This is a genomic window from Bacillus sp. ISL-41 (assembly GCF_018613235.1).
Taxonomy (GTDB): domain Bacteria; phylum Bacillota; class Bacilli; order Bacillales; family Cytobacillaceae; genus Mesobacillus.
The window spans coordinates 230,687-288,357 of sequence record NZ_JAGGQP010000029.1; the positions used below are offsets into that span (position 1 = coordinate 230,687).

The following is a 57,671-nucleotide window of genomic DNA, read 5'->3' on the forward strand; positions in this document are numbered from 1 at the left end:
GCCGAGCTGAATCAGTTTTTACCAGCGTCTTCACTTGAATTCCCGGATGAAAATTTTGACCGCCGTGCAATTGAAAAAATGGTAGCCAAGATCGTGGAAGAATATAAAACGATGGTAGAACCTTCAAATGATAACCCTAAGCTCCAGGGTGCGCTGAAAGGTGCTATTATCTTCATTATCGACAGGAACTGGATCCGTCACCTTGAAAATATGAATAGGCTGAAGGAAGGTATTGGGATGCGCCACTACCAGCAGGAGGATCCTATGCGCATTTACCAGCGTGAAGGTCTGGAACTATTTGAAATGGCCTATTATAAGATCTCAAAGGAAATCAGCATCCAGTTTGCTGAGCTGAGAAAATTATCCGAATTACAGGAATAGGAAGGATAAGAGGCATATGTTTTCATTTTTTAAAAGAAATAAAAAAGACGAAATTGAAAAACAGGGTGATGATTCTGTTATTTCATCGAAAGAGCTGATTGACGAGGAAGGCACTGTTGAGGAACAGGAGGTTTATACTGAACTCTCCCTTCCTCCATCTCTTAATATTCCACAGGAGTCACAGTATGTGCTGCGTTTCTTAAACAATGAGCTTCCCCCGTTGAAGCCAAACCAGATCTCACTCGCAGGCATCGAACTTCGGCCTGAGGAAAACAAACTGATTGTGTCCGCTTTTGTGCGCAACAGTCTCGCAAAAGGAATCCGTCTTTCGGAAACCTCGCTTTTATTGATCGGGCCAAACGGAGAGCAATTGGCACGTAAGGTATTCAACCTTGCTGATCTCGGTGAAATTCCGGCAAAATCAAGCCGTCCTTGGCACTTTGTTTTTGATAAGAGCGATTTATTGTCTGAGAAAATTCCATCACAAGGATGGAAGCTTGCCTTTGAACTCAAAAAACATGCAACTCATCGTCTTGATTTGCATGAAACATGGGAAAAAGCGATTCCTCAAGAAGAAAAGGACAAGCTTGAAAAAATGGTTGAAGGCCTGCCTGCCTTAAAGCAAGGCGAAGTGAATTTCCTTGGACTGCAGGCAAAAGAAAATGAAAACGGCGGATTAAGTGTCACAGTATTGATCCGGAATGGAAATACGAAGAACATTCAGATTCATCAGTTGCCGTTGCTGGTTGAGGATGCATCAGGGGCCGTGGTTGCAAAGGGCGGATTCACCCTCGATAACTTTGAAATAAAAGCAAATACAAGCAAACCATGGACATTTATTTTCCCAAAAGAATTGGTGTTAATTGAACAACCTGATCTTTCTAAATGGAAGGTAACCATTCCAGAGAAAAACTAGCACAAAAAACCGGGTTCTCATTTGAGACCCGGTTTTTAACTGGAGTGATTTGCCTGCTCTTAAATAAAATATGAAGAGTACCTGTTACTAGAACAGGTACTCTTCATCGGCCAGAACCCAACCATCGCACATATTTGAAATTACAAAACAGGAATTGTGCTACACTCCTATTTTACCACGTTGGCATCTTTATACAAGGATAAAATAAGAAATATTGTCATATTTAAGCAGAGTTTTATGGGATTATATCTATAACATTTTTCTGAAATTTTAAGCAATATAGACATTTCGACTCATATGAAAAGAGAGCAATGAATTAGTAACCCATTGCTCTCTTCTAGTATTATTTCACATAGACTTTCAGCTTGTACGGCTGAAGGGTCGAACCACCATGGAAATCAGTGATCTTCACCTGGTAAGTGCCCCTCTTCAACGTAACCGGCATAACTTCAGCGTCTCCTTCAGCATAGTAATCTGCTGAATGGATCAGCTTTCCGTTTTGGTACAGCTCGATTTTACCATCGGATTCGAATGAAGTCTCAAGCTTGATGACTCCTGATACCGTACGGCCTACTGTGAATGTGTACCAATCTTCATCTCCAAAAGCATGCCCAGAGTTGAAGTGGCCTGTTGATTCCCACATATCAGCTGTCATGCGCTTCATTTCGATTGGCTTTGACGCGATATTGTTTGTTACTTTATTGCCTGCATCTTCATCCTTAGCATTTACTGCAGCAACAGTAAGCTTGTAAGGCATGAGCGTTAAAGGCGTGCTGCTATCCGGCCATCCGGCAGCGACAATGATATAGTTGCTATCCTTCTTGGCTTTGAACGAACCGAATGTATAGCCGTTCACTACACCTTTTTCAATATATTGAACCAGGCTATATTCTTCTTCATCCAGCTTGCGGTTCTTGTTCTTATCCTCAACAACCTGTATGAAACCGTAGAATGGGCTTACGATTTCTTTTGGAAGGTTCTTCAGATCTTTAGTGAGCTTTCCATTCTCAAGGGTTACCCCGTAAACCTGGTCTGCTTTTGATTCAAGGTAGAATACATCCTGGTCATTCGGCATGCCGAAGTTGCCGACTACTACTGAACCAGGAATATTTTTGACATCCTCAAGCTTGTCGTTATCCTCATACTTGTCTTCTGCAGCAGTTGTTAATAGCTTGGAAGTGAAGGAATACTCATCAAAACTGATTTGGTTTCTCATATAATCGTTACCGATGCGAATTAGATACTGTTCACCTTTTTCAAGGCCAGTGTATACCTTCGGATTTAGGGTTTCTCCCATCATATCCCATGCCATATTTGTGCCGACATAGTTCAGCCATGTAACTTCTTGTCCGTCTTCCATTTCTTCAACTTCAATTTTGTAGATTTCGAACCACGGAATATTGCCCTGCTCATCAAAATTGAATTCATATACACCAGTTTCTTTTGGTGTCATTTTGAAGAAGTCTTCATCTTCGAACGAAGATAAATATCCTTTGCCCTTACCATCTGTTTTATATTCACGTGCATTTTCAAGAATCATGTTAATGAATTCCTGTTCCCCATCGTCATGCGCAACTTTTACAGAGCCTTCTTTCTGTACAGCTGCTGCTTGTTTAAACAGGTTTCTCTGGCTTTCAATTGTACCCTCTGCTTCACCTTCTTCAATTGGCTCTTCAGGATAATACATTTCTTCTGGGTACGGAAGATTGTCTTCATCTGCTGGCATTACTTTACCAGAAATGTTGAATGTGTATGGAACCATTGAGCTTTCTGGATCACTTGATTCCATGAACATATCAAAGCCATAGTAATACTCGTACATGCCATAGTAGTTGCTTGGCTTATTTGACACTTTCACAGCATATGCCATACCAGGTTCTGCCTGGAATGTCAGGGTTTCACCCTCGCTGATGCCGCCAAAGTTAGAGTAGTGCCATGGATCGATTTCTTCCTCATGGCCTTCATGTGCTGCACTATATTTACCTTGGTCCGGATCCTCTTCGCCAGGCATCTCCTCACCAGGCATTGGCATCAGCATTTCCAGCGGATAAACGCTGATTGCGGAATTAACGCCAGGTACTGCACTAACATCCAGCTTGACTACCTGTCTTTCTGCAACTGAGAAAGTAAAGTAATCATCATCCCCTTCATTCCCTGTAAAAGTAAGCGGGGATTCACTGCCATCATAAGGGATCGATTCAATCGCAATTGGGTTTTCAAGGCTCGACTCATCCTCAGGAGCTGCTGCCTTACGGTCAATCACCAACGAATATTGCGAAAGCTTGACAGATGAATCGTCGTAATTGCCGTTCACATCTTTTACGCCGATGAGAAGCATACCATTAGCTGGCGCCTCGACAAGCTTAGCCTCTGCTTTGCCTTCTCCAACCTTATTCACATCTTCTGACAGCAGGGTTTCACCGCCGGCAATAAAGCGGATCATCATCTTGTAATCATTAACAGGAGTCCCTTCCAGGATTGCCTGGATGTTATCTCCCTTTTTCACACTGAATTTAACCCATTTTTCTTCAAAAGGTTTTGTAAGAGCTTCATTGATTTCAACCGGTTTAGTTACCGCAATCATTTTGCTGTTTCTCAAGATTTGTTGATCGGTTTGTTCTCTCTTAACAAAGGAAGGTACTTTTTTGATATCAAACTCTAAAGCTTTAACAGGATTGAGTAAACCATTACCAAACTTCACATCAAATCCCTTTTCACCCAAGTCATCTGCACTGTGTTCAAGAATGTATTCTACCTGCGCAGGTGTTAGATAAGGATACTTTGATAAAAGAAGTGAAGCTGCTCCGGCAACCACTGGGGAAGCCATGGATGTACCGCTCATTTTCCTGAAGCTTGATAGCTTTTCAGGTTCATAGATTGTGCTGTACACTTCTTCACCTGGCGCGACAATGTCAACAGAAGGACCAAATGAAGAGTAGTATGATAGCTTCTTATCTTTATTTACAGAACCAACGCTGATAACCCCTTCATAACCAGCAGGGTAGTTTTTCCAATCATCAGCTGAGTTTCCTGCCGCTGCAACTACAACAACGTTTTTCTCAAGTGCGTATTTAACTGCTTCCTCGATGACAGGAGATGGCATCGGACCGCCAAGGCTCATATTAATAACCTTCGCGCCGCCTTTGACTGCTTCAAGGATTCCTTCGGCGATGGCGTAGTCACTTGCGCCCCATCCCCGGTCGAAAACATCGATGGAAAGAATGTCAGCATCAGGGTTTACACCATGTCCGCCAATTCCGTTATCCTTCTTGGCAGCGATGATTCCGGATACGTGTGTACCATGGGAATCAGCCACACCAGGGCTGATCGGATTAACCGTGTTCACACTTGATAGGATTTTTCCTTTTAAATCAGGGTGATTTCGATCAATACCAGTATCAATAACGGCTACTTTCACTTTATTTTTGCCAGCAAGCTTTTGCGCTTTTTCTAATTGCAGCATTGCCTGATGGTACTGCTCGCCCACCTTAGGGTCTTTGATTCCTAACTGTCTATAAAGAACAGAAGGACTGACAGAAGTGACCTTTCCTGCCTTTTGGTAATTACCAATGACCTTATGTAGATTCTTCTTGTCTTTTACCTTGACTATTGCATAATTCAATCCTGAAACTTGACGGACTAATGTGCCGCCTAAGCGCTGGTGTTCAGTTGCAGATAAAGGTTTTTGGTATTTAACCACCAAAGTGTCTTCACTAAAAGGCGATTTTTGCTCATCCAATTTCTTCTGAAGCAAAGGATGGTTCACGGAAACAGCTGAGATCCCCACATGACTGCTTGCATCGGTTTGCGAAAAGGCTGCACCTGTTGGAACAAGCGTTGAACTAGCGATTAAGCTAGCACTTACCCCAAAAGTAGCAAGACCTTTTTTCAAATTCTTCATTTTACTCCTCCTGCCCTTTCATTTCATTGGAATAGTTATCCAGTTTAATAGTAACCTGTCCAATAGATTTAAACAACCTGTAAATTCAAAAAATTACCAACACAATGTGACAAGCTTTGGGTGAAATTTGAAAAGAATTGTTTACAGATTGTCCTTTTATATAGACGTATTGGGACAGGAAAAAGTTCCCTTATTTTTTGAAATTTTTTCAATTTTTTTCATTTTATTGGAGAAGCAGAGACCCATAAGGGCCCGGGTGGGGTTGTGCAAGCAGCAAATGAAAAAAAGGCTGCTATGGCGGCAGCCTTTTATGAACCGTTTATGTTCTAAGTTTGAAAGCATTGAGTTCTATTTATTGCTCACATGAAGCGGTTTTTCTTTTAATTGGTCATAAGAGAAATTTTCAAGCTGTGATGACAGATTTTCTACCTTCTTTTCATATTCTTCCATTGATTGAATTGGCTTGGTAGCGGCCATCTTTTCCAGCAGAAGATCATTTATATAAGGAAAGTAATGGGACCGGTCGATATAATTCCCAACGTTAAAAGTAATATCAGCATCATCCTGAAAATCATAGACGACTGCATTATTAAATTTCTGAAGCTCCTCATAGATTTTTAGCTTCGCCTCTAACCGGGCTTCGTTTATGCCAGGCTTATCCTCCTGAATGATCATATGCCTTGTAATTGGATATGGCGTGTACATGAAGGTGAATTTGGTATCAGGATATTTTTTAATCATCGGAAGCATGTTTACCTTAAAGCTTTCCATGTAAGATTCCAGTGTATGAGCTTCAGCTGGCGGTGCGCTCTGGCCTTCCAGTTCCTTTTTCATCATTTCCACCGTTAATGGCTTTTTATTCTCGCCAAATTTATAAAAACTGTAAGGATCCACATTGGATTTTACCAGGTGTTGATTTTCCCATTGATGATCAATTTTTTTAAATGCTTCATAGCTTAAAAGATATGGAATATCATTGATGATGTTCCGGTCGTATAGAAATTTTGGGAAAGTCGCGTCGACACGGTCCGCCTCCCCTGCCAGGGAATCATAATTGATTTCCCAAAAAACATGCTTCACATCTTGGGATTTCATCGCCAGCTCCATGGCTTTCCTCTGCTCTCTTGCAGATGAACCCGAGATGGTTGCATTAAATGAGCTTGTCTGAAACAGTTCGTTTATCTTCTCTTCTTTAAAATTGTGGCCCATCGACGTGCCAACGAATAGAGTTTCGTATTCCAAATTCCTGATCATCCCTGGAATCTGGTAGCGCATATTGAAGTTTTTTGTGAAAGTACGTTTATAAACTCCATCCTTATGATAGTAAACATAAGGATCTGTCACATAAACGATTCCAGCAATGAGCAAGAGCACTGCTCCGAAAACGGCTATGAGTTTAAGAACGAACTTCTTATAATTACGCTCCACTTGCTGCTCACCTTCTATCATTTTAGAAATTGAAGTACAGGAACTCGGAAACTTTTCCAAGCTGTAAAATCGATACGATTGAAATGAGCACGATGAATACCATGTTGATGTTGTTAGGCTTGAATCGTTCTAGCATTTCAAAAGAATTCTTTCTTAAGGTCACGACAAGCATACCGATGATGATTAACAGTACGCTCGGGGTGGTATAAAGCATCTCACCTTCTGGTAAAAGGTTGATATTAAAGATTGGTCCCAGGACATTTGCCACCCTTGTTGGCAGTTCGATTTTACCCATGCCGAACATCGCTTTCAGAATCGCGATCGCCTGTGCGAAGCTCTCTGCACGGAAGAACACCCATGCGGCATTCACAAATTGGAATGTGATAAACCACGCGAGCAGCTTAGGCATTGAGTAACCGCGACGGTTCCACCACCTATAGATGACGGAAGCTACTCCGTGCAGGAATCCCCAGAAAACGAACGTCCAGCCAGCGCCATGCCAGAAGCCGCTGACCATGAAGATGATCATGATATTGATGTATGTCCGCGACGGGCTTATTCTGCTGCCGCCAAGCGGGATGTATATATAAGCCGTCAGGAAACGGCTCAGCGTAATATGCCAGCGGCGCCAGAAGTCCTGAATGTTCAGCGCCTTGTATGGAGAGTTAAAGTTGATCGGCAGCATGATGTTGAATAAGAGTGCTGCCCCCACCGCCATGTCCGCATACCCGCTGAAGTCGAAGTAAAGCTGGAATGTGTAGGACAGTGAAGCGATCCAGGCTTCGACAATGTTCAGGTCGAAGGCGTTTTTATATCCATCGTTTGCCCATATCGCAAAGGTATCGGCGATCATCACTTTTTTGAACAGGCCGATGCCGAAGATATATAGGCCGAGCGAAATGTTCTTAGCATTGATCCGCGAGTTCTCGTTATGGAATTGGGACATCACTTCTTTGTGATGGACGATCGGACCGGCAATAAGCTGCGGGAAGAACACGACAAAAAGCATATACTCATCGAACCGATACCCCTTCGTTTCATAGCGATAGCTGTCGACGAGGTAAGCGATTTGCTGGAAGGTGAAAAAGCTGATCGCCAGCGGCAGCGCTAGATGAAGCAAAGGAAAGCTTTCTTTTAGTACAGTATTTACTGTAGCAATGAAGAAATCAGTGTATTTATAATAGCCCAATAATAGGACATTAAAGACGATGCCTATTGTAAGGACGGTTTTACGTGTTCCCGGTTTGTTAGTTCTTCCGAGATAAGTACCGACCGCGTAGTTGACCACAACAGATGTCAAAATCAATGGAAGGTAACTCACATTCCACCAGCTGTAGAAAAATAAGGATGCCACAACAAGCGAAATCTTCGCCAGCCGCGAAAGACCCGCATACTGAAGAACAAAATAAATAACAAAAACAGAAGGCAGAAAATAAAATATAAATTCATACGAATTAAATAACACAGTAAACGCACCCTCATTAAAAAGATTTACTGCACAATTATACATAAATTAGCGAACAATGTCATATAAACAAAGAACACCCCGAACACATCACCCCTTTAAAGCACTGGGGGTCAGACCCCCAGCACTTTAAAGGGGTGATGTAAATAGGCCAGTCCCCGGGGTATAAATACATGCCGGGGACTGGCCTATTTCTACTATATTATTATTGTTGCTTTGTAACTGCTCTGTACAGGAACAGTGCATATTGGACTCGGTCGACACTTCCGTTTGGTCTGTACTCGGTTCCATATCCTTTTGTAATGTCGTTTGCGTACAAGCTTAAGATAGCGTTGTATGCAAAGCTTGCTTCTGGGACATCCGTGAAAGGCATTTCTCCTGATGCTTGCAACTTAAATGCCCTTTGGAGGATGGCAGCCATCTCCGCTCTTGTCAAAGGCGAGTTAGGGTCGAATAGGGTCCCGCCTTCTTTACCATTGATAATGCCTGCATTTGTGATCGCAGCGATTTCCTTATAAAAGCGATATTCTTTAGGGACATCCAAGAAGTCTACATCTCTAACGTTTGTAGTATCCAGCTTTAATGCTCGTACTAGCAGCAATGCTGCGTCCAGGCGTTTTAATGTAGTCGCTGGCCTGTATGTTCCATCTGGGTAACCCGCAATGATATCTCGATCAAACAAGTACTTAATCTGCGGGTAGTATTTGCTTGTACTAGGGACATCAGAGAAAGGAGATTCTTCGATCGTTACTTTTATTGGAATTTCCTTTGTGAGGTTTCCATAACTAGCAACAATCACTCCCTCACCTGGTGTTTTTGTTTTTAAAGTTGTGCCCTCAAAAGTTCCTAAAGTGCTGGATAGCTTTAATTTTGAAGAATCTTTTGTAAGAGGGTTATAAAATTGATCCAGTACGTACTTCAGAGAGACAGTAATCGAATCCCCTACTGTTACTGATGAGCTGGAAAGGCCTACATCAAACATACTAGCAGTGCCTGTTGGGGCTGTGCTGATGGCTTGTAAGGAAGTATGGACAGCCCTTTCCCATCCATCAGATGGCTTATTAATTAGCGAAGCCATGTCATTTCCATACTTACGGGCCAGCATGGTTGTCGATCCGCCGCCATCAAGATTCAAAGCTTTATAGGCTCCTAGTTTTACAAGGTATTGAGCAAACTCGGTCAAATTCATGCCCTTACTGTAGCCTTCTGCCCTGCCATCTACTGTAACCATGAAAACCTTAGTCAAGGTACGGTCCACAGCGATTGCTGTTCTTGGTGCACGTTCAAGTGCGCGCTGACTTTTTGGGTCAATACTTAAAGAAACATTCCCGTTATCCACAAGTCTAGGGCCACTGGCAAGGATGTACTGGGCACCCTTCCATTTATCATCAATATTAATAGAAACCTCTACTTGGTCTCCAATTTTCATTTGTTTTACGAACTGAAGGTTCTCAGTTCCATGAGCAGATAATACGAAACCATCTGCGGGAATCTGAGTATTGGTATTGGTGTTGTATGGACGTATTGCACTAACCGTTCCAGTGATTTTATCACCAAATTTTAAATCTTTATTTTTTGAAGCACCTGTAAAAATAACTTCCATGCCATATTGATTTGAGTTCGTATATCCACCCATATAGTCAGGAGTATATAAAATTAAATTATTTTCTGTCCTGACCTTATTCATGCTAGTAATCTCCATGGTTGTTCCATTGTGAGCAGCCGCAAGATCCAAGTCAAAGTAATCAATCTGGGCTTTTTTTGAAGCATCTATTCCAAAGGCGATTGGTTCATTCACATATTGATCACGGCCTGATGCAACAATTCCAGAGTTTACGAGAATATCATTTTGTGCGATTAGATACATAGGAAGCCTGGTTTTTGTATCAAAAAATGAGCCATTCACAGCCCCTACCACTCTGTTTCCATCTCTGTGGACGTATTTTGCTTGAGCAGTGGTACCTGAAATGGTTCCGATTTTTGGTACTGACAGATCCAACTTCGTATACTGATCCTGAAGATTTACCTCCAGCACTTTAATAGATTGGTCATATCCATTGATAACTTCTCTATTTTCCTTGTATTTTACGCCAGAAGACACTGGATACTGTTCAACCGTAGCCGCTGAGCCAGATTGCATACCAATTGACTGAAAAACAAGGAAGCTCGCGATGACACCGACAACAACCTTCTTAGCTAATTTCAACTCTGTTCCCCCTATTTTTCATTCTTCCATTATCTGTTTCTACCAAAATATTTTTACCATATACAACAAATTTTGTCGAATGGTGAATAAAGGATATTACTAGGTATTTTTACATATTAAGCCTGGTTTTTACCAGTTTATTAGGATGTAAATAACCTTAAATTACCAACTAACCTAGCTGTTTATTTTTTGTGAAAACTTAATTAGAATAGAGAAGCAAAGAGACCAATATGTTAAAACTCATAATGGAAAAGGACATCGTGTGGGGGGGATAGGAATTGAAGAATTTGAAGAATCCGCGGTCTTGCATGCGCAATAATACGTTAAAGCACCGGGGGTCTGACCCCCGGTGCTTTAACGCGTTACTGTTTATTGTTGATTTGATGATGCGGTCGTGATTTTTACTGGATTGATTTGTTCACTGCCTACTGTTGAAGCGGCATCAAAGTTCAATGCTGATGCGTTTGTTGTTCCTGCAGTGAAGTTAAATTCGATTTCGAGTTCATCGATATACAGCAGGCCTTCTTTGCCAGCAAGGTCTGGAGTAATATCAAAAGTCAGTACTGTAAGGTCATCAGAAATAACTGCGTTATTTATTGCTGGGATGGTTGCAGATCCATCTGCAAATTCTGCTATAATCCATAGACCTGCGGCAACTTCCTCGGCACTGTATTCCGCTGGGGCAGCTTCTTCAAGGGTTACAGTAATTGTATCTGAATCTACTAATTCAGCAGTCTGAGCATATGGAATGTAAATTGTATCTTCTAAGAATGTAAATGTTCTATATAGAAGGTTGGCAAAATCTCCGCGAGTAATATTCATGTTTGTACCAAAAGTAGTTTCTGTTTTACCATAAGTGATTTCGGTACCATATAACGCTTCAATATAAGGGCCAAAAACTCCAACTGCATCTATAAATGGTGTGTCGACAGCAAACTCATCAAGTTCAAAGCTAAGTACCAGTATTTTAGCCATAGCGCCACGAGTTAGTGGATCATTTGGCGCAAATTTTTCTTTAGTAACACCTGAAATAATGCCATATTCAGCAAGGGCATTAACTGACCCAGCAATACGAGAATTCAAATCTTTAAAACCAGCAGATGGTGCATTTTCTGTATCTAGTCCCAATGCATTGGCCATGATAACTGCTGCATCACCACGTGTTAAGTTAAGGTTTGTACCGAAAGTCGTCTCTGTTTTTCCGTTGACAATTTCCCAGTCATGAAGGAATGTAACAGCCTCTTCATAGTTTTTTGTTACATCTGAGAATTTGTGACTTTCGTGTGCAAATGCAGCCGGTGTTACTGCAGCTACAACGACAGCAGCCGAAGTTCCAGCTGCCAGGAATTTCTTAAAAGAGTGATTTGACAATGTAATTCCTCCTGGAAATATAAATGGATAAAAACGTGAATTTTACTGGTTATTAACTTGCTGAACATATTTTAGCAAATTAAAAGTTTTAGAAATACAAGTAATTTATGGATTTAATACAAGCTTTTACTAAGTTGAACATAAGGCTTAGCTACTTAATTACTATCATCACATTAACCTTGCCATCTACTCTTATCCAGGATAGGTATTGACCAATGTTTGTAGATAAACAGGAAGTTTGTTAAATGATTCACCGATATAAATCAAAAGGAAGTTGCATCTAAAAAGTGATTACTATTTTTAAATAAGTCAATGTTCAACCTAAATAAATAAAGAAGGCAATTAATTAGTATCCAGTTAAATAAAAAAGTTATTGTAATATCATTTATTTCAATTAATAAAACTGGTAAAAGATTTACAATACATAGTCATATAGGTATCCGCTTGCCATAATGTTTTATTTTACCATAATAAATACTATTGCTATTACCCTTATAAAACTAAATAGGTAAACGTAAGTTATAGTAGACTTTGGTTGAATAGCCATTTTGGGCTTCCCCCTTCTTCTGGTAAAAGACGGGGGTTTTTTTATGCCCTTTACCATACAAACACACTAACGCGCCGGGGGTCAGACCCCCGGCGCGTTAGTGTGGTAAAGCTATTTTTTCTTTGTTTTATTGGCGATCTCAATGGCCCTGTCTGTTCCTTCTGCTGCCTGGTCTAGTGCTTCTTGTGGCGGTGTTCCCTGGTACATGTTTTCAAGTGCGGTTACGACTTGCTGGCGTGATTCTGGGAAGACGGAGATCAATGCACCCTGGGTCGCGAAGGATGGTTTTGTATCCTGCAGTTGGTCTACCGTTACCTTGAATTGCGGGTACTTTTCCCACTCTTTCTTCACGATGTCTTCCTCATATGCTGCCGGATTGATGGCGAAGTAGCCTGTGCCGATATGCCATTTTGCCTGGCTTTCCGGAGAGGCGAGGAATTTCATGAATTCCCATGCTGCCTGCTGCTTATCGTCGCCAATGCCTTTGCTCATCCATAATGATGCTCCGCCAATGGCGACGCCCTGTCTTTCGACTTCATCCGGATAAGGGATATAGGCAACTCCTACATCAAATGAAGAGTTATTGATTGCGCCCGCAACACCTGCGGATGAATCCATGTACATTGCGACTTTGCCTGTCTGGAAGGCTGCGCGGATATCATCCCAGTTTGTTCCGTAATTGCCGAAGGTTCCAGCTTTGTTCATGTCATCGAGGAACTTGAAAACGCGCAATCCTTCTTCTCCATTAAACACAGCTTTTGTCGCGTCATCAGAACGGCCATTATCATTGTCGACATACAACCCACCCTGTGTGGCAACAAGCTGTTCAAAGAACCAGCCATATGTCAGCATCGAGAAGCCAAAGCGCTCATTCTTCTTTGTCAGCTTTTCCGCAGCCGCTTTCACTTCGCTGAATGTTTGCGGCGGGCTTTCCGGATCAAGTCCCGCTTCCTTAAATGCATCCTTGTTATAAATCATCACTGGAGTTGAGGAGTTGAAAGGCATTGAATACAGCTTGCCATCAACCTTATAGTAGTTAAGAATATTTTCCTCAAGCTGAGACAAATCATAATTGTCCTTGTCAATGAATGTCTGCATCGGCTCGATGAAGCCACTTTCAATCATGTACTTTGTCCCTACTTCGAATACCTGCATGATGGCCGGCGCATTATCAGTGCCGCCAACACTGCGAAGCTTTGTCAGCGCTTCTTCGTAAGTACCCTGGAACTCCGCGTGCACAACCACTTGATCCTGTGAATTGTTAAAATCAGCGACAATGCCATCAAGCGCTTCCTGGCCCGGTCCCGACATCGCATGCCAGAACGATATTTCTGTTTTCTCGCCAGGCTTCGTGCCGCCATCCTTCTCCTTGTCTTTGTCATCTCCCTTGCTTGCATCATTCGAGCATGCCGACATGACCAACAGGCTGAAAATCGCACTAATCACGAGGAACCATCTGAACTTTTTCACCATCTTGCTGAACACCCCTTTTATTTAAATGCTTCTGGATACCAGAAGTTGAAACCGATTAATGAACTACTTGAGCGCTCCCTGGGTCAGGCCTTTTTGAAGCTGCTTCTGACCTGCAAAAAGCAGTAGCAGCGTCGGGATGATGACCACGATCACTCCCGCCATGACGACGCCCCATTCGGTCGCGACCTCCTGGGATTGCAGCTGCTTCAAGCCAATCTGCACTGTCCTTACCTGGTCCGTGCTTGTCACGAGCAATGGCCATAAATACATATTCCATGTCGTCAGGAACCCGTAGGCTCCGAGCGTGACAAGGCTTGTTTTTGAGACCGGAAGAATTACCCTCCAAAAGAAAGCAAACTTCCCGAGTCCTGCGACTTCCGCTGCTTCATGCAGTTCCTTTGGAATCGTCTTGAAGTGCTGCCGCAGCAGGAAGGTTCCGAATGCCAATGCGAAAAATGGCACGGTCAATCCTTGATATGTGTTCATCCAGTCAAGCTTTTGGATGGTAAAAAAGTTAGGGATCATCGTTGCTTCCCAAGGAATCATCATCGTCGAGATAAACAGGAAGAAGATGAAATCCCTACCCTTAAAAGGAATGAAAACAAAGGCATATGCCGCCAGACTGCAGACAATCAGCTGGCCGAGCATGACGCCGAACGACACTATGAAGCTATTGATCAGGTAATTCATCAACGGCAGCCGTTCGAACACTTTTACATAGTTATCAAAATGGATCGATTCAGGAAAAAACTTGCCCTGGAGGATTTCCCCGCCAGACATGAAGCTGATCATGAAGGCATACAGCACCGGGAAAAAGACCAGAAAGGCCGAGATTATCAGCAAAATATAAAACAGGATTTTTTTCGGTGTCGACATCATCATTGATAGTGCACCTTCTTTTCTCCGAGCTTAAATTGCAGGATCGTCACGATCAGAATGCAGATGAACAAAAAGACTGCCTGGGCGCTTGCCGTGCCGAACTGGTAGTTGACGAATGCCTCCCGGTAAATGGAGTAAACAATCAGATTGGTTGCCTGGGAAGGACCGCCCTTCGTTAAAATGTCCACCTGCCCGAATGTCTGGAAAGCATTGATCAAGGAAATCGTGATGATGAAAAATAATGTCGGCGACAGCATCGGAATCGTGATCCTGCGAAGCTGATACCAGTAGCCGGCACCATCAATCTTCGCGCTTTCATATAAATATTCATCGATGTTCTGCAGCCCGCCGAGCAGGATGAGGAACGAGAAACCGATATTCATCCAGATTGTCGAAATCGAAATCGACACGAGCGCCCAATCCGGATCAAGCAGCCATTGCACGCCTGGCAGGTTCATGACATTCAGCAGCCGGTTGAACATGCCAATGCTAGGGTGAAACAGGAACAGCCAGACAACAGAGGAAGCAGCGACCGAAATGCCCATTGTCGAGGAATAGACCGTCCGGAAGAAGCCGATTCCTTTCAGTTTTTCATTGGCGATCAGCGCCAGAAACAGCGCGATGATCACCCCTGTTGGAACGGTATACAGGACAAACAGCACCGTCGCCTTGATACTGTTACGGAATTCCTTTGACTCGAAAAGGTAGGCGTAATTTTCAAAGCCGACAAACAATGCAGCCGCACCCTGCTGGTCGGTCAGGAAGAAGCTGAGGTAAATCGTCCGGAACATTGGGTAAAAAATGAACACCGCAAACAGAAGGATCGACGGAAACAGGTACAAAAGCGCGCTGCGGGCATTGAGCGATTTTCTCCAAAAATTTAGTTTCGGAGGAGCGTCTGCTTTCATAGGAACACCTCTTTATCAAACACTTGGTTCTCGATGTCCGTAGGAGTTTTGATGATTTTTTCCGTCTCGCTGTCAAACAGACAGACGGAGTCATAATTGATGACAACTGGAACCACATCACCGACGTCGATCCGCCACTGGCCAGTCCATTTCGCCATCCATTCCCTGCCGCCCATATCGAAGGAGAAGATCGTTTCATTGCCGAGCACCTCGACATTGGTCGTTTTTACATAGACCTTATCTCCTCCGCCTTCGTCTCCTTCGTCGCTGCCTTCAGATGCTCAGGACGGATGCCGACAATGATACGGTCTGTTTTTAAAAGCTGACGGTCCTCTACTGGGATGGCTAGCTTCGCCTCATCACTGAACACAACCTCGTTCTTTTCTTGATTGACCTTCCCTTCGCCAATATTCATTGGCGGGGAGCCAATGAATGTCGCAACAAAAGGATTGGCCGGATTATTGTAGATATCAATCGGTTTGCCTATCTGCTGGATTTTTCCGTCATGGAGAATCATGATCCTGTCCCCCATTGTCATCGCCTCGATCTGGTCATGGGTGACATAAATCATCGTAATGCCTAGCCGTCTCTGGATCTGCCGGATTTCCGACCGCATATGCGCGCGCAGCTTCGCGTCGAGATTGGATAACGGCTCATCCATCAGGCAAATCGGAGCCTGGTTGACAATCGCACGCGCCAGGGCAACCCGCTGTCTCTGGCCGCCGGACAGCTCACGGGGCTTTCTTTTCAAGTATGGTGTCAATCCGAGCATTTCCGCGACATCCTCACAACGTTTTTTCCGCTCGGTCTTCGGGACTTTTTTTACATGGAGACCGAAAATGATGTTCTCTTCAACCGTTAAATGGGGATATAGAGCATAGTTCTGGAAAACCATCGAGATATCCCTTTTGCTTGGCGGCAGCCAGTTCGCCTCCACATCGCCGATTTTCAAAGTCCCGCCCGTGATTTCCTCCAGGCCGGCGATCATCCGCAGCATCGTACTTTTCCCGCAGCCTGAAGGACCGACGAGGACGAAGAACTCTCCGGGCTCGATCGTGACTGTAATATCTGAAATGACTTCTGTTTTTTTATCATATGATTTCGAAACACCAACCAATTCTACTTTTTTCATGCTCGCCACCCTTTCTCTATAAATCCTTTTCCTGAAAAAAGAGACCACAAATAATGCCTATCCATTCAGGCAGTAGATGTGGTCTCCTGGTCTCCGTCACAAAGTATTAACTTGTAAAGTTTGCAATATATATATATTGAGAGTATATGTTTTTGATTTTGCTAGTATGTTAGGAAATTACATTTCACATAAAGGTGAGGGAATCATGAAAAATATATGGCTATTTATCTTCTGCTTTATGTTGCTGGCAAGTGCCGGTTGCGAGGATCGCAAGGCTGGGCCTGCTTTTGTTTTGACGGAGGATTTTATAATCATCGCTCATAGAGGAGCATCGGCCTATGCGCCGGAACATACATTGCCTGCGTATGATCTGGCGATACAGTCTGGTGCCGATTATCTTGAAATTGACCTGCAGATGACAAAAGACGGTGAGTTGATTGCCCTGCATGATGCGGAGGTAGACCGGACGACGAATGGCTCGGGTCTGGCAAAAACGCATACTCTGGATAAAATCAAGGCTTTGGAGGCTGGTTCGTGGTTCATTGAACAGTATCCGCAACTCGCCGACACTGCCTATGAAAATGTGGAGATCCCAACACTCGAGGAAATCTTTCAACGATATGGGACTGGTGCAAATTACTACATCGAAACCAAATCACCTGGAATAGAAGCGAAATTAATCAAACTGCTGAGGAAGCATTCGCTGGTTCACTCTGAATCGAAAATCATCATTCAATCTTTTCACAGCGAAAGCCTGAGGAATATTCACAAGCTGGAACCGGGCATTCCCCTGATCCAGCTTTACAGATATTCTGATAAAGCAAGATTGAAAGACCAGGAGCTAAGGTCACTGAAAAAATATGCGTCAGGAATCGGAGCCAATTTTGGGAGGGTGAATGAAGGATATATTAAAAAAGCCCATCGTCATGGGTTGGCGGTCCACCTTTTTACCGTCAATACATCCGAGGACATTCAGCAGTCTTATAAAATTGGAGCGGATGGAGTGTTTACCGATTATCCTGAGAAAAGGCCAGCCTTTCTTCACAAAAGGTAAATAAGTATTGGGTACATTGTAGGAGCAATTAGGTGGATTCAAATGTGATTGAAATACAAAAACGCCCAGCAACAAAAACATCCTGTTACTGGGCATTTAATACCTCTTAAAATACTATTCTGCTTGTCTTTTAATTGCCTTGCTTGCTTCTCTCGGATTGCTGCTTCCTGTAATTGCGCTTCCGACAATAGCAATATCTAAGCCTTGAAGCCCTCCAATTGTCTTCTCCGATATTCCCCCTGCGATTGCGACTTCGACATTTTCAAGTCCGTCAATCAGTCGGTTTAGTGAACGGTCTGCCAGTGCACCTTCCTGCTGCATGTCCTTTCCTATATGGAGACAAAACAAGTCGACTCCAAGTTCATGAAGTTCTTGGACTCGTTCACTGTTTTGGACACCAAGCAAATCAATCATGACTCTCTTTTCAAAATGCTGCGCTGTCTCTAGTGTCTCAGCGATTGTGTTATTATGTGAAAATGCCATTACCGTGATAATATCTGCACCTGCTTCAAAGGCCTGCTTTGCTTCATGCCTCCCCGCATCACATGTTTTCATATCAGCGACAATTGTTTTAAGCGGATAAGCCTCTCTAACCTCTCGAACAATCGCCATTCCATATTCTTTGATGACACCGGTTCCTATCTCGATCCAATCAATATAATCACACGTCTCTTCCAGAATAGAAAAGCACCGTTCCCTTGTAAGCCGATCAAGTGCAAGCTGAATTTTCAACGCTGTTCCCTCCTCTTAAAAAGCAAACACCCACAGAAGTTGCTCTGTGGATGTTGCGAAAAATCTCTATTAAACTTAAACCCCTGAATAAGCCATGAATCCGCCATCGACCGGCACAGTAACACCGGTCACAAATCCGGAGTACTCTTCATCTGTCAGCCAAAGTAATGCACCCAACAAGTCCTTCGGCTGCCCGAAGCGCTTCATTGGCGTATGCCCAATGATTTTCTTGGAACGGTCTGTATGGGTTCCGTCTTCGTTCAGCAGCAAGTTGCGGTTTTGCGATGTTAGGAAGAATCCTGGCGCAATGGCATTGACACGCAATCCTGTTTCGGCAAAATGGACCGCCATCCACATCGTGAAGTTATTGATCGCCGATTTAGCCGCGCTATATGCAGGAACTTTTGTCATCGGCGAATAAGCGCTCATCGATGAAACATTGATGATGACAGGAGCATCCTGATTCAGCAGTTCCTTGCCAAACACCTGGCATGTCAAAAAAGTACCGATGAAATTAGTGTCGAAAACCTTGGAGAATCCGCGGGCATCCATATCGAAAAAGGATTTTTCTGTTGAGTCCTCTTCATATGTTTCCACTGCCGTAATCGCGTCAGGATGATTTCCGCCTGCTCCATTGATTAAGATATCCACACGTCCAAACGCCTCGACAACCGTAGCTTTCGCACCTTCAAGTGATTTCTCGTCCAGCACATCTGCAGCAACAGCGATTGCTGAGCCGCCAGCTGAGTTTATTTCGCTCGCGATGGCTGCCCCTTTTTCCTCTGTACGGTTCAGGATCGCCACATTCACGCCATGCCTTGACAGCTCCCGTGCCATTTCGGAGCAAAGCACTCCGCTTCCTCCGGTAATGACAGCTGTTTTACCCTTTAAATTTTCATGGATCGGAAACATCGTATCCCTCCTATTTTGAAGCCTGGTATGCATCCCATAAACCATGTAGGTACATGATGCCAAGCGCCCTGTCATATAGACCATATCCCGGCCTGCAGACCTCGCCCCAAAGGTGTCTGCCGTGGTCCGGACGGACATACCCATCGTACTGGATGTCAGATAGCTCTTTTACTACCCCTTTGATATTGATGGAACCATCGGTTGTTAAATGTGATGTTTCAATAAAGTCTCCGTTATCAAAGATCTTCACATTACGAATGTGCGCAAATGGTGACTTATGCGCAAACTCTGCGGCAAGTGCGACCATATCATTCTTAGGACTGGCCCCGAGTGAACCAGTACAGAAGGTAATTCCGTTTGATGGAGAATCAGAGATTGATAGAAGTCTCTCAAGACTCTCTCTTCCAGTCATGATGCGCGGCAGCCCAAAAATAGTCCATGGCGGATCATCCGGGTGGATGGCCATTTTGATTCCAGCCGCTTCAGCAACCGGGAGGATTTCATTCAAGAAATAGCCAAGGTTTTCCCAGAGGTCTTCCTCTGTAACATTTTCATATGCCGCAAACAATTCCTTGATCCGGCCCATTTTTTCCGGCTCCCAGCCTGGAAGTGTTAAATCAGATGCTGAAGAAACGGTATCGATCAACTCCTGAGGATCCTGGTTTTCCACTTTTGCTTTTTCGAAAAATAAAGCAGTCGAGCCATCAGGTAGTTCCTTGAACATTTCTGTACGTGTCCAATCAAAGATCGGCATGAAATTGTAGCAAATGACCTTGACGCCAACTTCCCCCAGATTCCTGATTGTCTGCTTGTAATTTTCGATATAGCTGTCACGGTCTTCATTCCCAAGTTTAATGGCTTCATGGATATTGACACTTTCAACAACATCGCCATGGAAGCCAAATGATTGAATATAATCCATTTCCGCCTTGACTTCTTCTTTTTCCCAAACTTCACCGACTGGCTTCTGGTGCAGAGCCCATACGATGCCTTTCACACCGGGAATTTGTTTTATATGGTCGAGAGTGACCGTATCATTGTCACGGCCATACCAGCGAAAGGTTATATTCATGATGCATCCCCTCCAGTTACTGCTTCAATGTAATTCTGGCAAAGCTCCGTGACGCCTTCTTTTCCCGCTGAACGGTATGCCTTGTTCAGGTCGCTGCCAATTCCAGCTGCAACTGCGCCTGCTCCCAGCCAATCCTTAACATTATCAAGGTTGACACCGCCCGTTGGCATGACACGGACCTGAGGTAGAGGCCCGTTGACCGCTCCAATGAAGGATGGGTCGAAACGATTTGCCGGGAATAGCTTGACAATGTCACAGCCGCTTTCAATCGCTGTTACGATTTCGGTAATCGTCATGCAGCCTGGAAGATATGCAACAGAATAGCGATTGCATAACACGGCGATCTCTTTGTTAAAATTCGGGCTGACCACGAATTTCGCTCCGCTTAAAATTGCATGGCGGGCTGTTTCCGGGTCTAGGACGGTACCTGCTCCTAAAATTGCATCCGATCCTGAAAGCGCCTCGAATACCCTGGCAACATCAGGAGTAGTATATGTTAATTCAATTGCCCGGAAGCCGCCTTCAATGGCAGCCTCCGAAATTTGAATCGCTTCTTCAGCAGTGCCGCCGCGGACAACCGCGACGACTTTGGATTCAGCCAATTGCTTCAAAGTTTCTATTTTCAAGTTCATCCAATCGCTCCCTATTCAAAAACAATAACTGCTTTCCGTACTTCACCCGGATTCTTTTCTACAAATGTAAATGCCTCTTTTACCTGCTCAAGCGGGAATTGGTGGGTGATAAAACCATTCCCCTTCAGTTCTCGTTCATTGAGTAAGGAAACAACCTTGCCAAACTGATTTGTCTGCAAACGAGAACCGACAATCGTCACTTCCTTTTTCGTAATCGGAAGCTGAGGAATCTGAGATGGACGCTCATCAAAACCGAGTACCACTACTGTGCCAGCAGGAGAAACAACATTCACTCCCAATTCAAAAGTCATAGGCAGGCATACAGCATCAATCACCACATTCGGACCTTCGCCATCTGTAAGCTCCATAACCTTCTCTTCTACAGAAACTTCGCGGGCATTAATGACCTCATCCGCCCCATTTTCCTTAGCAAATGTAAGTCTTTCTTCTTCCAGATCAGTCATAATGACTTTAGCACCTTGCAGCTTTGCCATTTTTAAAATACAGATCCCAATCGGACCTGATCCCTGGATCAAAACCGTATCCCCTTCTTCTACACCGCCGCGCCAGACTGCCTGTGCACCAATCGTGAATGGCTCGGCTAAAACGGCTTCATCCCAATCAAGGGTTGGATCCACCACATGGAGCTGCTTTTCTGGCAGCACGAAAGATTCGCGCATTCCCCCATCCTCGTGGACACCAAAAACGGACAATGACTTACACACATTCGGGCGGCCTTTGCGGCAAGCGTAGCATTCGCCGCAGTACCGGATCGGCTCGACAACCACACGGTCTCCTGGTTTTACATTTTTAACAGCAGAGCCTACTTCAACCACTTCCCCGGCAACTTCATGGCCGGGAATGCGTGGATAAGTGGCAAGAGGGTTCGTACCATGGTAGATATGCATATCTGAACCGCAAATACCAACGCGCTTTACTTTTACAAGGACATCGTCGGTATTTTTAATCACAGGCTGCTGTAAATCTTGAATGACGAGTTCCATTGCTTCAGGAATTTGAACTGCCTTCATTTTATAACCACCTATTCAAATAGACTTGGTAAAAATAGTGATACTTGCGGAACAAACGCTACCAGCATCAAGACAACAAGGCTGACTCCGATGAACGGAACAAGCTCTCTTGCCGCTTTTCCGATAGGCACCTTTCCGATCTGCGATGCTACGAACAAGCACACACCTACTGGCGGTGTAACAAGACCAATAACAAGGTTAAGGACCATCATGACGCCGAATTGGACTGGATCCATTCCAACTTGTGCAGCGACAGGCATCAATACAGGGAACAAGATGACAAGCGCAGCTATTGTTTCCATAAACGTTCCGACGAATAATAACAGAAGATTAATCAGCAAGATTACAATAATAGGGTTTTCAGAGATTCCTAGAATAGCATCTGCGACCAACTGTGGAATCTGTTCACTCACCATAATCCATCCAAACAGGTTGGCGAATCCTACTAAAAGCATGATAGATGCTGTCGTAGTCATGGAAGATAGCATGATTTCAGGTATCTTTTTGATCGGCAATTCCTTATATACAAAAATTCCGATTACAAGAGCGTAAATAACTGCGATAATGGATGCTTCAGTCGGTGTGAAATAACCGCCAAGAATGCCCCATAAAATAATGACTGTCATGAATAATGCCCAGAAGGACCCCATGAAGCTTTCAAAAATTACTTTAAATGATTTTCTTTCCCCTTTTGGATAGTTACGTTTAACTGAAATGATGTAAGTAGGAATCATTAATCCGATTCCAAGCATCAGCCCAGGCAGTGCACCAGCTAAAAACAGGTCACCAATGGAAACGGAAGCCAATGTACCAACAATGATCATTGGCAGTGATGGCGGTATGATTGGTCCTACAGTTGAAGAAGAAGCAGTGACTGCCGCAGAAAAACCAGCTCCATAGCCTTCTTTTTTCATTGCTGGAATCAGAATGGCACCAATACTTGCCGTATCTGCCAGTGCAGTTCCTGAAATTCCGGCAAAGCCCATGGAAGAGCCAACATTCGCCAATCCCAATCCGCCGCGGATATGTCCGAAGAGATTATTCGCGAACTTGATAATCCTGTCTGTGATTCCGCCTGCGTTCATCAGGTTCCCCGCAAGGATAAATCCTGGAATACAGAGCAAGACAAAGGAATTTAGTCCGGCAAACATCTTTTGGGGAATGATGGTTAGAGGAATATCTGCCAGGAACAAATAGACCAAGGAAGACAAACCGAGGCTAAAAGCAACCGGCACGCCTAAAAAAATCAGGATGATAAAAGATATAAACAGTACGGCCGCCATTATAACTCGCCTCCATCGATGTCTGACTTGAAGTCTACTTCATTACGAATCAACTTCATTATTTTTACAATAGAATAAAACGCTAATAGTACTGACATAATCAAGATCGCCGCATGAATGACAGACATCGTGAACGGCATAGTCGCTGAGGTTTGTGTGCCAACCAGCGTAAAGTCATACCCTGTCTTGATCATTACTCCGAATAGCACAATCAACACGACGTAGATCCCAATTTCGTAAAAACGCCTGAAGTTATGAGACATTTTTGCAAGTATCATATCGACATTGATATATTCTCCGCGCAGCAATGCCAGCGGTGCACCGAAGCAAATGGCATAAATGAATAAATATCGCGTCAGTTCCTCAGTCCAGATCGCTGTATAAGGCAGATATCGGGACATGATTTGAATCATCACGACAATGATGACACCAGCAAAGCTGACAACAGTCAAAAAAGCCAACAGCATATCCAGCCATTTACGTATTTTCATGTTTTCATCCCTTCCTTAAAGGAAAGGCACAGCCGGCTGAATAGCCGGACAGTGCCTTATTTAGAATTACTTCGTTTCAAGAATCTTCTCGTATAGTTCATATTGTTCTGGCTTCAAAGATTCCTTGATTGCAGGAATCATTGCTTCACGGAATGCATCCTGATCAACATCGACAAACTTCATGCCTTCTTCTTCAAGGTCTTTTTCGATTTGAGAGATTTCTTTGTCATACAGGTCTGCGCCAAACTGTTGTGCTTCAGCAGCTGCTTCTTTTACAGCTTCTTTCTGCTCATCATTCAGTGCATTGAACTGCTTGTTTCCAACAAGAATGTAGATCCATGAGTAAACATGCTCAGTACGGTTCACATAATCCTGAACTTCATACAATGCGCCACTCTTAATCAAGTCAACAGGGTTTTCCTGTCCATCGATTACACCCTGCTGAAGACCTGTAAATACTTCATTGAAGTCCATTACCTGTGGCTTAGCGCCTGCAGCTTCCCATACTTTCAGGAACAATGGCACGTTCGGTACACGCATGCTGAAGCCTTTTAGATCCTCAGGTGACTTGATTTCTTTGTTGGATGTAAGGTTACGCGGTGCGCGAGTGTGATAGTACAAAGGTGTTAAACCAGCTTTTTCATTGATTTCTGCTTCGATTTCATCCCCGATTTCACCTTCGACAACCGCTTTAACATGATCCAAATCGCGGAATGCATATGGAACCGCCATTAAAGCAGCCTTTGGTGCCCAGTTTTGCAGTGTCTCACCAGAGATAACCATATCAGCTGTTCCAGACTGGATTGCATTGATTGTGTCTGTCTCCCCGCCAAGTGAGTTATTTGGATAAATGCTGATATCGATGCTTCCATCAGTCTTCTCTTCAACAAGTTCTTCAAATTTCAATGCTGTTTTATGCCAGATGTGGTTCTCATCAGCCAGGTGGCCAAACTTCCACTTGATTACGTCTCCCTTGCTTTCACCGCCAGCTTTTTCAGAATCCCCAGAGCTACATGCAGTTAAAAGAAGTGATGCTGCTAAAACACCTGATAAAAATTTTGCTTTTTTCATGAAAAACTTCCTCCCCTTTTTGACAATGATTTATTTTGTTAAAAATTGATGCACAGTAGAAGCAATGGTAATGCCATTTTCAAGGTTTTTCTCTTCATTCAGTTGCTCAATCTCACCCGGAACGAATACCTGTGAGAATCCTGGTGCAGGCGGTGCCTGGCGAATTTCAGCCATCATCTGGTCCATGTTTTCCAGGAATGCATCGGCATCAGTAAAGAATGCTGGATTGATGGCACAGAAGTAATGCCCAAGCTTGCGCTTCTGATCCAGGTCGCCGTACATCTTGGAGATATGTGGACCGAATGCTGCTCCTGCAAGCAATCCTGAGAAGATATCGACAATCATTGAAAGCCCATAACCTTTAGGGCCTCCGAATGTTTGAAGTGCGACAACTTTGGCTGGATCTGTAACGGTTTCCCCGTTTTCATCAACTCCCCAGCCAGGAGGAATCTCCTTGCCTTCTTCTTTGTACTGAAGGATTTTACCAAGGGCTACATTGGAAGTAGCCATATCAAGAATGAACGGCTTGCTCGTTTTGGCTGGAACTCCATATGCGATTGGGTTCGTCCCGAGGAACGCTTCCTTGCCGCCAAACGGAACGACGATTTTATCCGTATGGGTCATCGCAATCCCAATCAGATTTTGCTCAGCAGCTTCCTGGACAAAGTAGCTCAGCGCGCCGCAGTGGCTGCTGTTGATCGCAGTCACCATCCCGATGCCATTTTCCTTTGCCATATCGATCGCCTGTTTCATCGCAACATCAGCGATCACATGGCCAAAACCATCATCACCGTCGACTACGCCTGTTACAGGGCCAGTTTTATTGAATTGGATATTCGCGTTTGGGTTGATTCCCCCAGCATTCAGGCGGTTCACATAATGCTCTGTGCGCAGAACACCGTGTGAGTTAACGTTTCGAAGGTCAGCGTGTACAAGGATTTCTGCTACTTTCTCTGCATGCTCCTTGTTCAGTCCTGCCTCGGTAAGTTTCTTTACTGCTAATTCTTTCGCTTCTTGATGCGGAATGGTTACTGTTGACATTCCTTCTCCCCCCTATTCCAGATTGGAATGCTTCTTTCTCAATTCTTCGTTCGTCTTTCCTGCTGCCAGGCTGTCAATGATTGCTGCATCCATGATCAGATGGGCTGCCTGGTCGAATTGGTTTCCAAGCGGCTGGATTGTTTCCGGTTCACCCGCGAGGCGATATTTTGTTGCGGCCGGAATTCTCATCCCACCTGATATAAATGGAAGCTGAAGCGCTTCATCGTTTGTCGTAATCATGAATACTGCTGCACCGGCGTGGTGGGCACTTTCGGAAATATTCAGCGCCTGAGCGGTTTTTCCAGAACCTGAAAGTACCACTAAAATATCTTTCTCCTGTATTGCCGGAGTTGTTGTCTCTCCGACAACATAGACCGTCTTTCCGCTGTGCATCAGCCTCATGGCGATGGCCTTTGCTACAAAGCCTGATCGCCCTTCGCCTGTGAAAAAGAAACGCCCGTCTTCCTTTAGCAGTTGAACGAAGGAATCGTACTCTTCAGAATTCACATTCATACAGACTGTCTGCATTTCTTTTAAAATAGTTGAAATCGTATCCATGGTCCCTCCCGTCAACGCTCAATGATAGATTCATTGTTTATAAAAGCGCTTACTTCTTCAAGATAAGGAAGACCTTCATTATCCCCTGATACTGTGGTGACAAGGGCGCCGACTCCATTTGCAAAGCGGAGAAGCTGTTCAGGTTTTAAGCCATTGAGCCATCCGTATACATAACCGGAATCAAAGCCATCTCCGGCTCCTACCGTATCAATTGGATTCACGCTGAAACCAGGGGCTTCAATCCAAGTTCCATCACGGTAAAGCTTGGAGCCATTTGCTCCATCTTTAATCACCAGGTCTTTGATTCCATATTGATTGGCAAATTCTCCAAGTTCCTCAATCGAATCCTTGCCAATGATCAGGCGGATTTCATCCAGGCCAGTAAGGAGAATATCCACATAAGGGAAAATTTCATTGTAAGCCTTCCGGGCTTCTTCAATACTCCAAAGCTTTAGCCTGATATTTGGGTCGAATGAAACTGGAATGCCTTTGTCATTGGCTATTTCAACCAGCCTTTTAACAACCTTCACATTGTTCGGGTCGATTGCCATGAACACACCAGTCAAATGCAACAGGTCGACGCCTTCAAGCCATTCTTCCTTAACCTTTTCAGGAGTCAAGGTTGTAATTGGTGAATGATATCGGTAGTAAAAGGTCTTGCCCGAACCGTCACCATTGATTTCCTTAAAATTAAGCGATGTCGGATAGCCTTCCACCAGTTTCACTTCAGAGACATCAACACCTTCTCCTCGAGTGAAGTTGTAAATCACCCTGCCGAACTCGTCTTTGCCAAGTCTGCTGACCCACTTGCTATCAAGGCCAAGCCGCGCACAGCCAATCGCAAAATTCAGCTCCGCTCCGCCTACTTTTCTATTGAAGCTTTCCACAAAGCGCAGGGGGCCTTGCACAGATGGATTGAATGTAATCATTGCATCTCCGATGGTCAAAACCTTATATCGATCTGGCATTATTCTTCTCTCCCAACACTTGCACTGACTCCCGTTCTACCAATACGGGGTCGTACCTTCTTATATCATATGAATCTTCTATTCTCCCCTCGGAAATCAGGTTGAACAGCATTTCAGCAGAATCCTTGCCGATTTGGAAGGTTGGCTGCTTGATTGCCGAGATCGGTGTAGCTGCGATTTCAAGGAAATCAGAGTCATCCACCGCGATAACGCTTACATCTTTCCCGATTTGAAGCTTCTTTTTCCTCAAAAACTTGAGCAGTTCAATCAGAGAAAGATCATTTGTGGCAAAAAATGCTTCTGGCCTGTCTTCCTGCTCCCAAAGCTTTTCAAGCGCCAGCGCGATTTCTTTCCGTTCAGCTGTAGTTATCCAGTTTTCATTAGGAGTGATACCGTTGTCGGTAAGCGTTTTCTTGAAACCGGTAAGACGTTCCACCCTTGGTGAAACCTTCTGGGTGATGGACATCGATACAGCACCGATTTTATTATGCCCCTTCTTCAAAAGCTCCCTTACAGCAATTTCTGCTGCTCTCTCATTGTTCAGCATCAAAGTCGGATAAATCGGCTGCTCCACTTTTCTGTCAACGAAGACAACCGGAAAGTTCGACCGTTTCAGCTCTTCATACAAACACATATTATCAGCCGTCGGGAAGATAATCAGACCATCCACCTGCTTCGCGAGCAGCATGCTGATATATGCCCTTTCCTTCTCCGGATTGTCATCTGCATTGCAGACAAACATATGAAACTGGCTTTTTTCGCACGCATCTTCTATCGCCCGGATAATCTCCGTTGAAAATGTGTGAAGAATATTCGCCACAATCACGCCAATAGTTGATGACTTTTTTTGCTTCAAGCTCTTCGCGACGAAATTCGGGATATACCCAAGCTCGCGGATTGCTTCCTGAATGCGGATCCTTGTCGGCTCCGCCATAAACTCATAACGGTTATTTATGTACTGAGAAACCGTGCTTTTCGAAACGCCCGCCTTTTCAGCAACATCCTGCATGGTTACTTTTTTCATAGGAATCCCTTCTTTGTGAATCCTCTAAACCGGTTTAGTAAACCGGTTTAGTAACAGTATAAATGAAACCCCTTTCAAAAATCAATCAGTATTTTTAAAAAATTTACACACATCTTTTTCCAATCATAGCTATCATGTTTCCTACGCCCTGAATCAAAATAAAGAGCAGCTAATTTTAGCTGCTCTCTTAGGAAATATATGCCGGCTCTGGCTGCTTAATAGATGCTGATGCTTCGCTTTCTAACTTGAAAGGAAGGTATCGGTTTCATGACAAAATAATATAGTTACATACTCGAATCATGTTATTTAAACGCCATCGCAGCGTTAACAGCTTTTTTCCAGCCGCTGTACAGCTGATCACGATCCTCCTCATGCATCTTTGGTTCAAACTTACGGTCAATCGCCCACTGTGAGGCAATTTCCTGCTGATCTGCCCAATAGCCAACCGCGAGTCCGGCCAGATAGGCTGCACCAAGGGCGGTCGTCTCATTAACAACAGGCCTCTCGACAGGAACGTTGAGGATATCGCTCTGGAAGTTCATCAGGAAGTTGTTTTTCACGGCACCGCCATCGACGCGCAGCGTTTTCAGCTCGATACCGGAATCAGCCTCCATCGCAGCCAGTACATCCTTTGTCTGGTAAGCCAGCGACTCCAGGGTGGCACGGACAAAATGCTCTTTGCTCGTTCCGCGGGTCAGGCCGAACACTGCCCCTCTGACGTCACTGTCCCAATACGGAGTTCCAAGCCCAACGAACGCAGGCACCACATATACGCCGTCGGTGGATTCCACCTTTTCAGCATATGTCTCGCTATCGCTTGCATGTTTGAGCATCCTCAAGCCATCCCGCAGCCACTGAAGTGCCGATCCGGCTACAAAAATACTGCCTTCGAGCGCATATTCGACTTTCCCGTTTAGGCCCCAGGCGATCGTCGTCAACAAACCGTGTTCAGACTTCACCGCTTTTTCGCCTGTATTCATCAGCATGAAACAGCCTGTGCCATACGTATTTTTCCCCATGCCTTCCTCAAAGCATGCCTGCCCGAACAGAGCTGCCTGCTGGTCACCAGCAGCCCCGGCGATCGGAATTTCCTGCCCGAAGAAATGGTATGGTGCCGTTTTGGCATAGACCTCAGAAGATGGTCGAACCTCCGGAAGCATCGACGCTGGAACTCCGAGAATATTGAGGAGCTCTTCATCCCACTTGAGGTCATGAATATTGAACATCAACGTGCGCGAGGCATTGCTGTAATCCGTCACATGCGCCTGGCCACCGGAAAGCTTCCAGATCACCCAAGTGTCGATTGTTCCGAACATCAGCTTTCCTGCTTCCGCTTTCTTCCTCGCACCCTCGACATGATCAAGAATCCATTTCACTTTCGTCCCTGAAAAATAAGCATCAATGAGGAGGCCGGTTTTTTCACAGAAAAGGTCATTGTGCCCTGCAGCCTTCAATTCATCACAAATCTGGCTCGTCTGCCGGGATTGCCAGACAATCGCGTTATAGACAGGCACTCCCGATTCCTTATCCCAAACAACCGTTGTTTCTCGCTGGTTCGTGATCCCAATTCCGGCTATTTGCTCTGGCTTAACATTTGATTCCGTAAGGACACTCGCAATGACTGCCAAAATCGACCCCCAGATTTCGTTCGCGTTATGCTCGACCCAGCCTGGCTTCGAAAAAAGCTGCGTAAATTCCTTTTGCGCAACGTGGACAATCTCGCCCTTTTTGTTAAAGAGAATGGCCCTTGAGCTTGTCGTGCCCTGGTCCAGTGACAAAATAAATCTCTCCATCCCCGATTCCTCCCCTTTTATATTGAAAAGAGGAGAATCCATACAGAAACTGCCCCAATAACAGGATTATTCTGTGTGATTCTCCCCGACTCCATCACGATAATTAACTTAATTGCAGTATACCTCACACAGAAATCGCTTTCAATGATTTTGGAGTTTTTAAAAAGCAGGGCACTTAAAAACATCCACTCCGAAAGAATGGATGCTTATACTGTATTACTTCTTTATTCTATATCGATTGATTCCTTCCCCTTCAAAAATGACAAGGCCTTTTTCCAACTCGACGTAAAATGTCAACTTGCCTTGAGAGTTTTTTAACATTTCATCACGCAGGTCGTTCGCTTTTTGTTTCCGGTCATTAAAGGCAGATTGTTTCATATTGACTATGAAAGTATGATTATGACTTAAATAGACTTCTGTTTTACGAATTCCAACGGGTTTCGTCTTCTGGACATGTTTAAGAGAAAACCAGATGCAAAAATCATCATTGTACGACTTGGTCGGAAATAGCCAGATTCCCAGATGACAGTTGATTTTTATCGGGCACATATTGATATCGCCTAGTATTTCCCTGGTACTTTTACGGCCTGCTTGGAAACTAGACCCGAGGTCAACCATCGTCTTGTTGATCACTTCAATAGGCTTCATATTAACGAGAAAAGTGTTCTTGCCTTCAATCACTCTTGTACACAGCTTTCCGTTTTCGTCATACTCCCCTGTCAGCAACACTGTTTCCTGATTAATTCTATAATCATTTAATAGGCTCACTCTTTAGTCCTCCTATGTATTGCATTCTCTGACAAAAAGGGTATACTAACAGAGTTGGTATACCCAACGCCCTGTCCTCAGGATTGTCCGCACGACTTATTCCTGGGGACTTTTTATATTAAAATTCACGCCACAACCTCCTGTCCTGTTAACAGGGCATGTGCGTCTTTACTCTCGGTGTCCATATAGCCCTATAGGTATTATTATATTTTTAGTGGCATTTAAATGTAAATCTGTATTTTCAGTTGAATTTCACACTAGTTCTTATGGAATATTGCTAAAAATTCATTTTATTAGTATAATATAATTTTCTGCGGACCTGCTTTCAGGTCCGTTTCTTGCGTTTATCGGCCTATGATTGAGAGTATTGGCAGCCTTATTCCTATACCGATATTATTAATATGCCAACATAGGGTTGGAAAAATATTTATCAAGAGTTGTCTAAAAAATTTCACAATTGCTTCGGGATTGAAAATATTAATAGCACCTAATTGAGACATCTTCTGCAAAAAGGCCTTGAAAATTCAATTTTGAGGCCTTTTTTCGTATTTTTAGGCTATTTTGCCTTCCAAAATTCAATTTTCGCGATTGGTGTCAGAGCCATAACCGGGAGTATGGTAAAGCTACCCGGGAATACATTGGAACGCGCGCGATCCCGAAAGGATTGCAAAATGGAAGGCTTTGAACAACTGGCAAAACAATATGAACCTTTGATTCATAAAATTATTTCTTCGCTGAATATCTATAAAAATAAGGAAGACTACTATCACATCGGCCTGGTCGGCCTCTGGGAAGCTGCAGAAGCCTTTAATCCAGAAAAAGGCGAGTTCACAAATTACGCCTATTCGTATATAAAAGGACAAATCCTGAACGAAATGAACCGAAACAACCGATTTGTAGAACGGACCATCCATCAAAAAGAGGAATATTGGGAAACCGTCGAGGAGACGAACGCAGACCAACCACTTGAACTTGAATTCCTGCTCAGCCATTGCCAGGGCCTCACCGAAAAAGAAACAAAGTGGGTCGTCTACACCTGCGTGGATTTCCTGTCCATTAGAGAAATCGCCGAAAAGGAAAGCGTCTCACTGTCCGCGGTCAAACAATGGAGAAATGGAGCTAAAAAGAAGGTAAAAGAACAATTGATGGAGATATTAGATTAGAATGTGGCAATAAAGAAATAGGACCGTGCTCAGCAGCAACGGTCCTATTTTGCAGGTATTAGGCTTTTTAACTCAAGAAGCTTTAGCCTTAATTGATCTCTAGAAACTCTAGTCCTTCAACTCAAGAAGCTTTACCCTTAACTCATTTTCCATCGCCGCAAGATCCTGCTCGGCCAGACGGCGCTTGGTTCGGCCTTCTTCCTGGATTCTTAATGTTTCTTCCAGCGTAGAAATCAAGTTTTCCTGAGTCTTTTTCAATGTTTCAATATCGACCAGGCCACGTTCATTTTCCCTGGCTGTTTCAATCGTATTCGTTTTCAGCATTTCGGCGTTTTTAAGCAGCAGCTGGTTGGTCGTCTTAGAGACCTTCTTTTGTGATTCCACGGCATGGCGCTGACGGATGAGCGTCAACGCGATCGCGACCTGATTTTTCCAGAGTGGAATGGCCGTCACAATGGAAGACTGGATTTTTTCAACCAGTGCCTGGTTTGTATTTTGGATCAGGCGAATTTGCGGCGCACTCTGTATCGTGATTTCCCTGCTGAGTTTCAGATCATACAGCCTTTTATCAAGACGGTCAGCGAACTGGATCATATCGTTGACTTCCTGGTACTTCATCTGATCATTCGTTGCCTCCGCCGTCTTTTTCAAAGCAGGAATTGTTTTTTCATGAAGCTCTTCCAGCTTTATTTCACCGGCTGCGATATAGATATTTAATGCATTGAAATATTCCTTGTTTGTTTCATACAATTTTTCCAGCATGCCTATATCCGATAAAAGCACATTCTTGCTGCGGTCCAATTTTACGCTGATCCGGTCAATCTGGGCACCGGTTTTCTGGTACTTGGAAAGCACTTCTTGAATGGAGCCTGACACCCTCCCAAACACCTTTGAAAAGAAGGACGGTTTCTCTACACTTAATTCATCGGGGCTGACATGGTTCAGCTGCTTCATCAAATCACTGATAATGTCCCCGATTTCTCCGACGTCCTTTTTTTGGACATGTTCAAGCATCGAATGTGAAAAAGATAATAGCTTTCCTTGCGCCTGTGTTCCATAGGTAATCATCGCCTGATGATTTTTCGGGTCAATCTGCTCTGCCAGCTGGTAAGCCTTCGCCCGGTTTTCCTCTGGGATCACATCAATCAATTTTACAGGCTTGCTCTCCGGCTCCTTCTCCACTGCCTTCATAACTAATTCACCTTGCTCGCCAAAAGGATTGGCAAGCATATCATCCATAAGACTGCCGCTGTTTTTCAATAGATCGATATCCTTCTCTGTCATTTTTTCGTCCTCCAGTTTTCATCAAGATACTTCGGCTCTTTTACCGAGTTAAGCCTGTGCTTAGCTACATCTATCTCAAAATTCAAATGGTCATAGTCATCTGACAGGACTTGATAGAGATCCTTTTCCACTGCTCCTGTCATTTCAATCAATGTCTTTTGCGTATCGTCAAGTGTGTACTGCATCTCACGGTTCGTTTTTGACTGAGCGGAAAGAAAGGCGTACTTCTCAGTAAGTTCAAGTACAGAATCCAGGTGTGAAAAATAAAACTGCTCCGCCTGGTAAAATCGCTTCGGTTCCTTCCGGGTCAAGCTATAAATATTCCGGACCATCCGGACCAGCTCCATCCGCTGCTTCAGCGACCTGATGTGGCGGATAGAAAACTGCACCTTTTGCAGGCGGTTGATTTTCTGCTTCGCCTCGTCCAGATTCTTCTTTATATAATGATATTCCTTTCGGGTCAGGCCGTGTTTCTTTAAAAATCGGCTCTTCATGACACTGCCAAGTCCGAAATAAACAAGTCCTCCTGCTCCGATGGCAATGAGCGAAGCCATTCCAAACGTCTGATCAAAACCAGCATAACTTAAAAGCCATATGAATCCTGTTGAAGGGATGGCTATAAGTGTACGGATAATAACTGAAAGAATCGGGTTCATCAAAAATACACTCCTTCATGGAATCCTTCCTATGTATACGAATGACATAGGGTCATTGTTTCACTTTTTCCATACTTTCATATTACCCATAAACTCCCCTGTCATTAACAGTCTAGTAATGTAATGTTGTCTAAGACCTGAGACCGATTTTTTTGCATTGGCTATGAGAAAAGCGAACCGAAATGCCAGTTAACATTCTTTTTCGATCCAGCCGCCGAAATGCATGGTGATCAATGCTAATTCATCGTCCGGAATTTCATCTCCAATCACGTCCTCTAGATGGGAAATAACTTTCTTAGTTTTCTCAAACAAATCGGCATAGTTAACCATGATCATGCCGGAAAGCGGATTATCATGCATTTGCCCATGGACAATGCGATAGTAGGCTGATTTTATATGGAAGAATAAACTTTGTTCCAGCGCGTCGCGTGTTTTAAACATTACACCAGCTTCCTTTTGGAACTGATCGACCATTTCGAGGATGACACTCTTGAGGATGTCCATGTCCTCTTCACTGCTGTTGGCGAGCGGGTGCTGATTCTTGGCGGCCATCAGGCAAATGGTGATATAGCATAGCTCATCATCTGGAATGTCGACGCCGAACGTTTCTTTCACCTTTTCACCTATAAAGCTTGATGCGTGGAATTCTGGCGTGGGCTTGACCACAACCTTTTCAACAGGGTCGAGAGAGATGACTTTCCCTTGCTTATATCTTGATAGTAAAAGCATTAATTGTATGCTTAATAATTCGATTACATCTTCAGGATAGCGGACATTAAGGTATTTTTGTGAATCTAATATGATTTGGTGGATTTTCAAGGCATGCGGCGGTGCGACCAGGTCACTGCGCCACTCTCGGGTTGAATGTGTGTTTTGGATGATCCAGTGTGTTTCTCTGTGAGGGTGTAATTTTGATAAAAAGTGGATTAGGACCTTGCGTTTGTTTTGTTCATCTCCTGAAATGGAGTATCCTTCTTGTCTGCTGAAAACCAATTTCAGCCTGAAGGGCAAAAGAATTTCAGCAAGCAGTTTCAGGTCGCGTTGGATGGTACTCTTGCTCAATGAGAATTTTTCGGTGAGGTCATTTGGGAATATGGTTTGCTCCCTGGTCAGCAGAAGAACTCCGATCCAGGCCACCCTCTCACCGCGGGAATTTTTGTATTGTCTGTCGAGCTTAAGCTCCCCAAGCCTCTCTTTAATAAGAGCCTTGCCAGCATGCTCAAAGTAAAAGCCGGCGAAAGGATGATATTGGACAGCAGCTAGTTGATGGTCTTCCAGCCATAGATTGATATTTTCGACATCACTGAAGATAGTCCTGCTCGAAACCCCCATCTTCTGCGCCAACTCCTTCGCAGAAACATACGAATGGGAATCAACAAGCCTTATTAAGATCCCAACACTCCGCGCATTCAGAACCATCCTAAGAACCCCCATCCTCGTAAACTGCGAAAACAGCCAGCCGAACATTCCATCTACCATCTATTATACTGCCAGCAAAAAGGAAAATCATTAAGAATAGAAAGTAGAAGATCCTTTACCACACCACCGCGCCGGGGGTCAGACCCCCGGCGCGGTGATGTGGTAAAGCGTATGGACTTTTTATCTTAAGACTCCATGGTTTTGTTTTAAAGCTACTTCATGGTCTATAACTTTTTTATAGTGTTCTTTTGGCGGATCCGGGAAATAGGATAGGATTCGATTAGTGGTGATGTGCGGGTTTTTCTTCTTAGAAATGTAAGCCTGGTAACTGCTCCATTTGTATTCAGCAGGATTCTGGACAATATTCCCTTCCAATGGGTTGAGGTGAATGTATCGGCTGGCGTTCAGAAAGTATTCATCAGAGTCAATCAACTCAGCTTTATAACGGCCTTGAAAGACATGTCCGACCAAATCGTGACGTTTATTAAAGTAGATTCCGTATCGGGAGTTAAGCATTTTCATAATCTCTTGCGGGTGATGGTTGATGGTTTCCAACAGAAGATGATAGTGGTTGGTCATGAGGCAATAGGCGTGAAGGGTGAATGGGTGGTGTATGCGGGTTTCCTCTAATAGATCCATAAATTTGACGCGATCCTTATCATCACTGAAGATAGGCATTTTCCTATTCCCCCGGTCTGTGACGTGATAGACGGCCCCCGGATACCATATGCGCGGTTTACGGGACATTGTGACAGCTCCTTTATATAATATTTTTCCTTTCTAATATACTTGAATCTCGTTGGACTGCCACCTCCTTAGTCTATTGTTAAAATTATATCATCATAATGATATCAAAGAATAGGAATTTAATAAAAAACCCCTTTTTAGAGGGGGGCAAAGCACAGTTTATTAAGAGTAACACTTCAACCCTTTAATACAGTGGGGGGTCTGACCCCCACTGCTTCACTGCGTTACTGTCCTGGGGGTCTGACCCCCACTGCTTCACTGCGTTACTGTCCTGGGGGTCTGACCCCATTGGACCCCATTGACTCTCCTTGCATTTATTGTGTGTCCCTTGTATGGATTTCTGGGATTTTTGTTGTTTTGAATGTTTTGGTTAGTTTGGCGGATAGTATAGTTGTGCAATAGGTGATGAGCGATTTGATTTTTTTGTGTTTCTGAGGATGTTTGCTTATTCTATAGGCCCATTCCATGTGAAGATCGCGCATAAGCCTCGGTGCTCTTTGAACTTCCCCAGAAAGGACATCGAAACTTCCTCCAACTCCCATAAATATGCCATGCTCAAATTGATCAATATTATTATAGATCCATTGTTCTTGAAGAGGCGATCCTAATGCTACAAAAACACAGTCAGGCTGAGCTTTTTGAATGTTTCTTACTACCATCCGATTGTCCTCGAAGTAACCATGCTGATAACCAACGATGATGACATTTGGAAAACGCTGTTCAATTTTCCTTTTAGTATGCCTAAGGGTGTCTTCCTTTGCTCCTAAAAGGAAAATAGTTACTTTTTGTTCGTCTGCATTTTCAAATATATCCTGCATTAATTCTATACCTGGATAATGAAGAGGAGCAGATCTTCCCAAAAGCTTCTCCGCCCAAATAATCCCGATTCCATCAGCAATCATTTCACTGGCGAAATTTAAAACATTCCCAAAATTACTATCCGCAATTGAATTGCTGATAGTTTCAGGGTTTGCGGTTATAATAAATTTCTTCTTTTTTCCTCTGATGCTACTATAAATTTCCTTTAACAACCTATCTCTTGTTCCTTTATAAAATTGATATCTATTCAAATCTCCTATATACATTTAATATTTCACTCCAGCAAATTCCACATTAATTATAATGATATTAAACCTGACATTAAGTATATAGGATTAATTCCTTCCATTAATCCTATATATTGTCTTAGTGCATAAATACTGGTTCTTTTGACACTATTAGTATATTGAAATAATAAATAACCACGCGTAACATGGAAATTGTGTCTTTTTTCGGAGCTAATAAACATTATGGGGGAATATAGAGGAATGCTGGTTTTAAATATATTTGGAGTGTTATTACAATTTTTCATTATTTTCTTTACTGCTTATCAAGCAACGATCAGTATAAGCGGGCTTTTAAAAAGAGCAAAAAAATCTGATGCAAAGCTATCTGAACAAAATCGTTTTGCTGTTCTGGTTTGTGCACACAATGAAGAGGCTGTCATAGGCCAGTCTGCTAAAAACCTTCAACAGCTTAAATATCCAAAAAGTCATTATGATGTATATGTTATTGCAGATAACTGCACAGACAGTACCGCCACTGTTGCCCGGGAAAATGGTGCCATTGCCATGGAACGGCATGACACTGATTTAAAGGGTAAAGGTTATGCTCTGGAGTGGATGTTCGGAAAGCTGTGGTCCATGGAGGAGAAGGGTCTTGTTTATGATGCGGTTGTAGTCTTGGACGCTGATAATTTGGTTTCATCCAACTTCTTGAATGTGATGAATGAAAAGTTAGCTAACGGACATGAAGTCTGCCAGGCATACTTAGGCGTTAAAAACCCAAAGGATACATGGGTAACCAAAAGTTATGCCTACGCTTATTGGACCACTAACCGGATGTATCAACTGTCGAGGGAGAAAATCGGCTTATCCGCACAGTTAGGCGGTACAGGCATGATGCTTTCAACAAAGGTACTAAAAGAGATTGGCTGGGATACAAACTCATTGACGGAAGACCTAGAATTTACAGCGAAATATATATTAAAGACTGGCAAGACTGTTGGCTGGGCTCATGATGCTAAAATTTTTGATGAAAAACCGCTAGAATTGGCTGCCTCAATGAAACAAAGAGTAAGATGGATGATTGGTCATGTCAATTGCTTAATTAAGTACCTCATTCCTCTTATAAAAAGCGCAATAAAAAAAGAATCACTTGTCCATTTTGATATGGCAGTTTATTTAGTTCAGCCTGCAAGGACGGTTCTGGCATTATCACAAGTTATGTTTATCATTCTTTCACTCGTCGGCCTTGATTATTTTTACGTCCTGAACCACTGGGTTTGGTTATCCATCGTCATAATCAGCTATGTTATTCTGCCTACAATTTCTATTATTTTAGAGGAGAAAAGCAAGTCCATTTTGTGGTTGGTAATATCCTATCTATTCAGCCTTTCTTGGATTCCAATTATCCTATGGGCTTTTATAAAAAGAAAAGAAACTTCATGGTCACATACTAAGCATACGAGGACTTTATCAGATGAAGAATTAAATTCATTTGAAATATAGGAGGGAGAACTATGTATCTTTATATATTTACCCTGCTTTTATTTCTTAAAACATACATTTTAAGAACGTTTTTATTTAATGATTTCTCAATAGAAACAACAATATTAATCGAGCTTAGCTCATTGTTGGTTTTTCTTTTATTAATAGAAGTATTGGCTGGCAAGCGAAGCAAAGTAATCGCATATTTACTATTTGATATACTTTTTACTACTATGCTAATCGGTATTGCGGGTTATAAAAATATCTTTGGAGTCGTACCCACGTATCATGTATTATTCCAATTAAATCAATTAGACACTGTCAAAGACAGTACAAAATCTGTATTTAATCCGATACTACTTTTATTTTATCTTGATATTATCATCATTTTTTCGTTGCTTTTCTTTAAAAGGCTGCCTTTTAACAGCAAACGAAAGTCGTTTAAGAAGCTGCTTGTTACCCTTGTTGTTGTGCTATCCATTTCAACTATAAATATTTATAGGTCTTATCAAACAGATATCGCAGACCCTATGCTTAGCTTCCAACAGAATGGCTTGGTTAATAATCAGGTTCTAGCATCGTTTGACAGCCGCACAGTAAAGGCCTTTGATGACTTAGACCAACAAGAATTAAAAGCAAAAATCAGGGACCTTAAAGGATTGGGGAATGAAAGTAACCAAAACTATTTCGGGGCTGCCAAAGGTAAAAACTTGATTATGATTCAGGTGGAATCACTGCAGCAATTTCCCATCAACATGAAAATAGGCGATCAAGAGATTACACCCAATATAAACTCCCTAATCAAAAACAGCTTTAATTTCACGAATATCTTTACTCAAATAGGTGCAGGCAATACATCTGATTCGGAATTTATTTTTAATACATCTTTGTATCCTAACGCGAACCAGCCTTCATCATCAGCATATGAAGGAATTGACTTACCTGGGCTCCCTAAGCTGCTAAAGCAGGAGGGATATAAGACACTGACCTTCCACGCGAACAACCTGGAGTTTTGGAATCGGGATGAATTATATCCTTCATTAGGAATTGAGGAGATATATGATTCTGCTTTTTTCAATTCAAATGATAATATTGGCATAGGTGCCTCAGATGAAGTACTTTTCAATAAATCCATGGATGTGTTAAATGCACAGAAGAATCCCTTCTATGCACAATTAATCACATTAACAAGCCACCATCCATTTAAGTTGCCGGAGAATAAAGTAATGCTAGAAGTTCCTAAACAGTTTGACCAAGGGATTGCAGGTGATTACCTTCGGTCCGTTCACTATACGGATAAAGCAATTGGGGAGTTTATTGAAGAACTAAAAGCGAATGGTTTATACGAAAATAGTATGATTGTCATTTTTGGTGATCATTTCGCTCCATTTTCACAGGAAGACTTCGGGGTTATCGAAGAACTAACAGGCCGCCCATATCAATTCATTGATAAATTCAATATTCCTTTTATCATCCATGCTCCAGGAGTTACGGATGGCGGAAAAACATTTGATCAAATAGGCGGACAGGTTGACTTCATGCCTACCGTAGCGAATATGCTGGGAATACCCCTAGATGATTTTGTCTATTTCGGCCAGGATTTAATTAATCAAAATAATAGAAATCTAGTAGGATTGACATACTACATGCCAAAAGGCACTTTTATAAATGATGATGCACTGGTCGTTCCTCAAACGGGTTATGAAGATGCAACAATATATGACATCAAAACTGAACAACCTATAGTGCAAAAGGACCTCCGTCAAGATTATACAAATATTCGCCAGCTGATGAAGCTGTCACAATGGTATGTCGAGAATAAACTAAAATAATTGAAGAACCCCATTGACATTGTCAGTGGGGTTTTCTCAGGCTAATGCCTGCTTTGCATTAAAACTTGCTGATTCATTCTTAAAAACCAACCAGCTTCATTGTTATACCAAGGATACTTTCTTCCACTTTCAATAAAGTCAGAGTGAATTTTCTTATTAAATATACTAACTCTTGCAGTATCATTCATAAGTGAGGCTGCATAACCCACAACCACCCACGGGAAAGGATCTGTATCTCCGAGGTTATACCAGCGATTATGAGTAAAGTTAAATTTATCATAAATACGGTTGCTTAGCACTCCAGTAGACGAAATGACATCAAATACGATTGGGAACAATTGTGATGTACTGTCTGGATACCACTTTTCCCAGTTCGCTTCCTTTTTAGCAGAAGGTGTAATGGCATAATAAAATTCATTTCCATTCCTCATATTTTTTATAATTGCCATCCTGGTGTTTTCAGCCTGAGCCTCATACCAATTTCCACTGTCTTCATCTAAAAAAACACGGTGATATAAAAAGGCCATATCTATTAGTCCTTTATAAACCTCACTGTTATCCATTAAGTACTTAACCTTATAGTTCGGTTTTGCCCATGTCAGGTTATCCTGATCCATCAGCTTGATCATTACCCCGCCAATAATATCGATTTCATATTTATGCTCTTTTAAAAAAGTTAAATCCCCTCCTGACTCAGCAAATGCCCTTGCCAAGCTAATAAAGGTCGCCGCATAGGAATCAGCCGAATCATAATCTTTCATTGAGATTTCGTTAAGAGAATCCTTTAATTGATAATCATAAATGGTCCCATAATATCCCCATCGATCTGGCATATTCAGGTGTTCAAAATACCACTTCATGTATTTTTGAACAGGTTCAATGTGTTTTGGACTGCTTTGTAACAGAGCAGTTGCAGTAAGATTTGCGAAATAAGGATTTATTTTCTCCTGAGACCGGTGCGGACTCATCACTATTGACCCGTTATCCCGCTGCAGTGAAAGAATCCACCTGCTCTCATCCTCTATGTATGCCTGTATTAATTTTTCATTATTGTCCATCCTGGTATTTTTCACTTCTGCTGACACATTATTCCCCACAGGTATAATTAATTGCATCGATAAATAAATACAAATAGATGTAAGAAAAGATGCTTTTATGCAAAATATTTTCGGCATGGCATACATGTCTCCTCTAATAATATATTACAATACTACCATAATTAATTATTTATGGGTAAATATTCCCTCAATATATCTGCAAAGTTTTATAATGGTTAAGTTAACATATTCATAGAGAAACTCGAATGAACATTTCCCAATAAATTGCGCAATTAACATCTGTTTTTATGAATTCTACCAGTAAAATATGTCCCAAACGACTCCGACTCTCAATGAATTGCGCTCCTTCACGGAAGAAATGACTTTTATTCGATAGTTTAATCATTTATTCCAATGGGCACTGATGATGCTTTAAACTTCCGTGAAACCGAAGGTGGTAACTACTGATAGAAAGCCAGCTATGGTGTGAATTAAACATTTTTCTTGAATGGATATAGAGGTTTTTTACTGTGAATGAAAAGGCCTTGGTGGGGTTTGAATATGGATACATGGCATTACCTATCGTGGAAATGGTACGAGGCAGCGGCTAACGACGCTCAAAAGCAAGACGATACTGCCAAAAGGAAACGACTTGATTTTAAAATTACTATAGAATGCAGACTGATAGTTAATGGCAGTGGCAAAAATAAGATCACTATTAGAGTTCGACCACATAAAGCGTTTGGTATTATAATGAAGTAATAGAATTTTATAGAAAAAAATATGGGTAATTTATCACAGATTAACGTAAAATGTCGCTTTTTGTAATATAAACGTAATTTTCCTGTTATTGGTCTGTAACCCCTTTCGATATATACTATGTTTAACATCTAGCAAACGGGGGTAAACAACTTTGTTTAAGAGAATTATAGCTTCTACGATGCTCATCTCACTACTTGCCACTGCCACTCCGTCCATGGATCAAGCTTCAGCTGCTGGAACAGCCTATCATGTAAATGTAAGTTCCGGCTATCTAAATGTAAGGAATCAACCATCACTCTCTGGTAAGGTTTATACTCAATTAGCAAAAGGTTACAATGTAACAGTAACGAGCCAGGGTAATGGATGGGCACGAATTATTTTCAATGGAAAAATCGGATATGTAAGTTCAAAATATATCGCTGCTGGAAGCACTGTAACAAAAGCTTCTACAGTAAGCACTGATTATAAATCAAAAGCAATTTCAATCGCTAAAAGCCAAATGGGTGTCAAATATGTTTGGGGAGGAACAACTTCTAGCGGTTTTGACTGTTCTGGCCTGGTAACTTACGCATTCAAAAATGCTGGATACAACAAACTGCCACGTACTGCCGGAGAAATGTATAATGTAGGTACTAAAGTAACCTCATACAAGCCTGGAGATCTATTATTCTACGCAACTAGCGGCGGAAAGAAAGTCACACACGTTGCGATTTACATCGGCAATGGCCAGATGATCCACGCTGCAACATCTAAAGGCGTATCAATCGCCAGTATCAATAACTCATACTGGAAGCCAAGATTCATCGGCGCTAAAAGACTATAATTAATGAAAGGTGGCTGATTAGCCACCTTTTTTGTATTGTATTTTTTCATTACAATTATTTTAGAAGGCTTCCCCCATTTTACTGCAGAAAGATAAAAGGTGGTGCCTAATTATCATTTAAAATTTTGCATAACGAACATATAACTGGATTGATAAGTTCCTCCATGCTTACGGAAGTCATATCCCTCTATAGAAAGGTATATTTTCTCTTCTGAAAATCCACCTTGGTAGTAGCCTCTTTTTTTATAAAGCATTGTTTCGTCAATTTTCTCTTTATCAAAGGATTTAGGGAGACCAACGTAGGGTTTAAAGTAATTTTGATAAGTACCAAAGATCTTTTCCAAACTGGCTGAAGACGGTGCTGTATTTGAATTCTGATCCACATTAATTACTACACGATTCAGTTTATCATCCTTAAAAGTAAATAAGTATTGCTCATTAGAAAATAGCCCTGTGACTTTTGCAGAGTATACGATTTGGTGATCATTTGTCGCCAATGGCAATCTAATTTCGTCTACTATTGTATAGTTTTCCATTAGCCCTTTTACTTCAGCAGCAGACATATCATATTTTATGTTTGGAAGAAAGAGGTTAAGCACAGAGTAGCTCCCTCTGAATTCAGGATCTAGAGAGCGCGCTATAAACGCAGAGAACTGAGCGCGTGTAACAGAGTCTTTTGGCTTATATGTCCCGTCTTTAAAAATAGACGTAATACCGTTGCCTGCCAACGCTCTAACTGCTGGAAGCAGATCAGCGGGCACATCATTTATTCGGCCAGGATAGGAGCCTTTTAACTTATAAGCATTCACCAAATACTTAGCCATCTCCCCCCTAATTAACACGTCGTTAGGACGGAAAACAGTTGCCTTCGGGATGATGCCTGCTTGTACAAGAGCAGCCACGTCTTTGTAGGCAGGATGAGATGAAGGAAGATCAGAAAACCCTGGGTTGATCAAATTTTGTGTGGACAGTTTCAAAGACCTGTTCATCATCATTGCAGCCTGAGCTTTAGTGACCGGCCGCCCTGGCAAGAACCTTCCATCAGCGTAACCTGCTATAACCTTCAGGTTTTGCAAATAAAGAATTTCTTCAATAGCCCAATAACCACTCGGCACATCCTTAAAATACGATTGCGCATATGCTCTTTCCTTTTCCGTAACACCGTACGAAGCACTAACCATAAACAAAACCAATACAGCCATTAATAACTTCTTCATTTCAGACCCCTTTTCTAATCAACTTATGGAAAATACAACCTGTATATCGGCTGAATTAACAATATATTTAGCCGCGGGGTCAGACCCCCACCACTTTAACGCGTTATTGTCTTGGGGGTCCTTGGGGGTCTGACCCCCGGCGAATTAACGCTTTACTGTGTGGTTGTAGTGTTAAAAACTCCTCTCTAAATGTTCTCTATTTCGAAATTCGACCTATAATTCATTAGGATTTAAATAATAGTCCAAATTACCAAAAACAAACTCTCCTAACAGCATATCCTCCTTTTTACCTGTCATTAACACGCAAGAAAAGAGAAAGTATACTACTATTTTCCCGAATGCTGTCGTTTCTTATCGAGAACATTTTGTGCAAACTCTTTAACTTTTCGTATAGAATTAAATTAACACTATTTGGGAGGAGTTAATTAATATGCCTTTACTTCAGATGAAGGAAGTCTATACGCCACTCAAACTGATTGGGATAAAGGTTTTCAAATGCAAGGAAGGCCATACATATATTAAATTTTGGAACAAACCGCGAAAAAGAATGAGCAACTAAAACGAGCAGACAATAAATGTCTGCTCGTCACATTTTAAACTCTATAAAAATTGCCCGCTGTTTATGATAGACTGCCTTTTGCTGTAACCTGGACTTAAGTTCTTTACATACGGCATCTTCCATTAACACTTCGTTATACTTTTGCAATAATAAATGAAAACGGTATTTTAACTTAAATACAGATTTTAACACATTTTCCCCTCCTTTTTATCACATAAATCGCAGGAGTTCGTGTTCGGAAACTGGCTGACATAGTCATAAAGTCATAACTTTAGTCCCTATAGTTTTGCGTCGCCATTTTTCAATGACTTTGCCCTTTTCGTACGTTTTATGTGTTTTCTATTCTGAAATTACCAAAATTAAACACATTTAGTAAGGGTCTTAAGTCCTATTAAAACTGATATCATTACTAAATTATATTCCCCCTTCCCTCCCTTTAAAAACTCTTTGGACAGAATAAAACCCCAAAATTGAACATAATTATCCTTATGAACTTCCTTATTAAGGGGTGGTGAAGATGAGGAAGAGGCGAAACCAACTGCCCATACTTCCCATACTAATTGGTATTCTCCTAGTTGCTTTTTTATTATTTTGCTTGGAATTTTTTTTAATTAATTCCTCTACTCAAGCTAAAGATATTGTTGAAGAATTTTATCAATATGAACAAAAAGGAAATTTCTCTGATTCATGGGAACTTTTCCATCCTTATATGAAAGAGAGGTTCACTAAGTCCTCATTTATACAGGATCGCGCTCACGTTTTTATTGGCCATTTTGGGGCGGATACTTTTTCGTATGAGATTAGTAAGCCTGTTGAATTTGATAAATGGAAACCTGAAGAGGGCCAGGATAACTTTAGGGATGGTTACAAAATGGTTGTTACTCAGATATATTCAGGTAAGTATGGTAAGTTCAACTTCCAGCAAGAAGTTTATGTTGTAAAGTACAAAGGTAAGTGGGCTATATTGTGGGACTATAATTCTAAATAGCTATTGATCATGAATTACTATTAACAATTATCATAATATATCCGATATAAGTATAGGCAAAATCACTGAAAGGTGATGACGCAAAGCTATAGGGGCCTCTGTCTAAGGGCAAGGCCAGCCAGCTGCCACCAGAGAGAAAAGGAGTATTTTGGATGTCTACTTACCATAGGCTTACACCAGAGGAGAAGCAAAGGAAGAAAAAAAGAAACAAAGTTATAATGTACACTTCCCTCCTAATCTTCTCAGTAGTATTAAGCGCACTCGTAACCATTCTGGCAAACCAAATATAAGAATTCTCAAAGATCCTGGTTACATTCCAGGTCTTTTTATTGTTGAACATCCTTTAACGCTTTAAGGCACTAGGGGTCAGACCCCCAGTGGTTTAAAGCACGAAAGGCCTCCCACTGGGAGGCCTTTCTAGGTATTTCAGATGTTATTCTTGAATGAATGTGTAGATTACTTTGGCGCCTTGTGCGCGGTTTGCTGACACTTTTGGTGAGAATGTGTTGTTAGTGTTGCCAGTCATGAAGCCTAGTTCATAAGCTGCTTCTACTTCTGCAACTAAGCCTTTGCTAATTTTCTTAGCATCTTTATAAGAAGGCTTTTTCGTTACTGTGAAGTCTTCACCCGTTTTCTTTTCATAAGCACGAACGATCATTGCTGCCATTTGTTCACGAGTAATCTCGTTGTTTGCACCAAATTGCTTAGGAGTAAGGTTAGTGATACCGTTTTCGTAAGCAATTTGAACTTCTTTTGCTAAACCTACTGTTCCATCGCTAAGTCCCATCGCACGAACAATCATGGCGATAAATTGGCCGCGAGTCAATTTGTCTTCAGGAGCAAACTCGGAAGCATTTTTACCATTCACTAATCCTTGTTCTACTAAAGACTTAATATATGTTTTTGCCCAGTGGCCTGGTGCAACATCTTTAAACTCATGTGCCTTGCCTGTATCAATGTTCAAGTCATATTTTGCGAATCCACTTGGGTCCATATCAACATAACTAAAGTTGTCATTTTCTCCAACCAGATCCTTCGCATTTGGTGAAGACAAGAAGTATACATTCACATTTCCTTTAATTTCTTTGAAAGTCCAGTTCATATCAGGAGTTGGATCAATAGTGCCTTTTTCAACAACATATGCTGCCACAACTTCCCTGCTGGATTCTGGAGATTTCACGACGATTTCAGAACCTTTAACACCCGGGAATGAACCAGAAGCACGATAGTCGTTTGTTGCCACTACAAATTTCTGTGTTGGATCAACTGGCTTCCCTTCAAATTCCAAGTTCACAATGCGGTTTGCCTTTTCATTTACCAGGTTACCTTTTGTATCGTATTTTGCTGGTTGCAATACATCTACTTGATAAGAAACACCGTCGATTACATCAAAATTGTAAGAACGGTAATCACTATTAATGATGTTTTGTTCTTCCATTGTACCTTTTTTAATCTGGTTAAATTGACCTGCTGTCATCTCAAGCCATTCTTTTAACTGTGCACCATTTATAACAATCGCATTTAAAACGTTATTGTCATACAGGTACAGGTCAGCAGCATTCTTAATTTGAAGCGGTCCTGCAGGAATATCAGTGTAGTAATCAACATTATCACGAGTACCTGCTTTGAATGGAGCTGCCGCTGAAAGAACCGGAAGTCCTTCAAATTCAGTACCTTGGATTGCATTTTCTGTATACCACTTTTGTGCTGCGTTCAGAACTTGCATTGCTTCATTATCTTTTACTTGAGAGAAGTAACTGTTGATTGGAGCAGTTGTCTGTCCAAGTTCACCCTTCATGTACTCAATAGTAGCTTCGTGTTCGTGTTTAACAGCCTCGATTACATCCTGGTCAGCATCAGCATGTGAATGAGTTCCGGTGGAATCTTTTACATAAATCTGGCGAGTGGAGCTTTGAGAATCTGTGATAGCCCACTTTCCGTCTTTCTTTTCTAAAGTCATATCAATCAAGCCAAGGTTGTCTCCCCACATGCCTGCTTGTACAGTTGCAACTCCGTTTAGAGTTCCTTTTTCAATATCTGCGCCCGGAACTTCTGCATACTTTTTACTTGGGAAGGTTGCATGTGAGTGGCCGAACAGGATTGCGTCAATCCCCTCTACATTGCTTAGATTATATACAGCATTCTCTTCATTTGTTCCATTTGCAGTTGCATCGATACCCGAGTGCGGAATTGCAACAATCAATTCAGCGCCTTCAGCTTTCATTTCAGGAACAAATTTCTTTGCTGTTTCAACTATGTCCTTAGCGATTACTTTACCGCCAATGCGCTGGGCATCCCATGTAGTAATTTGCGGAGGTACGAAGCCAATTACCCCTACCTTCAATGTGTGTTTCTCGCCATCTTCATCTGTCACTTCTTTATCCAGGATGATATAAGGAGTGAAGGCATTCTTGTCATTTGTTTCATCTTGATCCTGATCATCAATATAAACGTTTGAGTTAACGTAAGGGAATGCTGCTCCCTTAAGTGTACGGTCAAGGAATTCAAGTCCATAGTTGAACTCGTGGTTACCAAGGTTTCCTGCATCATATCCCAATAGGTTCATAGCTTTATAAACTGGGTGCACTTCCCCATTTTCCAGCTTATTAACCTTAGCCACATAATCACCCATAGGGCTTCCCTGAATCAGGTCGCCATTATCAAAAAGCAGACTGTTGTCAGCTTCTTCTTTGGCTTTCTTGATAAGTGTTGCAGTTTTAGCAAAGCCAAAAGTCAGTGACTCTTTATCCTGGTAGTAATCATAGTTCATCATGTTGGAGTGCAGGTCAGTAGTTTCTAGTATTCTTAACTGAACTACATCTTCGTTTACCGCTGCATATGAAATGGCAGGTGTTGCTTGTGGTATAATCAACCCCATCGCCAATGCAGTTGCAACTATCTTTTTCATCTTCTTCAAGGCTCTTCCCCCTAAAATTGAAATCGCTTGCATAGATATTTTAGCCTATAGCTCTCCAAAAATCTAATAATTATTTTTAAATTTAATAATACTTTTACAAATCACGAAACAGATAGACAAAAAATATCCATAATATATTACCCCATTAACGCGCCGGGGGTCAGACCCCCAGCGCGTTAATGTGGTAAATCCTCTATCTACGATATGGTATTTAATAGAGGGCTTACTATTATTTACCTGATTAAAAGGGTGATGGAAATTGATAGAATTATAGGGGTATTTGGTATTTATTGTTTTCAAGGAGGAAAATTACTAAGAGAGAAGGGCGAATATGGTTAGAAAGTTTATTTCTTTGTTTTTAACTATTTTATTAGTTGTTAATATAATGCCGATTGGGAGTGTTTTTGCAGAGGCAGATATTACTGCACCCGTTTTAGTAAGCGTAACTGTGGATAAAAAAGAAGCTGTTTCCGGAGATTATATTAGAGTAAGTGTAAAAGCAACTGACGATGTTGCCATTCAATATGTTTCAGCTTACTACAAGAAGCCTATCACAGGAAATTCTCTTTCTCTCTCACTTTATTACAATAGTGCAAGGGATGCTTATGAGGGAACTATTCCCATTAACTCTTCTTCCGAAGCAGGAACCTATAATTTATATTCTATTTCCATAACGGATACATCCTATAACTCGACAAGCATCAGTACGTACAATGACCCTGAAATTCAGTTGCCCGCTGGGAGCTTCACCGTATCAGGGACTAATGCTGATGTTACAAAACCAGTCTTGGAAAGTATAAGTATCGATAGAAAGGAAGCTATTCCGGGTGATTACGTTAGAGTAAGTGTAAAGGCAACTGACGATGTTGCCATTCAATATGTTTCAGCTTACTACAAGAAGCCTATCACGGGAAATTCTCTTTCTCTCTCACTTTATTACAATAGTGCAAGGGATGCTTATGAGGGGACTATTCCCATTAACTCTTCTTCCGAAGCAGGAACCTACAATTTATATTCTATTTCCATAACAGATACATCCTATAACTCGACAAGTATCAGTACGTACAATGACCCTGAAATTCAGTTGCCCGCTGGGAGCTTCACCGTATCAGGGACTAAAGCTGATGTTACAAAACCAGTCTTGGAAAGTATAAGTATAGATAGAAAGGAAGCTATTCCGGGTGATTACGTTAGAGTAAGTGTAAAGGCAACTGACGATGTTGCCATTCAATATGTTTCAGCTTACTACAAGAAGCCTATCACCGGAAATTCTCTTTCTCTCTCACTTTATTACAATAGTGCAAGGGATGCTTATGAGGGGACTATTCCCATTAACTCTTCTTCCGAAGCAGGAACCTATAATTTATATTCTATTTCCATAACGGATACATCCTATAACTCGACAAGCATCAGTACGTACAATGACCCTGAAATTCAGTTGCCCGCTGGAAGTTTTACTGTTTATACAGAGAATAATCCTCCTTTATTCAACAACCTGTCTGTTGATAAAACAACTGTTGATTCAGGTGACATTATTACCTTCACTATAAAAGCAACAGACGATACAAATTTACAAAGCGCTAAAGTCAATTTAATTTCACCAATAAGCAAGACAAAACATACCGTTAATCTCTCTTACTACAATTCGGAGTTTATCGGAAAGCTCTCTATCAATAGCAATTCTGAAGTAGGAAAATGGATTGTCGATTCCGTCGAAATCACAGATACAAATGCCAATACACTTAAGGTAAATGCTGTGGAAGCTGATTTAACAACTGGAGAATTCAATGTCCTGCAATCCATTTCGCCAATCGACAGCTATGCTGTTACAAGTAATGAAACATGGTCAAATAAAACTGTAAACAATGATGTATATATTGCCCCAGGTTCTGTTTTAACGATCAGCAGCAATGTTACCATCACAGGGAATGTCTATGTTCTGGGAGGCCTAAAGGTAAACGGCGGCTTAACAGTGAATGGAAGTCTCTATGCAAACTATATGACTTTCGGATACTACTATCCTTCAGACGGACAAGCTATCCTGTCTGGGTCCAATAGTGTTTCCAGCATCAAGGTTTCGAATCGAATTTTAACAGAAGTTCCATTCAAGCTGTATGACGCCCCACTTGTGAGTAAAAACGGCAAAGTGAATGTTACAGGTGCAACTCTGCCTTTTGTAAATGTCTCTGTCAACGGCCAGGAATTGACTTTAAAGAGCAATGGGTCATTCAGACTGGATGACTTTGCTGCTGGAGAGAACATCGAATTCACTGTTACCGACCCTTATGGTTACGAATATTCCTATTCTTATTCGGTAGCTGAAATCTATGTAGATGAGCTAACAAAGCTTTCTACGGAGGCAACAGGGAAAACACATCCGAATTCTCTGGTAAAAATAAAGAATACCGGCAATCTAGTAGGATCCGGCAAATCAGACGAAGAAGGCAAATTTTATATACCTGTCAGCAATCTAATTGAAAATAGTAATTTGACATTTGAAGTTTACGATTTTCAAAATATCCTTACAGCTTCAAAAGAAGTCATTGTTAAGGACTTGACTGCTCCTGAACAACCGGTCATAGATGAGTTTGCTGATAACTCTACTGCCATAACTGGAAAAGCTGAAGCTGATTCCACTGTTTATGTAAAAAATGGAACAGATATTATGGCACAAGGTAAAGCGGATTCAACCGGAGGGTTTAATTTTGGAATAAAGAATCAAAAAGCAGGTACAGAATTAATAGTTTACGCACAAGATCCATCAGGTAACAAATCCAACGAAGTCAAGATGACCGTTTTGGATAAGACAGCTCCGGAAAAACCTAGTGTGAACGAAGTGACTAGTCTGTCACAGTCTATTACGGGAAACGCTGAACCAGGAACAACCATAACGGTAACTGCTGATGGAGTGGTGCTTGATACAACGACCGCTGACTCAGCCGGGAATTTTACAATAGCAATCAACCAGCAAAAAGCCGGAACTATCCTGGAAATCACAACTGCCGACATAGCCGGAAACAGCAGTGCAGCAATCAGTGTTACTGTAACAAACAGCTTTACTGATGTTTTACAAAACCAGCGTTTTCAAGAGGAAATCAAATTCCTTTCTGATAAAAATATAATTACTGGGTTCCCGGACGGAACTTTCAGGCCATCCGATACAGTTACCCGCGCACAAGCTGCCATCATGATCGGCCGTGCATTGGGGCTTGAAGGAACACAAAGAGAAACAACGTTTAAGGATGTACATCAATCTCAGGTGGCTTCTGGTTTTATAGCCTCTGCTGTGGAAAAGGGCATCATCGCCGGTTTTCCTGATAATAGCTATCGACCTAACGAACCTGTAACAAGAGGCCAGATGGCCATTTTTATTGCGAGAGCTTTTGACCTTAAAGAAGAATCAGAATCATCCTTCTCAGACGTGCCTGCTAGCAGTGCGGCCTATGTTTATATAAAACGCATTTTGGCTGAATCTATTACAACAGGCTATCCTGATGGAACCTTCAAACCATCAAAAGAATTAATTCGTTCGGACTTCTCAGCCTTCATGGCACGAGCCCTTGATGATCGATTCAAGATAAGTCAATAAGCAAGAATCAGTCTCCCCTATTGGCACAGGGGAGATATTTTTATGTCGAAACTCAATAAATTCTACCTCCATGCTTTTACATTTTTTTCACAAGGATTTAGATATAGTGAAATTGTAACTATATTCCAAGGAGGTATTCGATGAAAAACAAGAAATTTCTGTCTGTACTCACCACCGCCTGTTTAACCGCAAGTATTCTTTCAGTTCCTACAATTGGCGCAGCAAAGCCCAAGACCACACCAATCACCCAGAGTGAAATTAAAATTGAATCAACCAAACTTCTAAACTATCAAGGCAAGCAAATTAAAATTGTCAGAGATTCATATGGGGTGCCGCATATCTATGCTGGAACGGATCATGCTCTATTTTTCGGAACAGGGTATGCCATGGCAGAGGACAGGCTATGGCAGGCGGAGCTCTCGAGGATTGTCGCAAGCGGACGTATGGCAGAGGTCTTTGGTAATACGGCCAACAACCTCGCTCAAGATAAAGTCATCCGCCGGGATGGCTATACGAATGAAGAGGCAATGGAGCAGTTCCGCAAGCTGCCTAAGTATGTCCAGCGAGGCATGCTTGGCTATATCAAAGGGATTAACCACTACATAGAAACCACACCAGCTGCCGCCCTGCCTCCCGAATTCCGCGGTGTGAAACCGGCTAAATGGACGATTTTGGATTCATTAAAAGTACAGCAGTTAATGGTTCGCAGATTTGGCGAAAGCGGTGGCGGAGAAGCTGGTAATAGCACTCTGCTTGCAAAGCTGCAAACAAAGTTCGGAGCCGAGAAAGGCACTGAAATCTTTAAAATCATATATCCGCAAAACGACGCTTCTGCCCCTGTTTCGCTATATTCAGAAGCCGATAAAACCGTTAAAAAAGCCGGGAAACTGACTGATTCAGTTAATTTTCCAAAAAGCGATATTGTCGCAGAACAGCTCCAAAAAGAACAACAAATGAAAATCGATATTGAGAAATCCTATGGTTTCCCACACAAAGGAGGCAGCAACGCCTGGGTTATCAGTCCTTCACACAGCGAGTCAGGTGGGACATTGCTTCTTGGCGGACCGCAAATGGGCTTCTCAGTTCCGCAAATAGCACACGAGGTCGGTATTCATGGCGCAGGCTATAACTCAGTCGGTATGGCTTTTGCGGGTGCCGGTCCTATTCCATTGATCGGCAGGGGGAATGACTTTGCCTGGACAACGACAACAGGCATGGGAGACCAGATTGATACCTTCATTTTAAAAATAAACCCTGACAATCCTGATCAGTACCTCTTTAATGGAAAGTGGGCTAACTTTGAAGTTCGTACAGAAAAAATAAAAGTTGCGGGTCAAAGTACAGTGGATTATAAAGTTTACCGCAGTGTCCATGGTCCGGTCATCTTCAAAGATAATCAAGTTGCCTATGCCCAAAGGCGTGCGCATTGGGGCCAGGAAATTAACGCCATGACAGGTTTCTATGACTTTAACCGCAGCAGGAATGTAAAGCAATTTGAAAAAGCTGCCCAGAAAATCCCGACCTCTCATAATTTCTTATACTCTGACAAACAGGGGAACATTGGATATTGGATCACGGGACAAAACGCGGTTCGCGCGGAAGGAACAGACAACCGCCTGCCTATGCTGGGCGATGGCTCACAGGAATGGAAAGGAATTGCAGATTTTAGCACCCTGCCGCAAGCGATTAATCCATCCCAGGGATATGTAGCAAACTGGAACAATAAACCGAGCGCTGATTGGGTACAGACAGAAGCATTGTTTGGCCCAACCCATCGGGTAAAGTTTTTGCAGGACCAGCTTGACTCTATTAAAAAGGTCAGTTGGTCTGACATGGAGGACATCAACAAAAAAGCTGGCCATATTGATTTAAGTGCGTATTCGTTTAAGGATTTATTGCTCGGAAAATTAAAAAAACAAAAGCAGCTTCCTGCAGATGTTCATCGTGCAAGCAAATTGGTTGAAGCTTGGGAAATGTACCAATGGGATGCAAACGGAGATAATCTGTATGATGATCCTGGTTTGACTCTTTACAGGAGCTGGTTCAACCAGGTTAAAACCTCAGTATTCAAAGAACTGCAGGGAATCGGCGGAGATACTAACGATCTTCTATATCATGTTCTTAAAGCCGATGAGAAAGAATTAAAGACGAAGTACAGTTTCTTGGGAGATATTGATTTGGATCAAATTGTTTTGGAGAGCCTGGCGTACACCATTAAAAACCCTGCTGCCGCTCACCAAGGAAAAGACATGAGCTTATGGCTGACACCAGCATCTAAAATCAACTTCCAGCAGCTTGGCGGCCGTGGCGTAGAGCCGATTTTATATATGAACCGCGGAACCTACAACCAGATTGTTGAGTTCAGCAAGAAAGACAGCAAAAGCGTCAACATCCTGCCGCCAGGACAAAGCGGCAATCCAATGTCACCCCACTTCGACGACCAAAGACTACTCTACGCTAACTGGGAGTACAAACCAATGATATTGGATATCCTGAAACAAAATAAAAAATAACAAAAAAGCTTTAGCGAATTAACGCGCCGGGGGTCTGACCCCCGGCGCGTTAATTTGTTAAAACCTTTTGGATTATAAGTTACTCGATCTCAAACTCTACCCCTAAACGGAACTCGCTGTCTTCTTGTCCATTATTTCTGGTGAATGCTTTCAGCACTTTGTATGTCCCTTTGCTTAGTCCGTTTAATCTCACATGCTCCAAATGTAGTGAAAAGGGTGGCAAGCTAAGCAACTGATCAGCGAACGACTTGTCTTGCTTTTCCTGAACCCATCCCGAGTTTGTTTTTCTGTAGACTTGATAATAGGTACCGGTTTCATACTGGCTCATGCCGAGGTTTTCGTAATAAATACTTGCTGTCTCTCCTCCTTTATAAACCTGCTTAGATGCTGTTGCAATCATATTATTTTGGTCCGACGGTGTATAAAGGGGAAAATAATTTTCTGCAGTGATTTTACCGTGTGCATCCATCAGCGCCAGACGATAAAAATAAAACTTCTTTTCTCCTTCTGGTATATTAACGGCGGTCTTCATTCCATTTGTAACGGCCTTTGATTCTAGAATTTCGATCTTACTTCCATTAAAGTTCCACTTCCCAAGCTCGACGACAAGTTTTTCTCCCTTCTTCAAATTGACAGTAAGCCCTTTAAAAGATTCTCCTGCTTTTACCTCAATTGGCCTGCCCATATTATAGAAACTCTCATTAATAAAATATTCATATGTACCTTTTGAATGCATAAGATTACTCACTCTTGTTGAATAGCTATCCAGCCTATTTATCTGCATTTCTCCCACGTATCTTGGAGCTTTTTCAACCATGGTTGACTCCCGCGATGAGACCTTATCTATTTGTTGACAACCGCTAACGATAGTAATGGATAAAAGTATTATGATGCTGAAACTTTTCACAGTTATAACCTCCTTCTATTTATCACCATCCATAGTCATTGCAACAGTACGGTTAATAAATAGACGGTTTTGATTGGAGCTTGTTACAAGTTTGAAGTTATTATTTTGGAAGTCGGCAGTTAATTCTAATTCTGTGACAACCTTCGTGTGGAGATATGAAAGTAATTTAGAACCTAACCACTCCGATTAACCTCCACCAATTCCTTGCTAGCAATGTACTCCTATTCAAGCCTTAATTTAAGTTTTTCATATAAGGTGTTTTTTCGAGCTTGAAAAACTACCGATTGCTGTAGAAAGCTCACTATAATGCTAAAGGGCCTGATAGCCACAAAAAACCCCACTCAATTGAGCAGGGTTTCTACACTTATTTCATTTCGAACCATATTTGGTCAGCCCAGTTTCTTTTCCATACAAGAAGTGGAGCTTCATCATCTTCATCTACCACAAAAGCAGCCATTCCTTCGAATTCTTGACCATTATAAAGTTCTGTACGTAAATCTGGCTCTGGAACATCAATATAAAAATAATCATACAATTCGCCGTTCTTTTTAACTGCATCAATATTAATATAATCTAAGTCAAATGGCTGATTGTCAGATTTTATCAATTTAAAATAGAAAGCAGCGAGTACGTATTTTTTCCCTGCTGGTGCTGGCTGATTATATGGTTTGGCTTGCTTGATAAACTCCCAAGCCATGTCACCATCTGTGATCACATCTGTAATTCCGATTTGATAGTGTCTATACCCATTCCAATCTTCACCTTTAAATTCCCACAACTCTCCTACAGATGCCGGATTAGTCATAGAATTTTCTCTTAAATCCTCATTCAAGGTCCTTGCTAGGAATGCAGAAAACTGTACACGGTTTACTTCCTGGTTCGGACTGAAAGTCGTTTCACTTGTTCCGTATGTAATATCATTAGCTGCTAGTGCCTGGACAAACTTGTAAGCCCAGTGGTTTGATGGTACATCATAGAATTGCTTGGTTGAAACTCCAGTCAAATTATAAGCTTTGGCTAAAATAGAGGCCATTTCAGCTCTTGTGACTGTCTTGCCAGGATCAAAAGTACGGTTTTTTACCAAGTGGGAAAATAAGCCTTCATCCATTAGAGTAGCTACAAGCGAATAATATTTATTACCTGGCTTAATATCTGTTAGGTTAGGATTTGGCCGATTAGTTTCACTATATCCTTTTGCCCGTTGGATCATTAAGGCCACTTGAATACGAGAAAGCTTATCGTTTGGCCTGAAAGTTCCATCAGAATAACCATTAATAATCTTTTGTGAAATGAGATACTGGATTTCTTCTTCTGCCCAATAATTCTGTGGAATGTCACGGAATCCTGCTGCGGCAGTAGTTACTTTTACCTCCTTAACTCCTGATGCTGAAACCATTGAAAATGAACTTAATACTAGAACAAGTACTAACAAAGATGACAGTAGTTTTTTCATCTTTACTCCTCCTTTCCCAAATATAACCTATTCACTTAATTCCATAAAAATCCTTTTATTTATGTAGAATTATCCAAAAATGGTATTAAAGTCCTATGATGACCGTACTAAAATACCGCATTTAAAATAATATGAACAACAATTCCCATTAAGTAGCCGATAGACAATAAAATATAAACGGCCTTAGCCCCTTTTATATGGGCTAAGGCCGTTTAATTAACCTGACTCTTTATCCCTTTA

General features: G+C 42.1%; 42 protein-coding genes, 1 pseudogene and 2 riboswitches (1 of these 45 cut by a window edge). Of the genes and pseudogenes, 10 read left to right on the top strand and 33 right to left on the bottom strand.

The features are described 5' to 3' along the window. Together secA2 and J7I80_RS15240 are read left to right on the top strand one after the other, a co-directional pair. Positions 1 to 381 carry the 3' portion of an accessory Sec system translocase SecA2 gene (secA2, locus tag J7I80_RS15235; RefSeq protein WP_214739174.1) on the top strand. It extends 1,977 nt beyond the left edge of the window, so only the last 381 of its 2,358 coding nucleotides appear in the window; the start codon falls outside the window, past its left edge; its stop codon occupies positions 379 to 381. Between the two features lie 16 nt (positions 382 to 397). Then, on the top strand, positions 398 to 1,297 hold the full coding sequence (locus J7I80_RS15240; protein WP_214739175.1) for an accessory Sec system S-layer assembly protein: 900 nt from the start codon (positions 398 to 400) through the stop codon (positions 1,295 to 1,297). Positions 1,298 to 1,640: 343 nt separating this feature from the next. Here J7I80_RS15240 and J7I80_RS15245 read toward each other — a convergent pair whose 3' ends face one another. From J7I80_RS15245 to J7I80_RS23540, 9 genes and pseudogenes are all read right to left on the bottom strand, one after another. After that, complete coding sequence (locus J7I80_RS15245; RefSeq protein WP_214739176.1) at positions 1,641 to 5,198, bottom strand: S8 family serine peptidase; 3,558 nt, start codon at positions 5,196 to 5,198, stop codon at positions 1,641 to 1,643. 348 nt (positions 5,199 to 5,546) lie between these two features. Further along, positions 5,547 to 6,626 (bottom strand): hypothetical protein, encoded by a 1,080-nt coding sequence (locus tag J7I80_RS15250; RefSeq protein ID WP_214739177.1) that lies wholly within the window; start codon positions 6,624 to 6,626, stop codon positions 5,547 to 5,549. Between the two features lie 22 nt (positions 6,627 to 6,648). Further along, on the bottom strand, positions 6,649 to 8,091 hold the full coding sequence (locus J7I80_RS15255) for an MBOAT family O-acyltransferase (protein WP_214739178.1): 1,443 nt from the start codon (positions 8,089 to 8,091) through the stop codon (positions 6,649 to 6,651). 205 nt (positions 8,092 to 8,296) lie between these two features. Continuing rightward, complete coding sequence (locus tag J7I80_RS15260) at positions 8,297 to 10,297, bottom strand: phosphodiester glycosidase family protein (protein WP_214739179.1); 2,001 nt, start codon at positions 10,295 to 10,297, stop codon at positions 8,297 to 8,299. Between the two features lie 369 nt (positions 10,298 to 10,666). Beyond that, complete coding sequence (locus J7I80_RS15265; protein WP_214739180.1) at positions 10,667 to 11,668, bottom strand: S-layer homology domain-containing protein; 1,002 nt, start codon at positions 11,666 to 11,668, stop codon at positions 10,667 to 10,669. 658 nt (positions 11,669 to 12,326) lie between these two features. Then, positions 12,327 to 13,688, bottom strand: coding sequence for an ABC transporter substrate-binding protein (locus J7I80_RS15270; protein WP_214739181.1), 1,362 nt, complete (start codon positions 13,686 to 13,688; stop codon positions 12,327 to 12,329). Between the two features lie 63 nt (positions 13,689 to 13,751). Next, entirely contained in the window at positions 13,752 to 14,564 is an 813-nt protein-coding gene (locus tag J7I80_RS15275) for a carbohydrate ABC transporter permease (RefSeq protein ID WP_214739238.1), read from the bottom strand. A gap of 2 nt (positions 14,565 to 14,566) precedes the next feature. After that, positions 14,567 to 15,475, bottom strand: a complete 909-nt coding sequence (locus J7I80_RS15280; RefSeq protein WP_214739182.1) for a carbohydrate ABC transporter permease — start codon at positions 15,473 to 15,475, stop codon at positions 14,567 to 14,569. Then, positions 15,472 to 16,607 (bottom strand): annotated as a pseudogene (locus J7I80_RS23540) (ABC transporter ATP-binding protein). Before J7I80_RS23540 ends, J7I80_RS15280 begins: the two are co-directional and overlap by 4 nt. A 205-nt stretch (positions 16,608 to 16,812) precedes the next feature. Between J7I80_RS23540 and J7I80_RS15295 the strand changes: the two are divergent. Further along, positions 16,813 to 17,661, top strand: a complete 849-nt coding sequence (locus J7I80_RS15295) for a glycerophosphodiester phosphodiesterase (RefSeq protein WP_214739185.1) — start codon at positions 16,813 to 16,815, stop codon at positions 17,659 to 17,661. Positions 17,662 to 17,775: 114 nt separating this feature from the next. Here J7I80_RS15295 and hxlA read toward each other — a convergent pair whose 3' ends face one another. From hxlA to J7I80_RS15365, 14 genes are all read right to left on the bottom strand, one after another. Further along, positions 17,776 to 18,393 (bottom strand): 3-hexulose-6-phosphate synthase, encoded by a 618-nt coding sequence (hxlA, locus tag J7I80_RS15300; RefSeq protein WP_214739186.1) that lies wholly within the window; start codon positions 18,391 to 18,393, stop codon positions 17,776 to 17,778. A gap of 75 nt (positions 18,394 to 18,468) precedes the next feature. Next, positions 18,469 to 19,305, bottom strand: coding sequence for an SDR family oxidoreductase (locus tag J7I80_RS15305; protein ID WP_214739187.1), 837 nt, complete (start codon positions 19,303 to 19,305; stop codon positions 18,469 to 18,471). A 10-nt stretch (positions 19,306 to 19,315) separates the two neighbouring features. Next, complete coding sequence (gene uxuA, locus J7I80_RS15310) at positions 19,316 to 20,377, bottom strand: mannonate dehydratase (protein WP_214739188.1); 1,062 nt, start codon at positions 20,375 to 20,377, stop codon at positions 19,316 to 19,318. Further along, a complete protein-coding gene (locus J7I80_RS15315; protein WP_214739189.1) occupies positions 20,374 to 21,009 on the bottom strand; it encodes a bifunctional 2-keto-4-hydroxyglutarate aldolase/2-keto-3-deoxy-6-phosphogluconate aldolase in 636 nt (211 codons plus the stop codon). Before J7I80_RS15315 ends, uxuA begins: the two co-directional genes overlap by 4 nt. An 11-nt stretch (positions 21,010 to 21,020) precedes the next feature. Continuing rightward, positions 21,021 to 22,040 (bottom strand): zinc-binding alcohol dehydrogenase family protein, encoded by a 1,020-nt coding sequence (locus tag J7I80_RS15320; RefSeq protein WP_214739190.1) that lies wholly within the window; start codon positions 22,038 to 22,040, stop codon positions 21,021 to 21,023. 11 nt (positions 22,041 to 22,051) lie between these two features. Next, positions 22,052 to 23,326: a TRAP transporter large permease gene (locus tag J7I80_RS15325; protein ID WP_214739239.1), complete on the bottom strand. Its 1,275-nt coding sequence runs from the start codon at positions 23,324 to 23,326 to the stop codon at positions 22,052 to 22,054. Then, on the bottom strand, positions 23,323 to 23,814 hold the full coding sequence (locus J7I80_RS15330) for a TRAP transporter small permease (protein ID WP_214739191.1): 492 nt from the start codon (positions 23,812 to 23,814) through the stop codon (positions 23,323 to 23,325). The genes J7I80_RS15325 and J7I80_RS15330 overlap by 4 nt, the downstream gene beginning before the upstream one ends. 66 nt (positions 23,815 to 23,880) lie before the next feature. Then, positions 23,881 to 24,885: a TRAP transporter substrate-binding protein gene (locus tag J7I80_RS15335; RefSeq protein WP_214739192.1), complete on the bottom strand. Its 1,005-nt coding sequence runs from the start codon at positions 24,883 to 24,885 to the stop codon at positions 23,881 to 23,883. A gap of 30 nt (positions 24,886 to 24,915) precedes the next feature. After that, positions 24,916 to 25,926: an ureidoglycolate dehydrogenase gene (gene allD / locus J7I80_RS15340; RefSeq protein ID WP_214739193.1), complete on the bottom strand. Its 1,011-nt coding sequence runs from the start codon at positions 25,924 to 25,926 to the stop codon at positions 24,916 to 24,918. A 12-nt stretch (positions 25,927 to 25,938) separates the two neighbouring features. Next, on the bottom strand, positions 25,939 to 26,484 hold the full coding sequence (hxlB, locus tag J7I80_RS15345; RefSeq protein ID WP_214739194.1) for a 6-phospho-3-hexuloisomerase: 546 nt from the start codon (positions 26,482 to 26,484) through the stop codon (positions 25,939 to 25,941). 11 nt (positions 26,485 to 26,495) lie between these two features. Next, on the bottom strand, positions 26,496 to 27,452 hold the full coding sequence (locus tag J7I80_RS15350; RefSeq protein WP_214739195.1) for a sugar kinase: 957 nt from the start codon (positions 27,450 to 27,452) through the stop codon (positions 26,496 to 26,498). Then, on the bottom strand, positions 27,436 to 28,476 hold the full coding sequence (locus J7I80_RS15355) for a LacI family DNA-binding transcriptional regulator (protein ID WP_214739196.1): 1,041 nt from the start codon (positions 28,474 to 28,476) through the stop codon (positions 27,436 to 27,438). The genes J7I80_RS15350 and J7I80_RS15355 overlap by 17 nt, the downstream gene beginning before the upstream one ends. A gap of 302 nt (positions 28,477 to 28,778) precedes the next feature. Further along, positions 28,779 to 30,269 carry a glycerol kinase GlpK gene (glpK, locus tag J7I80_RS15360; protein WP_214739197.1) on the bottom strand — a complete coding sequence of 497 codons (1,491 nt, stop codon included), beginning with the start codon at positions 30,267 to 30,269 and terminating at the stop codon, positions 28,779 to 28,781. Between the two features lie 216 nt (positions 30,270 to 30,485). Then, positions 30,486 to 31,037, bottom strand: a complete 552-nt coding sequence (locus J7I80_RS15365; protein ID WP_214739198.1) for a competence protein ComK — start codon at positions 31,035 to 31,037, stop codon at positions 30,486 to 30,488. Between the two features lie 671 nt (positions 31,038 to 31,708). Here J7I80_RS15365 and J7I80_RS15370 point away from each other — a divergent pair. Continuing rightward, the gene (locus J7I80_RS15370) at positions 31,709 to 32,200 is read left to right on the top strand and encodes a sigma-70 family RNA polymerase sigma factor (RefSeq protein ID WP_214739199.1); all 492 of its coding nucleotides are present in this window, start codon (positions 31,709 to 31,711) and stop codon (positions 32,198 to 32,200) included. A gap of 108 nt (positions 32,201 to 32,308) precedes the next feature. On the opposite strand, the gene J7I80_RS15375 is transcribed toward J7I80_RS15370, so the two are convergent. From J7I80_RS15375 to J7I80_RS15395, 5 genes are all read right to left on the bottom strand, one after another. Beyond that, positions 32,309 to 33,484: a toxic anion resistance protein gene (locus tag J7I80_RS15375; protein WP_214739200.1), complete on the bottom strand. Its 1,176-nt coding sequence runs from the start codon at positions 33,482 to 33,484 to the stop codon at positions 32,309 to 32,311. Then, positions 33,481 to 34,140, bottom strand: a complete 660-nt coding sequence (locus J7I80_RS15380; RefSeq protein ID WP_214739240.1) for a 5-bromo-4-chloroindolyl phosphate hydrolysis family protein — start codon at positions 34,138 to 34,140, stop codon at positions 33,481 to 33,483. Before J7I80_RS15380 ends, J7I80_RS15375 begins: the two co-directional genes overlap by 4 nt. 189 nt (positions 34,141 to 34,329) lie before the next feature. After that, positions 34,330 to 35,559, bottom strand: a complete 1,230-nt coding sequence (locus J7I80_RS15385) for a BglG family transcription antiterminator (RefSeq protein WP_214739201.1) — start codon at positions 35,557 to 35,559, stop codon at positions 34,330 to 34,332. 180 nt (positions 35,560 to 35,739) lie between these two features. After that, positions 35,740 to 36,306 (bottom strand): transposase, encoded by a 567-nt coding sequence (locus J7I80_RS15390; protein WP_214739202.1) that lies wholly within the window; start codon positions 36,304 to 36,306, stop codon positions 35,740 to 35,742. A gap of 314 nt (positions 36,307 to 36,620) precedes the next feature. Beyond that, complete coding sequence (locus J7I80_RS15395; RefSeq protein WP_214739203.1) at positions 36,621 to 37,391, bottom strand: WecB/TagA/CpsF family glycosyltransferase; 771 nt, start codon at positions 37,389 to 37,391, stop codon at positions 36,621 to 36,623. 222 nt (positions 37,392 to 37,613) lie between these two features. Between J7I80_RS15395 and J7I80_RS15400 the strand changes: the two genes are divergently transcribed. Together J7I80_RS15400 and J7I80_RS15405 are read left to right on the top strand one after the other, a co-directional pair. Beyond that, positions 37,614 to 38,855 carry a glycosyltransferase family 2 protein gene (locus J7I80_RS15400; protein ID WP_214739204.1) on the top strand — a complete coding sequence of 414 codons (1,242 nt, stop codon included), beginning with the start codon at positions 37,614 to 37,616 and terminating at the stop codon, positions 38,853 to 38,855. Between the two features lie 11 nt (positions 38,856 to 38,866). Beyond that, the gene (locus tag J7I80_RS15405; RefSeq protein ID WP_214739205.1) at positions 38,867 to 40,666 is read left to right on the top strand and encodes an LTA synthase family protein; all 1,800 of its coding nucleotides are present in this window, start codon (positions 38,867 to 38,869) and stop codon (positions 40,664 to 40,666) included. 41 nt (positions 40,667 to 40,707) lie between these two features. On the opposite strand, the gene J7I80_RS15410 is transcribed toward J7I80_RS15405, so the two are convergent. Beyond that, positions 40,708 to 41,841: a glucosidase family protein gene (locus J7I80_RS15410; RefSeq protein ID WP_214739206.1), complete on the bottom strand. Its 1,134-nt coding sequence runs from the start codon at positions 41,839 to 41,841 to the stop codon at positions 40,708 to 40,710. A gap of 775 nt (positions 41,842 to 42,616) precedes the next feature. On the opposite strand from J7I80_RS15410, the gene J7I80_RS15415 reads away from it, so the two are divergent. Continuing rightward, a complete protein-coding gene (locus J7I80_RS15415) occupies positions 42,617 to 43,288 on the top strand; it encodes a C40 family peptidase (RefSeq protein WP_214739207.1) in 672 nt (223 codons plus the stop codon). Between the two features lie 113 nt (positions 43,289 to 43,401). Here the strand turns inward: J7I80_RS15415 and J7I80_RS15420 are convergent, their stop codons facing one another. Beyond that, positions 43,402 to 44,505, bottom strand: coding sequence for an S-layer homology domain-containing protein (locus J7I80_RS15420; RefSeq protein ID WP_214739208.1), 1,104 nt, complete (start codon positions 44,503 to 44,505; stop codon positions 43,402 to 43,404). A gap of 793 nt (positions 44,506 to 45,298) precedes the next feature. Next, a riboswitch (cyclic di-GMP riboswitch) is annotated at positions 45,299 to 45,389 on the bottom strand. Between the two features lie 192 nt (positions 45,390 to 45,581). Between J7I80_RS15420 and J7I80_RS15425 the strand changes: the two genes are divergently transcribed. Further along, positions 45,582 to 46,052 carry a hypothetical protein gene (locus tag J7I80_RS15425; protein ID WP_214739209.1) on the top strand — a complete coding sequence of 157 codons (471 nt, stop codon included), beginning with the start codon at positions 45,582 to 45,584 and terminating at the stop codon, positions 46,050 to 46,052. 45 nt (positions 46,053 to 46,097) lie between these two features. Continuing rightward, positions 46,098 to 46,182: riboswitch (cyclic di-GMP riboswitch) on the top strand. 303 nt (positions 46,183 to 46,485) lie between these two features. Here the strand turns inward: J7I80_RS15425 and J7I80_RS15430 are convergent. Continuing rightward, complete coding sequence (locus tag J7I80_RS15430) at positions 46,486 to 48,960, bottom strand: bifunctional 2',3'-cyclic-nucleotide 2'-phosphodiesterase/3'-nucleotidase (RefSeq protein WP_251027801.1); 2,475 nt, start codon at positions 48,958 to 48,960, stop codon at positions 46,486 to 46,488. A gap of 340 nt (positions 48,961 to 49,300) precedes the next feature. Here J7I80_RS15430 and J7I80_RS15435 point away from each other — a divergent pair, with 340 nt between their 5' ends. Together J7I80_RS15435 and J7I80_RS15440 are read left to right on the top strand one after the other, a co-directional pair. Next, positions 49,301 to 52,558 carry an Ig-like domain-containing protein gene (locus tag J7I80_RS15435; protein ID WP_214739211.1) on the top strand — a complete coding sequence of 1,086 codons (3,258 nt, stop codon included), beginning with the start codon at positions 49,301 to 49,303 and terminating at the stop codon, positions 52,556 to 52,558. A gap of 140 nt (positions 52,559 to 52,698) precedes the next feature. Further along, a complete protein-coding gene (locus J7I80_RS15440) occupies positions 52,699 to 55,071 on the top strand; it encodes a penicillin acylase family protein (protein ID WP_214739212.1) in 2,373 nt (790 codons plus the stop codon). 79 nt (positions 55,072 to 55,150) lie between these two features. On the opposite strand, the gene J7I80_RS15445 is transcribed toward J7I80_RS15440, so the two are convergent. After that, positions 55,151 to 55,888 carry an immunoglobulin-like domain-containing protein gene (locus J7I80_RS15445; RefSeq protein ID WP_214739213.1) on the bottom strand — a complete coding sequence of 246 codons (738 nt, stop codon included), beginning with the start codon at positions 55,886 to 55,888 and terminating at the stop codon, positions 55,151 to 55,153. Positions 55,889 to 56,342: 454 nt separating this feature from the next. Then, positions 56,343 to 57,431, bottom strand: coding sequence for an S-layer homology domain-containing protein (locus tag J7I80_RS15450; protein ID WP_214739214.1), 1,089 nt, complete (start codon positions 57,429 to 57,431; stop codon positions 56,343 to 56,345). Between the last annotated feature and the right edge of the window lie 240 nt (positions 57,432 to 57,671).

Excerpts from the sequence above, each read along its gene's own strand:
- J7I80_RS15450 (WP_214739214.1), bottom strand. The coding sequence starts at position 57,431 with ATGAAAAAACTACTGTCATCTTTGTTAGTACTTGTTCTAGTATTAAGT.
- J7I80_RS15400 (WP_214739204.1), top strand. The coding sequence starts at position 37,614 with ATGCTGGTTTTAAATATATTTGGAGTGTTATTACAATTTTTCATTATT.
- J7I80_RS15380 (WP_214739240.1), bottom strand. The coding sequence starts at position 34,140 with ATGAACCCGATTCTTTCAGTTATTATCCGTACACTTATAGCCATCCCT.
- J7I80_RS15315 (WP_214739189.1), bottom strand. The coding sequence starts at position 21,009 with ATGAACTTGAAAATAGAAACTTTGAAGCAATTGGCTGAATCCAAAGTC.
- J7I80_RS15430 (WP_251027801.1), bottom strand. The coding sequence starts at position 48,960 with ATGAAAAAGATAGTTGCAACTGCATTGGCGATGGGGTTGATTATACCA.
- J7I80_RS15435 (WP_214739211.1), top strand. The coding sequence starts at position 49,301 with ATGGTTAGAAAGTTTATTTCTTTGTTTTTAACTATTTTATTAGTTGTT.
- J7I80_RS15330 (WP_214739191.1), bottom strand. The coding sequence starts at position 23,814 with ATGAAAATACGTAAATGGCTGGATATGCTGTTGGCTTTTTTGACTGTT.
- J7I80_RS15280 (WP_214739182.1), bottom strand. The coding sequence starts at position 15,475 with ATGAAAGCAGACGCTCCTCCGAAACTAAATTTTTGGAGAAAATCGCTC.
- J7I80_RS15440 (WP_214739212.1), top strand. The coding sequence starts at position 52,699 with ATGAAAAACAAGAAATTTCTGTCTGTACTCACCACCGCCTGTTTAACC.
- J7I80_RS15385 (WP_214739201.1), bottom strand. The coding sequence starts at position 35,559 with ATGGTTCTGAATGCGCGGAGTGTTGGGATCTTAATAAGGCTTGTTGAT.
- J7I80_RS15405 (WP_214739205.1), top strand. The coding sequence starts at position 38,867 with ATGTATCTTTATATATTTACCCTGCTTTTATTTCTTAAAACATACATT.
- J7I80_RS15320 (WP_214739190.1), bottom strand. The coding sequence starts at position 22,040 with ATGAAGGCAGTTCAAATTCCTGAAGCAATGGAACTCGTCATTCAAGAT.
- J7I80_RS15350 (WP_214739195.1), bottom strand. The coding sequence starts at position 27,452 with ATGCCAGATCGATATAAGGTTTTGACCATCGGAGATGCAATGATTACA.
- J7I80_RS15275 (WP_214739238.1), bottom strand. The coding sequence starts at position 14,564 with ATGTCGACACCGAAAAAAATCCTGTTTTATATTTTGCTGATAATCTCG.
- J7I80_RS15245 (WP_214739176.1), bottom strand. The coding sequence starts at position 5,198 with ATGAAGAATTTGAAAAAAGGTCTTGCTACTTTTGGGGTAAGTGCTAGC.
- J7I80_RS15390 (WP_214739202.1), bottom strand. The coding sequence starts at position 36,306 with ATGTCCCGTAAACCGCGCATATGGTATCCGGGGGCCGTCTATCACGTC.
- J7I80_RS15395 (WP_214739203.1), bottom strand. The coding sequence starts at position 37,391 with ATGTATATAGGAGATTTGAATAGATATCAATTTTATAAAGGAACAAGA.
- J7I80_RS15240 (WP_214739175.1), top strand. The coding sequence starts at position 398 with ATGTTTTCATTTTTTAAAAGAAATAAAAAAGACGAAATTGAAAAACAG.
- J7I80_RS15410 (WP_214739206.1), bottom strand. The coding sequence starts at position 41,841 with ATGCCGAAAATATTTTGCATAAAAGCATCTTTTCTTACATCTATTTGT.
- J7I80_RS15335 (WP_214739192.1), bottom strand. The coding sequence starts at position 24,885 with ATGAAAAAAGCAAAATTTTTATCAGGTGTTTTAGCAGCATCACTTCTT.
- J7I80_RS15425 (WP_214739209.1), top strand. The coding sequence starts at position 45,582 with ATGAGGAAGAGGCGAAACCAACTGCCCATACTTCCCATACTAATTGGT.
- J7I80_RS15295 (WP_214739185.1), top strand. The coding sequence starts at position 16,813 with ATGAAAAATATATGGCTATTTATCTTCTGCTTTATGTTGCTGGCAAGT.
- glpK (WP_214739197.1), bottom strand. The coding sequence starts at position 30,269 with ATGGAGAGATTTATTTTGTCACTGGACCAGGGCACGACAAGCTCAAGG.
- allD (WP_214739193.1), bottom strand. The coding sequence starts at position 25,926 with ATGTCAACAGTAACCATTCCGCATCAAGAAGCGAAAGAATTAGCAGTA.
- J7I80_RS15420 (WP_214739208.1), bottom strand. The coding sequence starts at position 44,505 with ATGAAGAAGTTATTAATGGCTGTATTGGTTTTGTTTATGGTTAGTGCT.
- J7I80_RS15370 (WP_214739199.1), top strand. The coding sequence starts at position 31,709 with ATGGAAGGCTTTGAACAACTGGCAAAACAATATGAACCTTTGATTCAT.
- J7I80_RS15375 (WP_214739200.1), bottom strand. The coding sequence starts at position 33,484 with ATGACAGAGAAGGATATCGATCTATTGAAAAACAGCGGCAGTCTTATG.
- J7I80_RS15270 (WP_214739181.1), bottom strand. The coding sequence starts at position 13,688 with ATGGTGAAAAAGTTCAGATGGTTCCTCGTGATTAGTGCGATTTTCAGC.
- J7I80_RS15445 (WP_214739213.1), bottom strand. The coding sequence starts at position 55,888 with ATGGTTGAAAAAGCTCCAAGATACGTGGGAGAAATGCAGATAAATAGG.
- J7I80_RS15355 (WP_214739196.1), bottom strand. The coding sequence starts at position 28,476 with ATGAAAAAAGTAACCATGCAGGATGTTGCTGAAAAGGCGGGCGTTTCG.
- hxlB (WP_214739194.1), bottom strand. The coding sequence starts at position 26,484 with ATGGATACGATTTCAACTATTTTAAAAGAAATGCAGACAGTCTGTATG.
- uxuA (WP_214739188.1), bottom strand. The coding sequence starts at position 20,377 with ATGAATATAACCTTTCGCTGGTATGGCCGTGACAATGATACGGTCACT.
- J7I80_RS15305 (WP_214739187.1), bottom strand. The coding sequence starts at position 19,305 with ATGTTTCCGATCCATGAAAATTTAAAGGGTAAAACAGCTGTCATTACC.